The sequence below is a fragment of the Burkholderia sp. 4NA327C6 genome, assembly GCF_005502655.1.
GTDB classification, from domain to species: domain Bacteria; phylum Pseudomonadota; class Gammaproteobacteria; order Burkholderiales; family Burkholderiaceae; genus Burkholderia; species Burkholderia contaminans.
The window spans coordinates 57,672-114,361 of the sequence record NZ_SCNZ01000025.1; the positions used below are offsets into that span (position 1 = coordinate 57,672).

The 56,690-nt window shown below is 66.4% G+C and carries 50 protein-coding genes and 1 tRNA gene (2 of these 51 cut by a window edge); 26 read left to right on the forward strand and 25 right to left on the reverse strand.

Annotation, left to right across the window (positions count from 1 at the left end; genetic code table 11):
- Window positions 1-510: the start of an amidase family protein gene (locus FFS49_RS24075; protein WP_105815125.1), read on the reverse strand. 969 nt of this gene lie to the left of the window's left edge; 510 of the gene's 1,479 nt are visible here — the first part of the coding sequence; its start codon is at window positions 508-510; the stop codon falls past the left edge of the window.
- An 82-nt stretch (window positions 511-592) separates the two neighbouring features.
- On the reverse strand, window positions 593-1,285 hold the full coding sequence (locus tag FFS49_RS24080) for a dienelactone hydrolase family protein (RefSeq protein WP_039346793.1): 693 nt from the start codon (window positions 1,283-1,285) through the stop codon (window positions 593-595).
- 223 nt (window positions 1,286-1,508) lie between these two features.
- On the opposite strand from FFS49_RS24080, the gene FFS49_RS24085 reads away from it, so the two are divergent.
- Both FFS49_RS24085 and FFS49_RS24090 read left to right on the forward strand, forming a co-directional pair.
- Entirely contained in the window at window positions 1,509-2,588 is a 1,080-nt protein-coding gene (locus FFS49_RS24085; protein WP_105815101.1) for a nitronate monooxygenase, read from the forward strand.
- Window positions 2,589-3,004: 416 nt separating this feature from the next.
- Complete coding sequence (locus FFS49_RS24090; RefSeq protein WP_039346789.1) at window positions 3,005-4,147, forward strand: branched-chain amino acid ABC transporter substrate-binding protein; 1,143 nt, start codon at window positions 3,005-3,007, stop codon at window positions 4,145-4,147.
- 84 nt (window positions 4,148-4,231) lie between these two features.
- On the opposite strand, the gene FFS49_RS24095 is transcribed toward FFS49_RS24090, so the two are convergent.
- Window positions 4,232-5,449 (reverse strand): MFS transporter, encoded by a 1,218-nt coding sequence (locus FFS49_RS24095; protein WP_171026822.1) that lies wholly within the window; start codon window positions 5,447-5,449, stop codon window positions 4,232-4,234.
- A gap of 230 nt (window positions 5,450-5,679) precedes the next feature.
- On the opposite strand from FFS49_RS24095, the gene FFS49_RS24100 reads away from it, so the two are divergent.
- The 3 genes from FFS49_RS24100 (at window position 5,680) to FFS49_RS24110 (ending at window position 8,398) form a co-directional block, all read left to right on the forward strand.
- The gene (locus FFS49_RS24100) at window positions 5,680-6,339 is read left to right on the forward strand and encodes a pyridoxamine 5'-phosphate oxidase family protein (protein ID WP_105815100.1); all 660 of its coding nucleotides are present in this window, start codon (window positions 5,680-5,682) and stop codon (window positions 6,337-6,339) included.
- A gap of 365 nt (window positions 6,340-6,704) precedes the next feature.
- Entirely contained in the window at window positions 6,705-6,998 is a 294-nt protein-coding gene (locus tag FFS49_RS24105) for an H-NS histone family protein (RefSeq protein WP_006491875.1), read from the forward strand.
- Between the two features lie 242 nt (window positions 6,999-7,240).
- Complete coding sequence (locus tag FFS49_RS24110; RefSeq protein ID WP_039346781.1) at window positions 7,241-8,398, forward strand: cation diffusion facilitator family transporter; 1,158 nt, start codon at window positions 7,241-7,243, stop codon at window positions 8,396-8,398.
- Window positions 8,399-8,446: 48 nt separating this feature from the next.
- On the opposite strand, the gene FFS49_RS24115 is transcribed toward FFS49_RS24110, so the two are convergent.
- The 3 genes from FFS49_RS24115 to FFS49_RS24125 form a co-directional block, all read right to left on the reverse strand.
- Window positions 8,447-8,917 (reverse strand): Lrp/AsnC family transcriptional regulator, encoded by a 471-nt coding sequence (locus tag FFS49_RS24115; protein WP_011882933.1) that lies wholly within the window; start codon window positions 8,915-8,917, stop codon window positions 8,447-8,449.
- 79 nt (window positions 8,918-8,996) lie between these two features.
- Entirely contained in the window at window positions 8,997-9,656 is a 660-nt protein-coding gene (locus tag FFS49_RS24120) for an exonuclease (RefSeq protein ID WP_039346779.1), read from the reverse strand.
- Window positions 9,653-10,297 (reverse strand): MBL fold metallo-hydrolase, encoded by a 645-nt coding sequence (locus tag FFS49_RS24125; RefSeq protein ID WP_039346776.1) that lies wholly within the window; start codon window positions 10,295-10,297, stop codon window positions 9,653-9,655. The genes FFS49_RS24120 and FFS49_RS24125 overlap by 4 nt, the downstream gene beginning before the upstream one ends.
- Before the next feature lie 657 nt (window positions 10,298-10,954).
- On the opposite strand from FFS49_RS24125, the gene FFS49_RS24135 reads away from it, so the two are divergent.
- Window positions 10,955-11,566, forward strand: a complete 612-nt coding sequence (locus tag FFS49_RS24135; RefSeq protein WP_105815099.1) for a septal ring lytic transglycosylase RlpA family protein — start codon at window positions 10,955-10,957, stop codon at window positions 11,564-11,566.
- Between the two features lie 108 nt (window positions 11,567-11,674).
- Here the strand turns inward: FFS49_RS24135 and rsmI are convergent, their stop codons facing one another.
- A complete protein-coding gene (gene rsmI, locus FFS49_RS24140) occupies window positions 11,675-12,556 on the reverse strand; it encodes a 16S rRNA (cytidine(1402)-2'-O)-methyltransferase (protein WP_105815098.1) in 882 nt (293 codons plus the stop codon).
- 46 nt (window positions 12,557-12,602) lie between these two features.
- On the opposite strand from rsmI, the gene FFS49_RS24145 reads away from it, so the two are divergent.
- From FFS49_RS24145 to FFS49_RS24195, 11 genes are all read left to right on the forward strand, one after another.
- Window positions 12,603-13,031 (forward strand): YraN family protein, encoded by a 429-nt coding sequence (locus tag FFS49_RS24145; RefSeq protein ID WP_171026825.1) that lies wholly within the window; start codon window positions 12,603-12,605, stop codon window positions 13,029-13,031.
- A 126-nt stretch (window positions 13,032-13,157) separates the two neighbouring features.
- Window positions 13,158-13,742, forward strand: a complete 585-nt coding sequence (locus FFS49_RS24150; protein WP_039346770.1) for an SIS domain-containing protein — start codon at window positions 13,158-13,160, stop codon at window positions 13,740-13,742.
- A 17-nt stretch (window positions 13,743-13,759) separates the two neighbouring features.
- Window positions 13,760-14,560: a BON domain-containing protein gene (locus FFS49_RS24155; protein ID WP_105815097.1), complete on the forward strand. Its 801-nt coding sequence runs from the start codon at window positions 13,760-13,762 to the stop codon at window positions 14,558-14,560.
- Window positions 14,557-14,919 (forward strand): c-type cytochrome, encoded by a 363-nt coding sequence (locus FFS49_RS24160; RefSeq protein WP_105815096.1) that lies wholly within the window; start codon window positions 14,557-14,559, stop codon window positions 14,917-14,919. The genes FFS49_RS24155 and FFS49_RS24160 overlap by 4 nt, the downstream gene beginning before the upstream one ends.
- 66 nt (window positions 14,920-14,985) lie before the next feature.
- Window positions 14,986-15,061: transfer RNA gene (locus FFS49_RS24165), tRNA-Ala, on the forward strand.
- Between the two features lie 430 nt (window positions 15,062-15,491).
- Entirely contained in the window at window positions 15,492-18,266 is a 2,775-nt protein-coding gene (locus FFS49_RS24170) for a type VI secretion system Vgr family protein (protein WP_105815095.1), read from the forward strand.
- Between the two features lie 19 nt (window positions 18,267-18,285).
- Window positions 18,286-20,544, forward strand: a complete 2,259-nt coding sequence (locus FFS49_RS24175) for a hypothetical protein (RefSeq protein ID WP_171026823.1) — start codon at window positions 18,286-18,288, stop codon at window positions 20,542-20,544.
- Complete coding sequence (locus FFS49_RS24180) at window positions 20,541-22,016, forward strand: virulence factor (protein WP_171026824.1); 1,476 nt, start codon at window positions 20,541-20,543, stop codon at window positions 22,014-22,016. The genes FFS49_RS24175 and FFS49_RS24180 overlap by 4 nt, the downstream gene beginning before the upstream one ends.
- A gap of 21 nt (window positions 22,017-22,037) precedes the next feature.
- Window positions 22,038-22,295 carry a PAAR domain-containing protein gene (locus tag FFS49_RS24185; RefSeq protein ID WP_105815094.1) on the forward strand — a complete coding sequence of 86 codons (258 nt, stop codon included), beginning with the start codon at window positions 22,038-22,040 and terminating at the stop codon, window positions 22,293-22,295.
- Window positions 22,296-22,452: 157 nt separating this feature from the next.
- Window positions 22,453-23,772 (forward strand): virulence factor, encoded by a 1,320-nt coding sequence (locus FFS49_RS24190; RefSeq protein ID WP_308727632.1) that lies wholly within the window; start codon window positions 22,453-22,455, stop codon window positions 23,770-23,772.
- 9 nt (window positions 23,773-23,781) lie between these two features.
- On the forward strand, window positions 23,782-24,039 hold the full coding sequence (locus FFS49_RS24195) for a PAAR domain-containing protein (RefSeq protein WP_047851443.1): 258 nt from the start codon (window positions 23,782-23,784) through the stop codon (window positions 24,037-24,039).
- Window positions 24,040-24,140: 101 nt separating this feature from the next.
- On the opposite strand, the gene FFS49_RS24200 is transcribed toward FFS49_RS24195, so the two are convergent.
- The 3 genes from FFS49_RS24200 to FFS49_RS24210 all read right to left on the reverse strand — a co-directional run bounded on the left by FFS49_RS24200 (window position 24,141) and on the right by FFS49_RS24210 (window position 28,063).
- Window positions 24,141-25,538, reverse strand: coding sequence for an enolase C-terminal domain-like protein (locus FFS49_RS24200; protein WP_105815122.1), 1,398 nt, complete (start codon window positions 25,536-25,538; stop codon window positions 24,141-24,143).
- 62 nt (window positions 25,539-25,600) lie between these two features.
- On the reverse strand, window positions 25,601-26,941 hold the full coding sequence (locus tag FFS49_RS24205; protein ID WP_105815092.1) for an MFS transporter: 1,341 nt from the start codon (window positions 26,939-26,941) through the stop codon (window positions 25,601-25,603).
- 213 nt (window positions 26,942-27,154) lie between these two features.
- Window positions 27,155-28,063, reverse strand: a complete 909-nt coding sequence (locus tag FFS49_RS24210) for a LysR substrate-binding domain-containing protein (RefSeq protein WP_224755966.1) — start codon at window positions 28,061-28,063, stop codon at window positions 27,155-27,157.
- A gap of 106 nt (window positions 28,064-28,169) precedes the next feature.
- On the opposite strand from FFS49_RS24210, the gene FFS49_RS24215 reads away from it, so the two are divergent.
- The 3 genes from FFS49_RS24215 to FFS49_RS24225 all read left to right on the forward strand — a co-directional run bounded on the left by FFS49_RS24215 (window position 28,170) and on the right by FFS49_RS24225 (window position 31,008).
- Entirely contained in the window at window positions 28,170-28,901 is a 732-nt protein-coding gene (locus FFS49_RS24215) for a glutathione S-transferase (RefSeq protein ID WP_105815090.1), read from the forward strand.
- Window positions 28,902-29,026: 125 nt separating this feature from the next.
- Window positions 29,027-29,659: a DUF2239 family protein gene (locus FFS49_RS24220; RefSeq protein ID WP_105815121.1), complete on the forward strand. Its 633-nt coding sequence runs from the start codon at window positions 29,027-29,029 to the stop codon at window positions 29,657-29,659.
- Window positions 29,660-29,676: 17 nt separating this feature from the next.
- Entirely contained in the window at window positions 29,677-31,008 is a 1,332-nt protein-coding gene (locus FFS49_RS24225) for a carotenoid oxygenase family protein (RefSeq protein WP_105815089.1), read from the forward strand.
- Between the two features lie 19 nt (window positions 31,009-31,027).
- On the opposite strand, the gene FFS49_RS24230 is transcribed toward FFS49_RS24225, so the two are convergent.
- From FFS49_RS24230 to FFS49_RS24245, 4 genes are read right to left on the reverse strand one after another with little or no spacing between them, the layout of a single operon-like run.
- Window positions 31,028-32,194, reverse strand: coding sequence for an ABC transporter permease (locus FFS49_RS24230; RefSeq protein ID WP_105815088.1), 1,167 nt, complete (start codon window positions 32,192-32,194; stop codon window positions 31,028-31,030).
- Window positions 32,195-32,202: 8 nt separating this feature from the next.
- Window positions 32,203-33,357 carry an ABC transporter permease gene (locus FFS49_RS24235; protein ID WP_071335337.1) on the reverse strand — a complete coding sequence of 385 codons (1,155 nt, stop codon included), beginning with the start codon at window positions 33,355-33,357 and terminating at the stop codon, window positions 32,203-32,205.
- A 21-nt stretch (window positions 33,358-33,378) separates the two neighbouring features.
- On the reverse strand, window positions 33,379-34,077 hold the full coding sequence (locus tag FFS49_RS24240; protein ID WP_105815087.1) for an ABC transporter ATP-binding protein: 699 nt from the start codon (window positions 34,075-34,077) through the stop codon (window positions 33,379-33,381).
- Window positions 34,078-34,082: 5 nt separating this feature from the next.
- A complete protein-coding gene (locus tag FFS49_RS24245) occupies window positions 34,083-35,288 on the reverse strand; it encodes an efflux RND transporter periplasmic adaptor subunit (protein ID WP_105815086.1) in 1,206 nt (401 codons plus the stop codon).
- Between the two features lie 358 nt (window positions 35,289-35,646).
- Between FFS49_RS24245 and FFS49_RS24250 the strand changes: the two genes are divergently transcribed.
- Window positions 35,647-35,877 (forward strand): hypothetical protein, encoded by a 231-nt coding sequence (locus FFS49_RS24250; protein ID WP_039366831.1) that lies wholly within the window; start codon window positions 35,647-35,649, stop codon window positions 35,875-35,877.
- 81 nt (window positions 35,878-35,958) lie between these two features.
- Here the strand turns inward: FFS49_RS24250 and FFS49_RS24255 are convergent, their stop codons facing one another.
- A complete protein-coding gene (locus FFS49_RS24255; RefSeq protein WP_105815085.1) occupies window positions 35,959-36,720 on the reverse strand; it encodes a Mut7-C RNAse domain-containing protein in 762 nt (253 codons plus the stop codon).
- Window positions 36,721-36,729: 9 nt separating this feature from the next.
- On the opposite strand from FFS49_RS24255, the gene FFS49_RS24260 reads away from it, so the two are divergent.
- Window positions 36,730-37,686, forward strand: a complete 957-nt coding sequence (locus FFS49_RS24260; RefSeq protein ID WP_223274453.1) for an NAD(P)-dependent oxidoreductase — start codon at window positions 36,730-36,732, stop codon at window positions 37,684-37,686.
- 76 nt (window positions 37,687-37,762) lie between these two features.
- Window positions 37,763-38,404 (forward strand): LysE family translocator, encoded by a 642-nt coding sequence (locus FFS49_RS24265; protein WP_105815084.1) that lies wholly within the window; start codon window positions 37,763-37,765, stop codon window positions 38,402-38,404.
- 87 nt (window positions 38,405-38,491) lie between these two features.
- Here FFS49_RS24265 and FFS49_RS24270 read toward each other — a convergent pair whose 3' ends face one another.
- Window positions 38,492-39,787, reverse strand: a complete 1,296-nt coding sequence (locus FFS49_RS24270; RefSeq protein ID WP_105815083.1) for an MFS transporter — start codon at window positions 39,785-39,787, stop codon at window positions 38,492-38,494.
- A gap of 97 nt (window positions 39,788-39,884) precedes the next feature.
- Between FFS49_RS24270 and FFS49_RS24275 the strand changes: the two genes are divergently transcribed.
- Window positions 39,885-40,814: a LysR family transcriptional regulator gene (locus tag FFS49_RS24275; protein ID WP_105815082.1), complete on the forward strand. Its 930-nt coding sequence runs from the start codon at window positions 39,885-39,887 to the stop codon at window positions 40,812-40,814.
- Between the two features lie 184 nt (window positions 40,815-40,998).
- On the opposite strand, the gene FFS49_RS24280 is transcribed toward FFS49_RS24275, so the two are convergent.
- The 7 genes from FFS49_RS24280 to FFS49_RS24310 form a co-directional block, all read right to left on the reverse strand.
- Complete coding sequence (locus tag FFS49_RS24280) at window positions 40,999-41,832, reverse strand: OmpW family outer membrane protein (RefSeq protein WP_039366841.1); 834 nt, start codon at window positions 41,830-41,832, stop codon at window positions 40,999-41,001.
- Window positions 41,833-41,850: 18 nt separating this feature from the next.
- On the reverse strand, window positions 41,851-43,092 hold the full coding sequence (locus tag FFS49_RS24285) for a DUF2957 domain-containing protein (RefSeq protein ID WP_105815081.1): 1,242 nt from the start codon (window positions 43,090-43,092) through the stop codon (window positions 41,851-41,853).
- A 150-nt stretch (window positions 43,093-43,242) separates the two neighbouring features.
- A complete protein-coding gene (locus tag FFS49_RS24290; RefSeq protein WP_105815080.1) occupies window positions 43,243-44,655 on the reverse strand; it encodes a DUF2957 domain-containing protein in 1,413 nt (470 codons plus the stop codon).
- Between the two features lie 435 nt (window positions 44,656-45,090).
- Entirely contained in the window at window positions 45,091-46,041 is a 951-nt protein-coding gene (argC, locus tag FFS49_RS24295) for an N-acetyl-gamma-glutamyl-phosphate reductase (protein ID WP_105815079.1), read from the reverse strand.
- Window positions 46,042-46,195: 154 nt separating this feature from the next.
- Complete coding sequence (locus FFS49_RS24300; protein ID WP_039366855.1) at window positions 46,196-46,768, reverse strand: flavodoxin family protein; 573 nt, start codon at window positions 46,766-46,768, stop codon at window positions 46,196-46,198.
- Between the two features lie 216 nt (window positions 46,769-46,984).
- Window positions 46,985-47,578 (reverse strand): YbhB/YbcL family Raf kinase inhibitor-like protein, encoded by a 594-nt coding sequence (locus tag FFS49_RS24305; RefSeq protein WP_039366859.1) that lies wholly within the window; start codon window positions 47,576-47,578, stop codon window positions 46,985-46,987.
- Between the two features lie 255 nt (window positions 47,579-47,833).
- Window positions 47,834-48,520 (reverse strand): orotate phosphoribosyltransferase, encoded by a 687-nt coding sequence (locus FFS49_RS24310; protein WP_011350651.1) that lies wholly within the window; start codon window positions 48,518-48,520, stop codon window positions 47,834-47,836.
- A 460-nt stretch (window positions 48,521-48,980) separates the two neighbouring features.
- On the opposite strand from FFS49_RS24310, the gene FFS49_RS24315 reads away from it, so the two are divergent.
- On the forward strand, window positions 48,981-51,251 hold the full coding sequence (locus FFS49_RS24315) for an NADP-dependent malic enzyme (RefSeq protein WP_039366863.1): 2,271 nt from the start codon (window positions 48,981-48,983) through the stop codon (window positions 51,249-51,251).
- A gap of 147 nt (window positions 51,252-51,398) precedes the next feature.
- Here the strand turns inward: FFS49_RS24315 and FFS49_RS24320 are convergent, their stop codons facing one another.
- Complete coding sequence (locus FFS49_RS24320) at window positions 51,399-54,989, reverse strand: indolepyruvate ferredoxin oxidoreductase family protein (protein WP_105815078.1); 3,591 nt, start codon at window positions 54,987-54,989, stop codon at window positions 51,399-51,401.
- A 330-nt stretch (window positions 54,990-55,319) separates the two neighbouring features.
- On the opposite strand from FFS49_RS24320, the gene FFS49_RS24325 reads away from it, so the two are divergent.
- Window positions 55,320-55,514 carry a hypothetical protein gene (locus FFS49_RS24325; RefSeq protein ID WP_046547411.1) on the forward strand — a complete coding sequence of 65 codons (195 nt, stop codon included), beginning with the start codon at window positions 55,320-55,322 and terminating at the stop codon, window positions 55,512-55,514.
- Between the two features lie 132 nt (window positions 55,515-55,646).
- Here the strand turns inward: FFS49_RS24325 and hppD are convergent, their stop codons facing one another.
- A protein-coding gene (gene hppD / locus FFS49_RS24330; protein WP_039366871.1) for a 4-hydroxyphenylpyruvate dioxygenase crosses the window boundary here: on the reverse strand, window positions 55,647-56,690 show its 3' portion. It continues 54 nt past the right edge of the window; the window shows 1,044 of its 1,098 coding nt (coding positions 55-1,098); its start codon lies off the right edge, out of view; its stop codon occupies window positions 55,647-55,649.

A 56,690-nucleotide genomic window follows, 5' to 3' on the forward strand; every position in this document is an offset into this window, starting at 1 on the left:
ATGCGCGATTGGCACGATGCCGGCCGCGACGGCCGCCGCCGCACCGCCGCTCGAGCCGCCGGGCGTGTGATCGAGATTCCACGGGTTGCGGCACGCGCCGAACAGTTCCGGTTCCGTGTACGGCATCTGGCCGATCTCCGACGTGTTGGTCTTGCCGAACACGTTGAGACCGGCTGCGCGGCTGCGCGCGATCACCGGCGAATCGTCGGCGGGCACGAAATACCGGTAGTGCCGGCTACCCATCGACAGCGGCAGCCCGGCGACCGCCGCGCCGAGATCCTTCACGAGATAGGGCACGCCGGCGAACGGCGCGTCGGCGCCGCCGTCGGGTGTGGCGGCCGCACGCTGGCGTGCGGCTTCGTAGTCCTGCAGCACGATCGCGTTGATCGCGCCGTTGACCGCTTCGGCCTGGCCGATCGCGGCGTCGAGCAGTTCGCGCGGGCTCGCCTTGCGTTCACGTACCAGTGTGGCAAGGCCGATCGCGTCGTGCGCGAGATAGTCCGAATGCATCGCTGTCATCCCCGTTGTGACTCGTGGCGATGACAGCAGCATAACGCGGGCCCGGTACGCGGGGGCCCGCGGCCGGCCGTTTTTAGAGGTGCTCGGCGAGGAAGGTCAGCGTGCGGCCGTGCGCGAGCGCCGACGCGCGCTGGTTGTACGACGCGCGGTCCGTGCAGTTGAAGCCGTGCTCGGCGCCCGGATACACGTGGAACGACGCATCGCCGTGGCCGGCGAAGGCGGCCTTCACCTGGTCGACGGCCGTGAGCGGGATGGCGTGGTCGTCTTCGGCGTAGTGGAACAGGATCGGCTGCGTGATCTTGCCGGCGAGGTCGAGCGCGTTCTGGATGCCGCCGCCGTAGTAGGCCACGGCCGCATCGATCTTGCCGGTCGCGGCCGCGCGGTACGCGAGCTGGCCGCCGAAGCAGTAGCCGATCGCGGCGATCTTGCCGGCCACTTCCGGGCGCGCGCGCAAGGCATCGGCGGCCGCGCCGATATCCGCGACCGCGAGACCCACGTCGGTCTTTTTCATCAGCTCGATGCCTTTGTCGCGATCCGCGCCTTCGTAGGTCAGCTCGACGCGCGGCTGCGTGCGCCAGAATACGTCCGGCGCGAGCGCGACGAAGCCGTCGGACGCGTACTGGTCGGCGACCGCGCGGATATGCGAGTTCACGCCGAAGATCTCCTGGATGATGATGACGGCAGGGCCTTTGCCGCGCTTGGGCAGCGCGAGATAGCCGCCGAAGCTGTCGTTACCGGCGGGGATGTCGATCCATTGGGCAGTCACGTTCTGAACTCCTGGCGAACGGGGTGCGCGGTGCGCGCCCCGGGGTGAAAGAGGGCGGCCTAGTGTGCCACCGATCCTGTGTCATTGCAGCGAACGCGCCCGCTTCTCGCGCAGCGATCGTTTCGATCTCGATTATTCATTTTTCGGCGCCGCGCCGCTTCGATAGAGTCGATGCGCCGGCCTTTACAAAGCGCTTTCGCGCATCGTCATCGAAGGATTCGCCATGTCTGCCCGTCTGTTCTCCACGCCCTTTTCCGAACGCTTCGGCCTGCGCCTGCCGCTCGTGCAGGCGCCGATGGTCGGCGCGACCACGACCGCGATGGTCGCCGCCGCGTCGAATGCCGGCGCGCTCGGCAGTCTCGGCGCCGCCGCGTTCGCGCCCGAGCGCCTTGCGACCGAGGTCGAAGCCATCCGCGCGGCGACCGATCGCCCGTTCGCGGTCAACCTGTTCGTGCTGCCCGATGCCGCGCCCGACGCGGCGACCGTCGCCCGTGCGCTCGCCGCGATCGACCCGCTGAATGCAGCGCTCGGGTTGCCGCCGGGCACCGCGCCCGCACGCTACGCGCCCGACTTCCGCGCGCAGCTCGACGCACTCGTGGCGTTGCGCGTGCCCGTCGCGAGCTTCACGTTCGGTGTGCTCGATGCGGCCGACGTCGCGCGCCTGAAGGCGGCCGGCACCTACGTGATCGGCACGGCGACGCACGTGGCCGAGGGCCTCGCGTGGCAGGCGGCCGGCGCCGACGCGCTGTCCGCGCAGGGCGCCGAGGCGGGTGGCCATCGCGGCACGTTCATCGGTTGCGCCGATGATGCGCTGATCGGCACGCTCGCGCTCGTGCCGCAACTGGTCGACGCAACCGGCCTGCCCGTGCTCGCCGCGGGCGGCATCATGGACGGCCGCGGGATCGCGGCCGCGCTTGCGCTCGGCGCGCAGGGCGCACAGCTCGGCACCGCGTTCCTCACCCGCACGGAAAGCGCGATCGCGGCGGACTGGAAGGCGCGCCTGCTCGCGAGCGCCGACACGTCGACGCAGGTCTCGCGCGCGATCACCGGCCGCCACGCGCGCGGGCTGCGCAACACGTTGATGGCCCGGCTCGGCGAACGCGTGGCCGACGCCGCGCCGTACCCGGTGCAGAACGCGCTGACGCAGCCGCTGCGCCAGGCCGCCGCGCGTGCCAACGACGGCGAGTACCTGTCGCTGTGGGCCGGGCAGGGCGCACCGCTCGCGCGGCGGCGCGGCGATGCGCTGACGACATCGCGGCTCGTCGCCGCGCTCGATGCCGAATGGCGCGCGGCGGCTGCCTGAATCGTTCGTATCCGACGACGAAACGCGCGTTGTCACGCGCGTTTCATTCAACGATCACGGGCACAAAATACCGAATCGAAATGCCCCGGGAATGTTTTGAAACGACCTTTCAGGAAGTCGTCCGGAATTAGCGGAAACCCTTATCCGGCGGGGCTCGCAGCGATACTCGAGTAGTCGTTCCAAAGTACGCATATCGGTAGTGTTACCACTACCCCAAAAAAGTCCCACAAATTAATTTGATCACCTACACTTGCGCGCAAGTACGGACGGGCGGCCGCTAAAAGCGGTGGTTTTCACGTGCTTGAGGCCAAGTGCATGAACGATGCAACCGGCGAATCGTCCAGTGATTGCAAACACAGGGATGGCAGCGGGGCACCGGGCGATGGCGTTTATTGGGACCGAAACTGGAGACTTACATGAATATCAAGATGCAAAAGCTGTTGCCGATCACCGCGGCCGCGATGTTGTGTGCTGCAGCTGCGGGCAACGCAGCGGCCGATCAAGTCGTCAAGATCGGCCACGTCGCGCCCTTGACGGGCGGCATTGCACACCTGGGCAAGGACAACGAAAACGGCGCACGTCTCGCGGTCGAAGAGATCAACGCCAAGGGTCTCACGGTCGGCGGCCAGAAAATCACGCTGCAACTCGACCCGCAGGATGACGCGGCCGACCCGCGGCAGGCCACGCAGGTTGCGCAGAAGCTCGTCGACGACAAGGTCGTCGCGGTGGTCGGCCACCTGAACTCGGGCACGTCGATCCCGGCCTCGAAGATCTACAGCGATGCGGGCATCGTGCAGATTTCGCCGTCGGCGACGAACCCGGCCTACACGCAGCAGGGCTTCAAGACCACGTACCGCGTGGTGGCCACCGATGCGCAGCAGGGCCCGGCACTCGCGAACTACGCGCATTCGAAGGGCATCAAGAGCGTGGCCGTGGTCGACGATTCGACCGCGTACGGCCAGGGTCTCGCGAACGAGTTCGAGAAGAAGGCGAAGGCGCTCGGCCTGAAGGTGGTGTCGCATGACGCGACGAACGACAAGGCGGTCGACTTCCGCGCGATTCTGACCAAGATCAAGGGCGAGAATCCGGACGCGATCATGTACGGCGGCATGGACGCAACGGGCGGCCCGTTCGCGAAGCAGGCGAAGCAGCTCGGCCTGCGCGCGAAGATCTTCGCGGGCGACGGCGTGTGCACGGAAAAGCTGGCCGACCTGGCCGGCGACGCGACCGACAACGTGGTGTGCTCGGAAGCCGGTGCTTCGCTCGAGAAGATGTCGGGCGGCGCAGCGTTCAAGGCGAAGTACGAGAAGCGCTTCGGCCAGCCGATCCAGATCTACGCACCGTTCACGTATGACGCCGTGTACATCATCGTCGATGCGATGAAGCGCGCGAACTCGGCGGATCCGGCGAAGATCCTCGCCGCGATGCCGGCGACGAACTACTCGGGCGTGATCGGTACGACGACCTTCGACTCGAAGGGCGACCTCCAGCACGGCGTGATCTCGCTGTACAACTACAAGGGCGGCAAGAAGTCGCTGCTCGACGAAGTGAAGATGTAACGATACAAGCGGTCAACAGAAGGGGTGAAAGCGCGCATGCGGCAACGCATGCGCGCTTTCTTTTTGGCCGGCGCGGCCGCGCCGTCAGATCTTCAGCCGCGCCAGCACCTTCGGAGCGACGGCCGCGACGAGCGCCGCGCACAGCGCGACGACGGACAGGCCGATCGTCAGGTTCGACGCTTGCGCGACGGCGCCGATCACGACCGGACCGAACAGCATGCCGAAATACGCGAGGCCGGCCACGTGCGCGAGCCCTTCGGCCGCATGGATGCCTTTCACGCGCGCGGCGGCCGCGAACAGCACCGGCATCATGTTCGCGAGGCCGATGCCCATCAGCGTGAAGCCGGTCAGCACCGTGGCCGGATACGGTAGCAGCAGCGCGCCGATCATCCCCGCGCAGGCGAGCGACGCGCTCGCGAACACGAGCTGCGGTGCGCCGAAGCGGGCACGCACGGCGTCGCCCGCGAAGCGCGCGATGGCCATCCCGCCCGAGAACGCGGCATAGGCGGCGCTCGCGAGCGCGGGGCTCGCCACGACGACGTCGCGCATATAGACCGTCGCCCAGTCGTACATCGCGCCTTCGGCGATCAGCGCGACGAGCGCGATGCCGCCGAGCATCCACAACGCCGGCGAGCGCCAGCGGTTGCCGCCGCCGTGCGCGTGCTCGTGGTGCGGCACGTGCGGCAGCACGGCCGGGCTGGCGGCCACGAGCACCGTCGCGCTGGTCGCCGCCGCGAGCGCGAGATGCACGGCCGGCGCCATGCCGGCCGACAGCAGCGCGCCGCCGGCGGCCGCCCCCGCCATCCCGCCGATGCTGAACATGCCGTGCAGCGACGACATGATCGGCCTGCCGATCGCAATTTCGACCGCGCTGGCCTCGGCGTTCATCGCGACGTCGAGCGTCGCCATCGAGAAGCCGAACAGCGCGAGCACGGCGAGCAGCATCGGGTAATCCGGCACGACGAGGATCAGCGCCGCGCAGGCCGACATCACGAGCCCGCCCGCGAGGCACGCGGTGCGCGAGCCGACCCGCGCGATCCAGCGCGCGATGGTCAGCATCGCGGCGATCGAGCCGACGGCGACCGCGAACAGCGCGATCGACAGCAGCCCGGGGTTCAGCGCGAACTTGTCGCGCACGGTCGGCACGTGCACGCCCCACGACGCGAACATCATGCCGGCGACGAAGAACAGCGCCATCGACGCCGCGCGCGCCCGCTGGCGGGCCGGTAGCGACAGCACGCGATGCGCGTCGGGCGGCGCGGCGAACGGGGACGACGATTCGGGGGAGGAGGATTCGGACACGATGACGCTCATCAAAAGAAATGCACGGACGCACGCGGCGCCCTTCGGATTCGTCCGATTCTATCGAACCGCTTACGATCCTGCCGGGCGTTGGCCGTTCGGCCGGAGACCCGCGTTCGGCCGCATCGACTGCCTCGGCCGTTCGGCCGATGCGCGGCGCGGCGCGCCCGCGAGTAACATCGGAGCGCATGGCGTGCCCGGCGCGCCGCCCTTCGACCGCAGGAGTCCTCTTGAACATCGATCCCGCTCTCGCCGTGCATCTGCTGCACCGCTGCGCGCTCGGCACGCTCGCCACCCATTCGCGCGATCCGCAGGGTTTCCCGTATCCGACGGTCGTCCCGTTTGCACCCGATGCAAGCCATCGTCCCGTGCTCCTCGTGAGCGGCCTCGCGGAGCACACGCGCAATCTGGCCGCCGATCCGCGCGCGGGCTTCCTCGTCGTCGACGCACCCGGCGGCGACGTGCTGAACGCAGAGCGCGCGACGCTGCTCGGCCGGTTCGTGCCGCTCGGCGACGATCCGCACGTCACCGCGCGCTACTGCCGTTATGAGCCGGATGCCGCGCGCTATCTCGCGCTCGGCGATTTCACGTTCTGGGCACTCGACGTCGAACGGCTGCGCTATATCGGCGGGTTCGGGCGCATGGGCTGGGTCGACGGCACGCATCTCGATGCGCTGCCGCCGCTCGCGTTCGACGAGGAACAGGCGTTATGGGACGCGTACGATGCCGGCGCCGCGCGCCGCGACGGGCTCGAACTGCTCGGTGTCGATCGCCACGGCGCCGACTGGCGGCATGATGGCCGCCGCGTGCGCACACCGTTTGATACGCCATTGACCGACGCGGGCGAGTTGCGCGAGCGGCTGATCGCGTGCGCGCGGGATGTGACGTGACGCCGCGGATACCGGCCGGTCCGCGCATTGCCCGTTTAGCGAGTCGCACCATCCGATTTTCGTAAAACTGTCGTCCGATGAAAGCTTCTATTTTTCAAATGCAGGGTAATTGCGTATGTTGATAGGCCTAATAGCCAATCGCTAATGTCCTAATCTCTGTGTAGGAACGTAAAAATTTGAGAAAAGGCCGCGACCGGTCAAAATGACACGTGTGAATTTCAATTGATCTCGGGATTTTCATGAATCTCGCTTCTATCAAATCTTTTTTGTGCTAATCTCTGCCTTCGAAAATCCGAGGCACATATATTTCATGAATGGTGAGCTGGCTGCAGACCGGCGCCATTGGTCAGATAGAAAGGGAAACTATGTCTTCTTACAAGGACCTGCTGGCCCAGCGGGAGAAGCTGGAGAAGCAAATCGAAGAAGCAAAGTCGCGTGAATACGCTGAAGTGCTGAATGACGTGAAGCAGAAAATTGCCGACTACGGCTTTTCGCTCGCCGAACTCGGTCTCAGCCGCGCGAAGGCAGGTAAGGTTGGCCGTCCGCGCGCAGGCGTTGCCGCGAAATATCGCGATCCGGAAACGGGCGCGACGTGGTCGGGCCGCGGCAAGCCGCCGCGCTGGATCGCAGGCAAGAACCGCGAGCAGTTTGCGATTTAAACGCCTGTTTAAATCGCCTGCTCTTCAAAAGAGCCGCGTGTCCGTCAAGGAGCGCGGCTTTTTTGTTTTCAGCGGTCGCCGGTCACATGGTGTTGTCATGAAAGTGTAATGATCCGGTGTGAATGAAAATGCGACCTGTTCGCATAAGCGATTGATTTAAATAAGAAATTTGTGGGTATTGGCGGGGTTCGCGGGGCGCACTTGATAGAATCGGGTTTCCGCACACCCATATCCCATATTTCATGTCCACGTTTTCCGGCGACGCGCAGAGCGCAGATAAGCACGCGGTTGCACGCAAGAGCACGTTCGTCAGTATTGTGCTGAATGTCGTGCTTGCGACATTTCAGATCGTCGTCGGCGTGATCGCGCATTCGCAGGCATTGATTGCCGACGGCGTGCATTCGATTTCCGATTTGATCTCGGATTTTGTCGTGCTGGTTGCGAATCGGCATAGCGGCGCGTCGCCGGATGCCGACCACAATTACGGCCACAGCCGCTATGAGACCGTCGCCTCGCTGTTTCTCGGCGCGATCCTGATTGCGGTTGGCGTCGGCATGCTCTGGCGGGCCGGCGACCGTCTCGTTAATCTCGAAAACATTCCGGCGGTACATTTTTCCGCGCTGCTCGTCGCGCTGACGGTGCTCGTGTCGAAGGAGGCGCTGTTTCGCTACATGCTGCGCGAAGCGCGGCGCGTGCGCTCGGCGCTGCTCGTCGCGAACGCGTGGCATGCGCGTTCGGACGCCGCATCGTCGCTCGTCGTTGCGATCGGCATCGTCGGCAGCCTGGCCGGCGTGCGGCTGCTCGACCCGATCGCGGCGGCGATCGTCGGCTTCATGGTCGCGCGCATGGGCTGGACGTTCGGCTATGACGCGTTGCAGGACCTCTCCGATCGCGCGCTTGATACGACCGATACCGCCGAGATCCGCGCGCTGCTCGCGGCGACGCCGGGCGTGCGCGACGTGCATGACCTGCGCACGCGCAAGATGGGCGATGCCGCGCTCGTCGACGCGCACATCCTCGTCGATCCGAAAATCTCCGTCTCCGAAGGGCACTACATCGCCGAGACCGCGCGTGCGCGCGTGCTGACCGACCCGCGCGTGCTCGATGCGCTGATCCATGTCGATCCCGAGAACGACGCGGCGCGCCGTCCGGCACTCGCGCTGCCGCCGCGCGGCGAGATCGTGGCACGGGTCGAGGCCGCGCTCGCGCAGCGCGGGCTGCATGCGGCGGCCATCGACCTGCATTACCTGAGTACGGGGCTCGAGATCGACGTGACGCTTGCCTGCGATACGCACGACACCGACGCGGCGCTGGCCGGCCGGCTCGACGCCGACGCGCTGAAGCGCGAGTTCGGCGCGCGCCGGATCGGCTTCACGCGCACGATGCCCGCGCAGGCGTGACCCGCCGCGGGCACACGGGACGGAAGGCCGCCGGCGCGTGCCGGCGCGCTACAGCGGCAGTTGCGTGTCGAACTTGATCTCGCGCAGCACGACGCTCGTGCGCACCTGCGACACGGCGGGGATCTTGAAGATGCGCTCGTGCAGGAACACGTCGTAGGCCTTGATGTCCGGCGCGACGATCTTGAGGATGTAATCGGCTTCGCCGGTCGTGCTGTAGCACTCGGTGACTTCCGGGCAGGTCGAGATCTCGCGCTCGAACTGCTCGACGCCGCCTTCGTTGTGGCGGGTCAGGTGCACGTGCGCGAGCGCGCAGACGTGCAGGCCGAGCTTCTCGCGATCGAGCAGCGCCGTGTAGCGCTGGATCACGCCCGACTGTTCCATGTCCTTGATGCGGCGCCAGCACGGCGTGCTCGACAGGCCGACCTGGTCCGAGATTTCCTGGACCGAGCGGCGCGCGTCGAGCTGCAACAGGCGAAGGATTTTTTGCGAAAAGGAATCGAGCGTCACCTGCGCCTCCATGCGGCAGCTACAACACGCTGAATGTTAGAGGGCCGGGAAAGGAAAGGCAATCTGGCGTCGCGTTGTTGAGCGAGATTCGCTAATTTGCTCGTGGATCCGTGGGATTTTGTCCCGCGCCTGCGTTTTCCGACCGATCGGTGTCCGACACCGCGAGGCCGGCGAGCGCAGCCTGCTGGCGGCGCAGGTCGGCAAGCATATTGCAGAACAGCGCGCCTTGCTCGATCGCGTCGTCGAGCGCGACGTGCGTGTGCGGATGGTCGTCGAACCAGTGCTTCGGAAACCGCGGCTTGATCGCCTTGCGGTACGGCAGGCCCGTCATCGCGAACGCGAGCGTCTTGATGTCGAGCGCCGACCACGAGAACGGGCAGCGTCCCGCGAAGCGCATCATGTACCAGAACATGAACGTGAAATCGAAGCCGGCCGGCATCGCGACGAACACCGGCTTGCCGGGCAGCGCCTCGACCCAGTCGACGTACGCGAGCAGCGCCGCTTCGGGCGCCTGCAGATCCTTTCGGCACGCGGCCCATGCTTCGGGCTCGGTCTTCCACCATGCTTCCTGCACCGGGTGCGCCTGCGCGCCCGGCAGCGTTTCGAGGTTCGCCGAGAACGTCGCGATCAGCTGCTTGTCCTCGGTATAGGCGGCCGAGGCAAAGCTCAGCATCGAGTGCGGGCCGGGAATCGGGCCGTCGGCCTCGACATCGGTGCTGACGTAAATTTCCGGGATGGCGGTCTGGTTCATCCGAATACCTTGTCGGACACGAACGGGTTCGTGCGGCGCTCGTCGCCGAACGTCGACACCGGGCCGTGGCCCGGCACGAACGTCACGTCGTCGCCGAGCGGCCACAGCTTCTCCTTGATCGACCGGACGAGATCCTCGTGATTGCCGCGCGGGAAATCGGTTCGACCGATCGAGCCGGCGAACAGCACGTCGCCGACGATCGCGACGCGATGCGCGCGGCTGAAGAACACGACGTGGCCGGGCGTATGGCCCGGGCAGTGATAGACCTCGAGCGTCTCGTCGCCGAACTGCACGGTGTCGCCGTCGTTCAGCCAGCGATCGGGCTCGAAAGTGTCGGCGGCCGGAAAGCCGAAGCGTTCGCTCTGCATCGGCAGCTTCTCGATCCAGAAGCGCTCTTCTTCCTGCGGCCCCTCGATCGGCACGCCGTAGTGCGTCGCGAGCGTCTTCGCGCCGGCGCAGTGATCGATGTGCCCGTGCGTGAGCAGCACCTTCTCGACCTGCACGTTCTGCCGCGCGACTTCCTGTTCGATCCGGTCGAGATCGCCACCCGGATCGACGACGGCGGCGCGGCCCGTTTTCTCGCAAACGAGCAGCGAGCAGTTCTGCTGGAACGGCGTGACCGGAATGAGCGTGACTTTCATGGAGGCACCGGCGGCTAAAAGGAGCGATTGTACCGGTCGCGCGTGCCGCCTGCCGGTCGCGCGACGTGCGTCACGGTGGACGCCTCCGGGCATTCCCGGAGCATGTCGATCGTTACACCCATAGTGAGAATCAATGGTCTGCCGGGGGTGCTTTTCGAGACGACGTTTTGGTTTATGTATAATGCGCCCCATTGAGCGTGAATTTCACGCAATTCGCTGGTGTTTCGGCCCCGTTAAAGGAGGGGCGTCGGAGGCACCGTCAAGCATCAGCCGCCGGGGAGTCCGGCGGTGTATCCGGCACCGAATATTCGGTGCTCACGTCTTGTCCGGCCGGGTGCTGCGCGCCCGTCTGCGGCCCTGCTGCCGCGCCGCCGGATGAGGCCTGTGCCGCCGTTCCTGTGAGTCGGTCGTTTCGACGCGCGCGAACGTGGAGCCATGTTCGATGGCGGCATGTGGGGTCTGGTCAGGCTGTTGGGGACAGGTTGCGCCAGACGTGAAAACTAATCAGGACGGTTGCGGCCTAGACGAAAGCCGCGCCCATGCAAGCCGCCTGCTCGCATCCGAGCGGGGCGTGCACGCATTTGCCGTCCGGGCCGCATGTCTGCGCTGTGAATCGGCGTGACGACGGAGCGGTCCGAACCAGAAGGCGACACGTCGATGAATTTACGTTTTCCGAGTCGATTCGGGACCATTGCATTGTTTTTTGCGCTGACGGGCTGCGCGGTGCCACCCAGCCAGACCACCAGCAGCGCGAACCAGAAGAAAGCGGTCGACAAGACGGCCGCTGCCGCGAAAGCGGACGACGACAAGCAGCAACTCAGTTTTGATTCCGCGCTGGCGTCGATGCCGGCTGCCGACAGCAAGGACGCGAAGAAGTCGTCGCTGGCGGACGCCGAGCCGATCGGTGGCAAGGATGTGTCCGATTTCCGCCAGACGGGCCGCGCATCGTGGTACGGGCGGGATTTCCACGGCCGCCGCACCGCGAACGGCGAGCGCTTCAACATGAACGCGCTCACCGCCGCACACCGCACGCTGCCGCTGTCGTCCTACATCAAGGTGACGAACGCGTCGAGCGGCAAGTGGGTCGTCGTGAAGGTCAACGATCGCGGGCCGTTCAAGCGCGGCCGCGTGCTCGACTTGTCGTATGCGGCTGCCAAGATGATCGGCCTCGTGCACGCCGGCACGGGCCGCGTGAAGATCGAAGGGCTGTCGCCGCAGGAAGCGCGCGAGGCGCGCGACCAAATGTTCGCGTCGGTCTCGACGAAGTAACGCAGCGGCTCGACCGCTCATGCAAAAGGGCTGCCCCAGGGCAGCCCTTTGTCTTTCCTGCGCGGCGCGATGCCGGCGCCGGCTTCCCGGTGCCGGCCGCCTCGCGCGTCAGCTTTCGTCCTTCAGCACGAGCGCACGCGCATAGAGCGTGCTGCGCGACGCGCCCGTCAGCGCGGCCGCGAGCCTGGCCGCGCTTTTCACCGGCACTTCTTCCAGCAGCAGCTTGAGCAGCGCGTCGTGCGCGGTGTCGTCGGCTTCGCCGCTCGTCGCCGGTGCGCCCTCGACCACCAGCACGAACTCGCCGCGCTGCCGGTTCGCATCGCCGGCGAGCCAGGTCTGTCCTTCGGCCAGGGTGCCCTGGAACAACTGCTCGTGTAGCTTGGTGAGCTCGCGCGCAATCAGCAGCCGGCGCGCGGGGCCGAATGCGTCGGCGAGTGCGGCGACGGTTTCGGCGATCCGGTGCGGCGCTTCGTAGAACACCAGTGCATACGGGTGCGATACCAGTGCCTGCAGTGCAGTCGCGCGTTGCTTCGCCTTCGGCGGCAGGAAGCCCGCGAACGTGAACGCGCCGGCCCAGTCGCCGGCCACGCTCAGCGCGGTCACCGCCGCGCTCGCACCCGGCAGCGGGATCACCGCGAAGCCTGCGGCGCGCACCGCGTCCACGAGCCGCGCGCCGGGGTCCGAGATGCCGGGCGTGCCGGCGTCCGATACATAGGCCACGCGTTCGCCGCCGCGCAGCAGTTCGATCACGCGTTGCGCGGCTTCGCGTTCGTTGTGCTCGTGCACGGCGACGAGCGGTTTCGAGATCCCGTAGCGGGCGAGCAGCTGGCCCGTGTTGCGGGTGTCTTCGGCCGCGATGCGGTCGGCGAGGCCGAGCACGTGCAGCGCGCGCAGTGTGATGTCGGCGGTGTTGCCGATCGGCGTGGCGACCACGTAGAGCGCGGCGTCCGGGTAGTGCTGCGTGCGGGCGAGTTCGAGGAGGGCAGTCATGGCAGGCAATGCGCGCAATCGCGGCGCAAGCGGAACAAGGACGGCATTGTGCCACGCGGCGCCGGCCCGGCCGGGCGGCGGGCGCGGTTTGGTACGCGCCGGCGACAACTTTTCGGATGCGGCGCGATCCAAACCGGTCGGCGCGGCGTTCGAGCTCCGTGCGCGGCAGTTTCTCGAACGCCGCGGCCTCGTGTTCGTCGCGGCGAACGTGACGATGCGCGGTGGCGAGCTCGATCTCGTGATGCGCGAGCCCGACGGCATGCTCGTGTTCGTCGAGGTGCGCGCGCGGCGCAGCGTCCGGCATGGCGGCGCGGCCGCGAGCGTCGGCTGGCGCAAGCGGCGTCGCCTGGTGGCGGCCGCGCTCCAGTTCTGGGCGCGGCACGGCGCCGGCGCCGCGTGCCGCTTCGACGTCGTCGCGTTCGAGGCCGGCCGGCTCGCGTGGTTGCGCGACGCATTTCGTGCCGACGATGCGTAGCTGCGAGCTGTGACGAGATGTAAAGAGTTCTTGCCGGACCCCCGGAGAGGGTGCCGGAGTACGGTAAACTCGCCGCACCCACGATGTCGCGCGATGCGTGCCGCGCGCCCAGTTCACCAGGAATCGATGTCAGTCGAACGTATTCAGCAACATTTTCGCGACAGCGCCGCGCTTCACGCCGAAGCGGCCGACGCGCTGTCGCTGCCGATCGCAGCCGCGGTCGATGCGATGTTCGCCGCGCTGGCGAACGGCAACAAGATCGTCGCGTGCGGTGACGGCCCGTCGGCCGCCGCCGCGCATTACCTCGCCGTGTCGCTCGTCGGCGGCTTCGAGCGCGAGCGCCCGGGCCTGCCCGCGATCGCGCTGGCCACCGATGCGTCGCAGGGCGGCCTCGCGGGCGCGGTGTCCGCCGATCAGCTGTTCGCGCAGCAGGTGCGCGTGCTCGGCCAGACCGGCGACATCCTGCTGGTGCTCGATCCGGCCGGCGCGTCGCCGCGCGTGCTGGCGGCGATCGACGAAGCGCACGAGCGCGAGATGACCGTCGTCGCGCTGACGGGCGGCGAAGGCCATGCGGTCGCCGCCGCGCTGTCTGATACCGATATTCCGATCAGCGTGCCCGCCGTTCGCGCGGCGCGCATCCACGAAGTCCATCTGCTGACCATCCACTGCCTGTGCGACGGCATCGACGCGATGCTGCTGGGTGAGGATTGAACGAAGGAGAGCCGTCGATGAATCAAAGCCGCGTCAAACAGACGCTCGTCAGAACCACGCTGCTCGCTGCGTTGACGGCGGGCGTTGCCGTGTCGCTGCAAGGTTGTGTGCTCGGGGTCGTGGGCGCAGCAGCCGGCGGCGGCGCGCTGATCGCGACCGATCGCCGTACGCTCGGTGCGCAGACGGAGGATCGCGAGATCCAGGTCAAGTCGCTCTCGCAGATCAACAACGGGCTGCCCGACCAGTCCCACGTGAACGTGACGGTGTTCAACCGCCGCGTGCTGCTGACGGGTGAAGTGCCGAACAATGCATCGAAGCAGCGCGCCGAGGAAATCGTGCGCGCCATCAACAACGTGAACGGCATCGTCAACGAGCTGTCGGTCGAGCCGGCGTCGTCGCTGTCGTCGCGCGCGAACGACTCGTACCTCGAAGGGCGCGTGAAGTCCGAGCTGATCGCGACGAAGGGCATCTCGGCGAACTACTACAAGGTCGTCAGCGAACGCGGCAACCTTTACCTGATGGGGCTCGTAACGGTCGACGAGGGCAATCGCGGTGCGGAAGCCGCCAGCCAGGTGCCGGGCGTCGAAAAGGTCGTGAAGGTGTTCCAGTACGTGAAGCCGCAGGACGCGCAGGCGCTGCAGAACGCATCGCCCGCAAGCGGCGCATCCGGCGCGCAGGCTGCCGCCGCGCCGGCGGATACCGCGACGGTGGGCGCCGTGCCCGACGCGTCGGTGCAGTCCACGCCGCTGCAGCCGCCCGCACCGATCTCGAATTCGTCGAACGTGCACCCGGGCAACCCGAAGGCCCCGTCGCAATGAAGAACAGGCAGATGAAGCAGATGAAACAGTGGATGGTGCAGGGCACCGCAGTCGCGGCGCTCGTGATTGGCACGCTGGGCGTCGCGCACGCGGATGTCGGTGACGGCCTGAAGGTCGCGCGCGGCAACGCGTGCATGGGCTGCCACGCGGTGGACCGCAAGCTCGTCGGCCCGTCGTTCAAGGATATCGCCGCCCGCTACAAGGCCGATCCGCAGGCCGTGGCCAAGCTGTCGAAGAAGGTGAAGGAAGGCGGCTCCGGCGTCTGGGGCGCCATTCCGATGCCCGCGCACCCGCGCATGAGCGACGCCGACGTGCGTTCGGTGGTCGAATGGGTGCTGGCTGGCGCGCCGTCAAAGTAAGGTTCGAGGGGCGATTCAACCCCTATTGCCAAGCGCAGAAATGCGTGTGTATGATGGTTGACTGTTGGGGCGGTAGCTCAGCTGGGAGAGCGTCGCGTTCGCAATGCGAAGGTCGGGAGTTCGATCCTCCTCCGCTCCACCAACGGGATTCGAAGGGCCGATCGTCCTGAGGCAGGAAGGGTAATGCTGCACCGGGTGCAGCGTTGTGCTTCCCCGGGGCGTACAGCCTTATGTAATCGCAAACAAAAAGCCGGCCTCGTGCCGGCTTTTTGCTTTTCTGCTCGACATCGGCGTGTGTGCACGTTGCTTCGTCGACTTCCTCTTCAGCCGCGTGTTTTTCCGCGCGAATCGCTCGATCCCCTCGGGCTGCGGTCGGCGCCGCCCCCGCGTGATGCCGGAATCCGTCATTTTTCGTCAGATTGTGTCGGCAGCCGGCATGGATACACGTAGGGTGCCGAAATATTTCCGTTAATTTGATATGCTCGCTGTCACAAATCGGTAGTGTGACCGCGCGATGACGCGCGTCGCAAAGCCGAAGCCAACAGGTCGACAACAATATTGAGAGAGCGGCTGTGTCGATAAACGAAACAATAAGCAGCTTTGCATCGGGGGTGGTCGACTGGAACCGTCGACCGGTCGCCTTGAATTTCGGCAAGGCGCAAGACGCACTGGGGCACTTGCTTGCGCTGCAGCACGCGCACGTGCACGAAGGGTTGATGACCGGCATTCGCGGGCATCTGACCTGCGTGTCGGCGCGCCACAACCTGCCGCCGCGGCTGTTTCTCGGCGTCCCTGTCTCGATCCGGCTCGTCACCGATCGGGGGCAGTTGCACTTCGTCAACGCGATCATCCAGGACGTGCAGGTCGGCCAGAGCGACGGCGAGCTGTGCGTGTACCAACTGACCGTATGCGATGCCCTGTCGTTGATGGACAAGCGCACGAATTCCCGCGTATTCCGTCAGAGCAGCGTCGTCGACATCCTCTCGACACTGTTTACTGAATGGCGTCAGCGCAGCCCGGCGCTGGCGGCGGCCTTCGAGTTCGACCTGTCGGGCTTGAGTCGCGACCGATATCCGGCGCGCGAACTGACACGCCAGGTCAACGAATCGGATGCGAAGTTCGTGCGCCGCCTGTTGCGACGCGAGGGCATCACGGTGTTTGCCAAGGCCGGCGCGGGCAAGGGCAATAGCCACGATGACACGCCCGCGCATACGCTCGTGTGCTGTGACGATCCGATGTCGCTGCCCCAGGCGCCGGCCGGTACGGTGCGGCTGCATCCGCGCGACGCCGCGACCGAGGAGCGTGACACCGTCACGTTGTTCGCCCTGCATCAGCGTCTGACACCCGGTCAGGTCGGTCGCCCGTCGTGGGACTACAAGAAAGCGCGTATCGACGAGTCGATGGTCGCGGCGAGCCTCGACCAGGGCGAGGCCGGCAACGACCTGGCGCAATTGCTGACCGACGTCGCGATCGACATCCCGCATGCGGGCGACTCGTGGAGCGATCACGAGCGCCTCACGCGCGCCCGGATGCTCGCGCATCAGTTCGAAGCCGAGCGTTACGACGGCGTGAGCAGCGTACGCGACCTTGCCGTCGGCACATGGGTCACGCTGACCGGGGATCCCGAACGGGACATGCAGCCCACCGACCAGCGGCAGTTCGTGATCACGTCGATCGACCACGACGTCTGGAACAATCTGCCGAAGGGGCTGACCGACCGCGTGCAGGCGCTGTTTGCCGCGAGCCGGCACCTGGCTTATCCGTCGCCATTGCAGCAGCCTGCCGCAGCGACCGAGCCCGACACGCGCTACGAGAATCATTTCACCTGCGTGCGGCGTGGCGTACCGCTGGCGCCCGCATACGACCCGAAGATCGACTTGCCGCCCGTGCATCTGCTGACCGGCACGATCGTCGGCCAGCAGGGCGAGGAAGTGTTCTGCGATGCTGATGGCCGCGTCCGCGTACGGATTCACGGGCTCGATCCGGCCGACCATGCACACGCGCAGGGCGCGGGCACAAACGACAACGCCGGCGACAGCGCGCCGATCCGTGTCGGGGCGAGCCTCGCGGGCGGAAGCTTCGGCGCGCTCTTTTTGCCGCGTGTCGGCATGGAAGTCCTGATCGGCAGCCTCGGCGGCGATCCGGACCGGTTGGTCATCATCAACGTGCTGAGCAACGGCGTGAATCCGCCGGCGGCCTTCACCCACATCGGCAACCTGCCCGGCAACCGCTACGTGTCGGGGATCAAGACCAAGGAAATCAAGGGGAACCGGTATAACCAGCTGCGTCTCGACGATACGCCGGGACAGATTTCCAGCCAGCTGGCGAGCGAGCACGCGCATTCTCAACTGAATCTGGGGTACCTGACACAGCCCCGCCAGGACGGCCGGGGCCAGGACCGTGGAGAGGGCGCGGAATTGCGTACCGACGCGGCTGCCGCGCTGCGGGCCGCGCAGGGGATTCTGCTGACGACCTATGCACGCTCGCAGGCGAGCGGCGGGCAGCTCGATCGTGACGAGTTGCTGCGACTGCTCGGCGAGTGCACCGAGTTGTTCAAGTCGCTGGGCGACTACGCCGGTCAGCATGGGGGGCAGGCCGCCGATACGGCGGGCCAGCAGGCCGTTGCCGCTGCGTTCAAGGGGTGGACGCCCGGCAGCGGCGCGTCGGGCACCGGCACTGGCGATGCGGCTGGGTCGCAGGCGCTGATGGCGTTCGGCGCGCAAGCCGGTTCGGTTGCGATCACGCCGAAGACGCACGTGACCTACGCCGGCGAAAACATCGACCAGGTCGCGCAGCAACATGTCCAGTTGACCAGCGGGCAGCGCATCACGCTGCATGGTGGCCGGGGCGTCGCGATGTTCGCCCACAGCGATGGCGTGTCGGCGATCGCGAATCAGGGCAAGGTGACGCTGCAGAGCCAGAACGACGACACGCAGATCGATTCCGCGAAGAACATTCAGTTCACGGCGGCCGGCGGCAAGCTCGCGGGTATGGCGAGCGACGAGGTGGTCTTCACGACGTCCGGCGGCGCGTACCTGAAACTGCATGGCAGCGATATCGAGCTGGGGTGCCCGGGCAGTTTCACGGTGAAGTCGGCAGGGCACTCGTGGCAGGGGCCGGCGAGCATGAGCACGGACATGCCGAAGTTCGATCATGCGCCGCTCGGGCGTGTGCCGAAGCTGATTCGACCCACGGATGGAAATCCTGTCGAAGGCTACGACGCGCAATTAACTAGATCATCTGGGACGGTGACGAACCTGACCAGTGACGCGAACGGCGAGTTACCGGCGGTTCACAGCGACCAGTTCGAAAAACTGGCGGTGCAGTTCATCAAAAAAAATATTTGAGAGATTCGCGGGAGCCCGGATGTCTGATTCTCAAACCAACAACACGCAGTCGACGACCGCCGAGCCGCCGTCTGTCGTAGTCGCCCAAGGCCAGGGGCCGGCGATTTTTGACTGGCAAAGCAAACTGCTCTGTATCAAGCAGATGCCGTTGCCGGGAGTGGTCATCTTCGTACATGGCGTCAATTCCGAGGGCGAATGGTTCGAGCCGGCGGAAGACGGGCTGTGCAAGGGGCTGAATCGACGTCTTGGCCGCCTTTCCGACCAGATGACGCACCCCGGCATCGAAGCAGGTCAATTGACGCCGGCGCAGTACACCGAAAGTCTGACGCCCGACGGATTCCTGAATCCAAAACTGCTCGCGGACAACTACGTTAAATCTGATCCATCGTTCTCAAATGTGATCCCCTTTCGCTGGGGCTATCGCGCGACGCTCGACGAACTGAAGGACTATGGTGACAAGATTTTCCTGAACGAACAGGACTATTGGGGGGGAGGCCCGTTTGCCAATGGCTGTTCGAGCCTGCCTGATCTTTGGCACGCTGGCGTGGACGATCGAATTTTCGGGTGGATCACGATTCAGGGGATGAATCCGACCAATCGCCCTCTCTACCGGACACCGCCACGCGCATATGGCGTATTGGCCGCGCTGCGATTAGCCAAGCTGATCGAGTCGATCCGCAAGATGCAGGCCAACGTGCCGATTACCGTTGTATGCCATAGCCAGGGCAATATGGTGGGCTTGGCGGCGGCGTTCTTCGGTGATGCATTGCCGGAGGTCGAAGATCAGTGGGGCAACAAGGGGCGCTGCGTGGCGGATGCGTATGTGCTCGCGAATCCTCCGTATAGTTTCGCCAACGCCGAAGGCAAAGGTGTGGATGAGGCAAGCACGTTCATGGACACGTGGTCCCAGCGCCAGGTGAAGGACCCGAAGGGAAATCGCGGCCGTGAGACATATGCGGCCAGGACCAGGACATTCGGCAACTTTCTGGACATCATTCGTGCGCGCCCGGCCTTCGAGCTTCCGGCAGATAAGGTCGATCAGGACATGGCCAACACGCGCGAATCGCCGACGAGCAACAAGTCCTATACAGCCCAGGCAGACCGCGATCGTCACGGACTGAATGGGGCGACATATGGTCGTGTCACCCTGTATTGCTGCCCACACGATCAGGTGATTTCGGCCGTGACCGTTCAGGGGATCGGCTGGCGCGGGATCGGCAAGACGGAACTAGGGGCGATTGGTGCGGCTGGCGTGCTCACGCAGCGTGTCTTTGCGTCCGGGTTCGACGTCGGCAGACAAGGGCCGTACGACTATTGGAACAACGATTGGCGACACACGAAGAATAAAAAACACGGGTTTTGGTATCCACCGTCGCCGCCGGCAAAATACTCGATTGTTGGCGCGCTTAGGGGTAACGAGACAGCCAAGGGAACAATCGGCACCGTTTTGACTGCGGGATTGGCATATATCGTGACGTTTTTTACCTCGAAGGGGGGCGTCATGCGTGTGAATGCCAATCCGGCCGACGGTTGGGCCGTGATGGTCGATGCGCCGACGCTCGACGAGCCGTTCCCCCCGCAGGCATTGAAGTTCAAAAAACCGATCGAAACCCAAGATGGTGACTTGACTAGCCATTTTAACGAAGGTAACGATCCACCCTCGGCATGGCGAGACGCGAGCAAAAAGATTGATGACAAGCGGGCCGACGACCCATACGACCAGTACAAAGCGAAGCACGACGATGGCCGGGCACAGGGCAATGCGGAAAGCGAGACATCCCAGCGCTATGAAGATCACGCCATTGTGCGGATGGAGGCGCGTCGCACAAAGAATGCAGCGTGGGTCGACGATGCTGGCCACGTGGTTGGTGAAGATGGTAGTGGCGAATTGCCCGAGGGCTACAAGGATTGGCGAAACAAGGCGGTCAAGGACATTCTTGATCGCGGTACGGAGAACAACCCGACCAATCACTCGACGACCATGACCAATCCGGATCACGCGGAGAAGGCTCTCGCGTACGATGTAGCGATTGGACCATGCTATCTGACACTCGAACAAATGAATGCCTTGCGAATCGAGGCGGACTGGCGTATGGGAAAGGGGATCAATAAAGATAATCCGAATGCTAAATACTCAAAGTATTTTTCCGACGGTGTTCTAAACGAGTTGCCGCTGCATAAATGGGTGGAGGAAAAAAATAGCGAAGGTGCTATCCCGTCAAAGATTGTCGATGAGCGCGAAGGGCAGTTCTATCTCAGCGTTGGCGGTGCGGTATGAAGACGCTGATTGCTACTGTTCCGCGGCGTATCGCTGTTTCCATGGTGGTATGGGTGATGGCGGCAGGATTGATTGGGATGCTTACGATTCAGATGGGGTCGACGCGCCTGGTTTCACTTGATACCGGAGATTGGATGAAACGACTAGTATTGATACCTGGATTGTTGGCGTTCGTTGCGCTGCTCTTGATGACAGCAACGACACGCTCAGTTGATGCAGCGCCCATGACCAAAGCGAATGTCGCGGCTGCCGTAGATACCCCGGGTGCGCCTTTTACGGCTCAGATCGTTGGTCTGATTTGGTTGAATCCGTTACAGCGTAAGGATTATCCGACCGAGTGGCAGACGTTGTGGGCGCAGGGATTGGCGCAGCCGAATAAGAGCGACGACATGGTTCGAACCGATCCGAAATCATTTAAGACACTACAATCGATCGGTGCATTGGTTTATGGGAATAGAGGAACCGAAACATTCAAGGGGTTTTATGAGAAGTATGTGGACGAGTTTCCTCGCTTGATGCGGACGCGTTATGCAACGAATGCCAAGTACTTTTATACGGTAAAGCCGGAGGACACCAAGGCGTGGCGAGAGCTGGCCGGAATCCATGTCGAACTTGCGATTCCTTCGCGCCTTGACGCGATAACTGCAAGAGATTACTTGGCAAACTCGATCCGAGAGACATTTTTGATCGGCAATCCGAATTTCAAAACTGTCTGGAGTCGAGACACTCCGCCGGACGTGCACGTCACGCAGGGCGGTGCAAACGCCGGCTTCACGTCGTTGAACGACGAACTAGCATACCTCGAAGCCAATCCCGACAAGAGCGTCTGGGTGATGAACTGGGACGCGCCGAGCTTCCCTCCGAAAGATGGTCAGATCAACGAGAATCTCGTGGCACTGTTTCTCGCTGGCCCGAACTTCAACACCGAGCGTGAGCCGCTTGCATGGATCGGGAAAGCGGCGACCGGCAACACACAAGACTTTACGCCGAAGGTTGGTGCGCCACGAACCGTGCAAGCATGGAAAGCCACGATCGAGCACGCTGCCAAAAATGCCGGTATCAGTGCTGCTGACCTCCAGTACGTCGTTCACGATGCCGGGAAAGGCGGCGACGCAGCGTCAGCGCGGTTGGCCGCGCTTTCGCAATCGTTGACGGAGACGCTGCCCGAATATGACTACATGAAACAGACGTTCAATACCGCGGCGTTGCTCGGCGATATGGGAACGGGCAGTGCGCTGACCGATGTTGTCTTGGCGATCGGCCGCATCAATCACTTCGGTGGCAATGCGCTCGTTGCCGGCACAACGGATGCTCAGCATCCGGTTGCCGTTGTCGTTCGACCTCCGTCGAAACTTACCGCAATCGATCCGACCAAGGACTGGTTCCGCGCACGTGGTGAAAACAATGCCTATCTGCCGTGGTGGGGGCGTCGGCATGATACCGATTACGGGATGCAGGGGTATTCATGGTAATCCAGCTCGCGAGAAGCACGTATGCGCGGAATCATTCGAGTCGGTGACGTCCACAGTCACGGCGGAGTCGTTCAAACTGGTGCGCCCAACAGCGAGGTCATGGGGCGCGCCGTGGGGCGCATTGGTGATCACTGCACTTGTCCAATGCACGGCGACGTCGTGATTGTGGAGGGCGATCAGGAGTTCAAGGTCGAAGGGGCTGACGCTGCGTTTCACGGTCATAAAACGTCGTGCGGCGCGGTGCTGATTTCATCAATCGTGACCTCAGGTCGCTCTTGAGCCGGATGTGACGCCGCATTTCCGGTTTCCTCGAGTTCCGCGGAACTAGGTTGTTCGATTCTCCCCTCCGCCGAGGGCACGGAACGCGCATTGGCGACGCAAAGACTGTCTGGCACGAGGCAGATATCGGTACAGGCAAATGATGCGACGGATAGGAATGCCCGCACTGGTAGGAATTGCTGCCTTCGCCCTTGCTGCGGCATGCTCAGCTACGACCGCAGAGTCTGAGCGCCCCGCTTTTGCGCTCGCATCGTCGGCGCCAGTCCAGGAGAAGCCGTTTCTCGCACAGGTCGTCGGTCTGGAATGGCTCAATCCATTGCAGCGTCGTGACTATCCGACGGAATGGCAATTGCTGTGGACCATGGGGCTCGTCAAGCCGAACAAGAACGACGACATGGTTAGAACAGACCCCCAGAGCTTTTCATCGGTTAAACCTGTCGCTATTGTCGCGGATGGCAACGGTGGCGATGAATCCTTGAAGGGATTTTATAGGAAATACATCAGTACTCTCCTCGTTCTGCTTCACGATAAATACGCGATGAATGGCCATTATTTTTATACGGTCCAACCATCTGACAAGCAGCACTGGCGGGAGTTGGCGGGCATTCGGGTTGAACTCGCCATTCCCTCGCGACTGTCACCGCAGGATGCCCGCTCGCGTCTTGGCAACGAGATGATCACGGCCTTTTCAATTGGGAGCAAATCTTTCCCCGATCTATGGAGTAAAGATACGCCGCCCGATATTCAGATCCACGTCGGCGGCGCAAACGCGGGTTTCACGTCACTGAACGCCGCGCTCGATTATCTACAAGCGCACCCGCAGGAAAGCGTGTGGGTGATGAACTGGGACGCGCCGAGCTTTCCGCCCAAAGACGAGCAGATGAACGAGAACCTTACGGTGCTGTTCCTCGCGGGCCCGGATCTGAAGACCGCGCGCGAGCCGCTCGCATGGATCGGCAAGGCTGCGACGGGCAAGGTGAGTGACTACGAGGCGAAGGTCGGCACCACGCGTGCGGTCCAGGCGTGGAAAGCGACGATCACGCAAGCAGCTCAAAACGCAAACGTCGACCCTGCGACTATCCAGTTCGTCGTGCACGACGCAGGCAAGGGCAGCGACGCGGCGTCGACGCGTCTTGCCTCGCTGTCGCAGACGCTCACGGAAACCTTGCCGGAATTCGATTACACGAAGCAGGTCTTCAACACGCCGGCGCTGCTTGGTGACATGGGCGCGGGAACAGCGCTGACGGACATCGCACTCGCGATCGGCCGGATCAACCATTTCGGTGGCAATGCACTGGTCGCTGGCACAACGGACGCCGGCCACCCGACAGCCGTCGTCGTGTTGCCGCCGTCGAAGCTCACACCAATCAACCAGAACGGGGACTGGTTCCGCGCACGCGGAGAAGACAATGCGTATCTGCCATGGTGGGGACGTCGTCACGACACGAACTACGGCATCCAGGGTTACTCGTACTGAGGAGCATTCATGCGCGGCATTATTAGGGTAGGGGACGTGCATAGCCACGGCGGTCGTGTAGAGACCGGCGCCCCGAACAGTGAAGTCATGGGGCGCGCGGTCGCCCGTCAGGGCGATCGCTGCACGTGCCCGCTGCATGGCGAGGTGGTGATCATCGATGGCGAGGCCGGTTTCGATGTGGAGGGCGCACCTGCGTCGTTCGATGGTCATAAAACCTCGTGCGGCGCGGTGCTCATATCGTCAGTCGCCACCTCCGGTCTTTCCTGATCCGGGTGTGATGACGCATTCCAATTCCCTGGATCAGGCAGCCAGCAGGATGCGGGCGTTTCCGGTGTTTGGCAACAACCCGCCGCTGCCCGCCACCACCTTCACCCCCGCCCGACACTCGGCCGCTTCGGATCGTACGTCCACCCCGGCACGAGATAGCGCATCGCGACCGCATCGTCGCGCGCTGTACCGCCAACCTGCCGATAAAGCGCATGCGCGGCCTCGACCTGCGCCATGTCGAGCTCGATCCCGAGCCCCGGCCGCTCCGGCACGGCCACCTGGCCGCCGACGATCTTCAGCGGCTCGCGCGTGAGCCGCGAGTCGCCGTCCTGCCAGATCCAGTGCGTGTCGATCGCGGTGATCGTGCCGGGCGCGGCCGCTGCAGCATGCGTGAACATCGCGAGCGACACGTCGAAGTGGTTGTTCGAATGCGAGCCCCACGTGAGCCCCCAGTCCCGGCACAGCTGCGCGAGCCGCACCGAGCCCTGCATCGTCCAGAAATGCGGGTCGGCGAGCGGGATGTCGACCGCCTGCAGCCGCACCGCATGATCCATCTGCCGCCAGTCGGTCGCGATCATGTTGGTCGCGGTCGGGATTCCGGTCGCGCGGCGGAATTCGGCCATCACCTCGCGGCCCGAATAGCCGCCTTCCGGCCCGCACGGATCTTCCGCATACGCGAGCAGGTGGCCTTGCCCGCGGCACAGCGCGACGGCTTCGTCGAGCGACCACGCGCCGTTCGGGTCGAGCGTCGCGCGCGCGTCGGGGAAGCGCGCCTTGATCGCGGCGATCGCTTCCATCTCGTCTGCGCCGGCCATCACGCCGCCCTTCAGCTTGAAATCGGCGAAGCCGTAGCGATCGACCGCGGCTTCGGCCTGCCGCGCGATCGCGGCCGGCGTGAGCGCTTCCTCGTTGCGCAGCCGGAACCATGCATCCGACGCGTGCGTCTCGTCGCGATACGGCAGGTCGGTGCGGCCCCGGTCGCCGATGTAGAACAGGTACGCGAGCATCGGCACCGCGTCGCGCTGCTGGCCTTCGCCGAGCAGCGCCGCAACCGGCACGTCGAGATGCTGGCCGAGCAGGTCGAGCAGCGCGGCCTCGATCGCGGTGATCACGTTGTCGAGCCGCAGGTTGATCTCGTGGGGCTGCCGCAGCACCGCGGCTTCGCCGGCCGACGTCACCTCGTGCCGGATCGTGCGGCCCGCACCCGGGCCCGCGCCGGACAGCGCCGCGCGCACCGCGTTGAGCGTCGCCTGGTAGCGTCCGATCGACTGACCGACCACGAGATCCGTCATGCGTTCGAGCGCGTGGCGGATGCCTTCGCCGCCCGGCACTTCGCCGACGCCCGTGTGTCCGCTGCTGTCGTCGAGGATCACGAGGTTGCGCGTGAAGTACGGCGCGTGCGCGCCGCACAGGTTGAGCAGCATGCTGTCGCGGCCGGCGACGGGAATCACCTGCATGCGCGTGACGTGCGGGGTGCCGGCACGGCGGGATTCGGACATCGGTTCGCTCCTGGTTCCGGTGGTGCACGGGCCGCCGGCCGCGCCGGCGCGGCCCGCGCGGTTCATTGAAGCTCGACGCGGCGGATCTCGCCGACGACGAACAGGTAGCAGATCACGGCGACGAGCGCGTGCGCGACGACATAGACCAGCGCGCCGTTGAACGAGCCGCTGCGGTCGACGATGTAGCCGATCGCGATCGGCGTCGTGATGCTGGAGAGGTTGCCGCACGTGTTGAGCAGCGCGCCGCTCAAGCCCGCGATCTGGCGCGGCGCGGTGTCGGCGTTGACGGCCCAGCCGAGCGCGCCGAGCCCCTTGCCGAAGAACGACAGCGCCATGAACAGCACGACGAGCACGTGCGAATCGGTGTAGTTGCAGACGATCATCGACATCGACAGCAGCATGCCGAACACGATCGGCACCTTGCGCGCGACCGACAGCGAGCGGCCCTGCTTGAGCAGCCCGTCGGACACGACGCCGCCGAGAATCCCGCCGAGGAAACCGCACACGGCCGGGATCGACGCGACGAGCCCCGCGTTGAGGATCGACATCCCGCGCGCCTGCACGAGATAGACGGGAAACCACGTGATGAAGAAATAGGTGAGCGCATTGATGCAGTACTGCGCGACGTACACGCCGATCAGCATCCGGCTCTTCAGCAGCGCCTTCACGTGGCGCATCGACGGGCCGCCGTCGCGGCCGCCGCTCGCCTGGTCGATGTTGACGAGCGCGCCGCCCTCGGCGAGGTAGTCGAGTTCCGCGCGGTTGATGGTCGGGTGGTCCTTCGGGTCATACATCGTGCGGTTCCACACCAGCACGAACGCGAAGCCGAGCACGCCCATCACCGCGAACACCGACTGCCAGCCGAACGCGTGCACGAGCCAGCCCATCAGCGGCGCGAACACGACAGTCGCCGCGTACTGCGCGGCGTTGAAGATCGCCGACGCGGTGCCGCGCTCGGGGGCAGGGAACCACGCGGACACGATCCGGCTGTTGGCCGGGAACGACGGCGCCTCGGCCGCGCCGACCAGGAAGCGCAGCCCGAACAGCAGCGCGAACGCGGCCGCGCCGCCGAAGAAGCCGATCCCGCCTTGCAGCAGCGTGAACAGCGACCAGAAGAAGATGCTGAATGCGTAGACGATGCGCGATCCGTAACGGTCGAGCAGCCAGCCGCCCGGCAGTTGCGCGATCACGTACGACCAGCCGAACGCGGAAAAGATGAAGCCCATCTGCACGTGGCTCAGGTGCAGCGCGCGGGCGAGGCTCGGGCCCGCGATCGCGATCGCCGCGCGATCCGCGTAGTTGATCGTCGTGACCGCGAACAGGACGGCCAGCACCAGCCAGCGCACGCGGGAGCGCCGGGCCGTTGCCGATGCGGACGCCGGCAGCGCTTGAAGCGGATTCATGACTTGTCTCCTCCGAAGGGCGGAAGGTGCCGTCGTGCGGCTGGCGCGTCGGTTGCGCGCATGTTGTGTATTGATGCCGCCGGCGGAGGCCGGGCACCGGACGCCCGGGGCGGGCAGGGCGTCCCGGCCATTCTGTCACGTCGATATTTGCGCTTTCATGCCAATTGCTGACTTGATCGATTCAGCAATTGAATCGATCGGTCGGACGATCGCTCAGCCACCTGTGTCGTCCGCGGCGGTGCCGTGATGGCGCGCCACGTGCTGCGCGAGAAACTCGACGGCCGCGCGCACGCCGGGCAACTGGCCGCGCCGGTGCGGCATCAGCAGCGTCGTCATGACGGTGCCGGCGCGCCAGCCGGGCAATACGCGCACGAGGGCACCGGACGCGAGCGCGGCGCCGGCGATCCAGTCGGGCAGGCACGCGATGCCGAGGCCGGCTGTCGCCGCGTGCAGCAGCAGCGTCGATTCGTCGGCCTGCAGGCGCAGGCGCGGCATCACGTCGACGGTGTCGCCGCCGCGTTGCAGCCGCCACGGCTGCTGGCCCGGTTGCAGCCCGTCATGCTGCGCGAGATTGGCCGGCGCGTCCGGCGCGCCGGCGCGCGCGAGATAGGCCGGTGACGCCACGGCGATGATCGGCGATGCCGCGAGCGGCCGTTGCACGAGCGCGGAATCGGGCAGCGGCGCGAAATGGCTGCGCACCGCGATGTCGAAGCCTTCCTGCGCGATGTCGACGAGGCGGTCGCTCGCGTGAATCTGCAGCAGCAGCTTCGGGTGCGCGATCGCCAGCGCCGGCAGGCAGGGCGCGAGGATGTGCTGCGCGACCGGCACCGAGCTCGTGATCCGCACGACGCCGGCAGGCTCGGCGGCTTGCCGCAGCACCGCGTCGCGCGCGCTTTCGGCCTCGATCACGGCCGCGCGGGCATGTTCGAAGAATTCGGTGCCGACCGGCGTGAGCCGGAAGCTGCGCGACGTGCGATGCACGAGCCGCGCGCCGAGCGTGCGCTCGAGCTCGGCAACGCGTTTGCTGACCGTCGATTTCGGCAGGTCGAGCCGGCGCGCGGCGGCCGACATGCTGCCGGCGTCGACCGCCTGCACGAACAGGTAGAGATCGTTCAGATTCATTTCCAGCGTCCACATGGAGAAACGACGGGTTTCGATTTTAGCGGCTACTGCGTCATCGTTCTCCGTGGGAGCATGGTCGCTCGTTCAACTTCTGCGGAATCTCCCGATGTCTCCCATCCTTCTCTACGGCATTCCAGCCGGCTGCTCGTTCGGCTCGATCGTTGCGCTCGAATGGACCGGCCGCCCGTACCGGCTGTCGCGCATCACGATGCCGGGCGCCGTGACGAGCGACGCGTTCCTCGCGCTGAACCCCGTCGCCGAGACCCCGGCGTTCGTGACCGCGAACGGCGACGTGTTGACCGAAAGCCTGGCGATCCTCGGCCACATCGGCGCGCAGGCGCTCGACAGCGGCCTCGCGTTCCGACAGGGCAGCGCGGATTTCGACCGGCTGAACCGGATGCTGGCTTGGCTGAACACGACGTTCTTCAACGCGTTCGGTGCGCTCTGGTACGTGTACGAACACGACACCGCAGGCGCCGAGAAAGCGGCGTTGCAGGCGTACGGCCGCGGCAAGGTGCTGAAGGCACACCGGCAGCTCGAGGCGATGCTCGGGCGCGGTGATGGCCCGTGGCTGCTGGGCGCACGCCGCACGCTGGCCGACGCGTACTTCACGGGAATCGCGCGCTGGGCCGACTATCACGCAGTGTTCGAGCCCGAAGCGTTCCCGCGCATCGCCGCACTGCGTGCGCGGCTCGCCGACGATGCAGGCGTGCGGTTCGCGCAGGCGATCGAGGAAAACCTGCCGCTGCCGGCGTCGTTGGCGTTCGACGGGCATGTGTCGCTTGACGACGCGCTGGCAAGCGCACGCGGCATCGCGATGCCGGCCAGGGCGATCTGACCGGCGTCGTGATCGCCCGAAGGATGGAATGCGTCGACAACAATTTTTACCCGGATAATATTGACATCCAATTAATACCCGGATAAAAATAGCGCCATTCCGATTCCAGCCCGCGGGTGACCACGATGACCTCTTCCACGCTCCTTCCTTCCTACACGGCCTTCGACGGCCACCGGCGGCTCGCGTCGGGCCCGCTCGCGACGGTCGCGCTCGCGGTCCGGCAGGCGGCCGGCGACGCGATGCCCGGCACGATCCTGATCTTCGACGACGCGACCGGCCGCTCGATCGACCTCGACCTGCGCGGCACGGCGGCCGACATCCGCGCACGCTATGCGGCGCCGTCGGGCGACGCATCCGGCAGTTCCGACGAGCCGGCAGGCGCGGGCGCGGGCGAGCAGCGCGGCCGCGGCCGGCCGAAGCTCGGCGTCGTGTCGCGCGAGGTCACGCTGCTGCCGCGTCACTGGGAATGGCTGGCCACGCAGCCCGGCGGCGCGTCGGTCGCGTTGCGCAAGCTCGTCGAGGACGCACGGCGCACCCACGCGGAAGCCGACCGACGACGCAACGCGCAGGCGCGCGCGTATCACTTCATGTCGGCGATGGCGGGCGACCTGCCCGGTTTCGAGGAGGCCGTGCGCGCGCTGTATGCGAACGACCTGACACGCGTCGCCGAGCTGATCGCCGGTTGGCCGGACGACGTGCGCGACCATGCGCTCGCACTGGCGCGCGGCGAGCTGCCGCCGTCCACCGAAGATTGCTGACAGGAGCAACGGACTTCATGACCGCATTCGATCTGAACCGCGGCGCGATCGCGCCGGTCGCTGACGAGGTCGATCTCGTCGACCTGCGCGTGAGCGGCGCGATCCCGCACGAACTCGCCGGCACGTTGCTGCGCAACGGTCCGAATCCGCCGGGCGGCCGCTTCGAAGGGAGCGACGTGCTGTCGTGGTGGCCGGAAGCCGCGATGCTGCACGCGATCGCATTCGACGACGGCCGCGCGACCGGCTACCGGAACCGCTGGGCGCGCACGCAGCGCTGGGCGGCCGTGCATGCGCCTGAAGAAGCATCGCAACTGCCCGACACCAATCCGAACGTGAACGTGCTGCAGCATGCCGGCGAGTTGCTCGCGCTGTCGGAGGGCGGCGCACCGTTCGCGATCACGGCCACGCTCGATTCGCTCGGCGCGCCGGCGCGGCACGCAGGCCTCGGCGGCGGGATGACCGCGCATCCGAAGGTCGATCCGGTGACCGGCGAGCTGATCGCGTTCCGCGCGGACTGGCGCGCGCCATGGCTGCGCTATGGCGTGGCCGATGCGCAGGGCGTGCAGCGCGTCGATCTCGAGATCGCGCTGAACGCGCCGTCGATGATGCACGACCTCGCGATCACCGAAACCCGCAGCCTGCTGCTCGACCTGAACGTCGGCTACGACTTCTCGCTGCTGAAGCAGGGCCACCGGATGCCGCTGCGCTGGCACGACGACCGGCCCGCGCGCATCGGCGTGATCCCGCGCCACGGCGGCGCGGTGCGGTGGTTCGACGTCGAGCCGTGCTTCATCCTGCACGTCGTGAACGCATATGACTGCGACGCGTCGTGCATCGTGCTCGATGCGGTGCGCTATCCGTCGTACCTGCGGCTCGACGCGGGCACGGGCCGCTTCGCCGACAATCCGGTCGGCGAGCTGTGGCGCTACGTGATCGATACGGCGAACGGGCTGATCGACGAAGGGCCGCTCGCCGACGGCGGCATCGAGATGCCGCGCATCAACGAAAGCCGGACGGGGCGCCGCTACCGCTACCTGTATGCGCTCGAGCAGCCGAACCCGGTGGAAATGCGCGGCGTGATGCGTTTCGATCACGCGAGCGGCACGACGACGCGCTACGCGGTGCCGCCCGGCGACCAGAACAGCGAGCCGGTGTTCGTGCCGCGCCCGGGCGGTGCGGACGAGGACGACGGCTGGCTGCTGGTGATGGTCTACCGCGCGGCGACCGATACGAGCGACGTCGTGATCCTCGATGCGCGCGCGATCGACGCGGGGCCGGTCGCCACCGTGCACCTGCCGCGCCGCGTGCCGGCCGGATTCCACGGCGCGTGGGTGCCGCGCGAACGTTGAACGTGAGCGGCGGCGCGCGTCACTGCGCGCGCAGCGCGTCGACGATCTTCAGCCGCGCGGCGCGCATCGCCGGCAGGAACCCGCCGACGAGCCCCATCACCAGCGAGAACAGCAGCGTCTTCACGACGATCGCGGGCGTCAGCACGAAGCGGAACGACAGGTCCGCGAAGGTCTGGAAGTTGGTCGTCGAAAACGACGCGAACTGCATCAGCGACGCGCATGCGAGCCCCGCGACGCCGCCGACGAAGCCGAGCAGCAGCGCTTCCAGCAGGAACGCGGCGAGCACGTTCGTGCGCTTGAAGCCGAGCGCGCGCAGCGTGCCGATCTCGGCGACGCGGTTCGCGACCGACGCATACATCGTGATCATCGCGCCGATCATCGCGGCGATCGAGAAGATCGTCGACAGCGTGATGCCGAGGATGTTGATGAACGTCGACAGCGCCTTCGACTGGTCGCCGTAGAAGGTCTGTTCGCGTTTCGCCTCGTCGGTGAGCCGCGGGTCGACGTCGATGTCGGCCTTGAAGCGCGCGAAGCCGTCGGCGCTCGGGATGCGCAGCACCATCGACGAATAGCTGGTGCGCCGGAATGACTGCATCAGCTGGTCGACGTCGCCCCAGATCTCCGAATCGAAGCCGCTGCCGCCCGCGTCGAAGATGCCGACGATGGTCCAGTCGCGCTGCGCGAAATGCAGGCTGTCGCCGAGCTGCGTGCCGCTGAACCCTTTCGCGATCGCGCTGCCGACGATGATTTCCGACGAGCCGGGCGCGAACATGCGACCGGCGACGAGCTTCACGTGCGGGCGCAGCGCGAGGCCGGACGGTGACACGCCGCGGATCACGACATTCGACGGCTTGCCGGTCGACGTCTTCACGAGCGAGATCAGCACGACCGCTTCCTTCGATACGAGCGGCCGGCCGTCGGGGCCGAGCGCGACGGCCGGGTGCATTTCGAGCGCATTGGCCTGCTGGTGGTCGATCGAGCTCTGGATCTCGGTTTCGGCGCCCTTGCGGATCACCACCGCGTTGTCGGGTTCGCCGGTCGACACGAGCGTCTTCGTGAGCCCCGCGTCGAGCATTTGCACGGTCGCGAACACGAAGATCACGAGCGCCATCCCGCCGGCGGTCAGCGCGGTGGTGAGCCGCCGGGTCCACAGGTTGCGCGCGATGTAGTTGAGCGGGATCGCCATGCGCCAACCTAACCGATTGCCCTGAGGCCTTCGACCACGCGCACGCGCGCCGCCTGCCACGCCGGCACGATCGCCGCCGCGAAGCCGACCGCGACCGAGCACACGGCCTGCAGCACGACCGTTTCGGTCGACACCTTGAACACCGGGAAGATGCCGCCGGCCGCCTGCTTGAACAGGCTCGCGGCGGGCGGCGTCGCGAGGATCCCGAGCCCGCCGCCGGCCACCGCGATCACGACCGATTCGCCGAACACGATCAGCGCGAGGAAGCCGGGGCCGAAGCCGAGCGCCTTCAGCGTCGCGTATTCGGCCGTGCGCTCTCGCGCGCTCATCGCCATCGCGTTGGCCATCACGGCCATGATGATCAGGATCACCACGTAGGACACGACGCGGATCGCCGCGATGATCTGGTTCGACATCGCGACGAAGCCGAGCTGGAACGCCTGCTCGGTCTCGGTCAGCGTCTCGGCGAGCGAGTTCTTGAACACTGCGTCGACGTTGCGCGCGATCGACGCGCCGTCGTCGGGGTTCGCGACGCCGAGCACGAATACGCCGACCTGGTCGGCCTGCTTCGGCGTGCGCTGGCGCACCGTCTCGTTCAGGTATTCCCAGTGGAACACCAGCTGCCGCGTGATCGTCGAGTCGTCACGGCCGTCCAGGATGCCGCGCACGACGAAATCCCACGTGCCCGGGTAGATCGTGCCCTTCAGCGGGATCACGTCGCCGATCCTGAAGCCGAATTGCGTCGCGAGCTGGCGGCCGACGAGGCAGCCGCGGCGGTCGCGATCGTAGTCGGCGCGCTGCTGTGCCGGGATGATGAATTCCGGGTACAGGTCGAGATAGTTGTCCGATACGGCGAAGCTCGCGAAGAAGTTCTTCGGGTCGCGATAGATGCCGCCGAACCAGTTCGAGCGGACCACGGCCGTCACGCCTTCGACGCCGCGGATCCGGTTCTCGTAGCTGACGGGCAGCGGAAACACGAGCGAGATCGCGTTGCGCGTGACGAGCCGCCCGCTGGATGCGGCGGCCGCGCCCGCATACCACGCGTCGACCACGGTATGCAGCAGCCCGAACGCGAGCACGGCGATCGTGAGCCCGAGCACGGTCAGCAGCGTGCGCAGCCGGTGCCGCAGCGCATTGCGCGCGATCAGCTTCAGCACATACATCGCGCGCGCTCCCGCAGCCGGTCAGCCGGCGTGCCCATCGATCAGCTCCCCTTTTTCCAGATGGACGAGCGAGCGTGCGGCGCCGGCCGCGTGCGCGTCGTGCGTCACCATGATGATCGTCTTGCCGAGCTCGGCGTTCATCCGCTGCAGCATCGCGAGCACGTCGGTGGCCGATGCGCGGTCGAGGTCGCCGGTCGGCTCGTCGGCGACGATCAGCACGGGATCGGTGATCAGCGCGCGCGCGATCGCGACGCGCTGCTGCTGGCCGCCCGACAGTTCCGACGGGTAATGGCTCGTCCGGTCGCCGAGGTTCACCATGTCGAGCACGAGTTCGACGCGTTCGCGCCGCTCGCGGCGCGACAGGTGCGTGAGCATCAGCGGCAGCTCGACGTTCTCGAACGCGGTGAGCACGGGCATCAGGTTGTAGAACTGGAAGATGAAGCCGACGTTCGCCGCGCGCCATTCGGCCAGTTGCGCCTCGGCGAGCCGGGAGATGTCGAGGCCGCCCACGCGCAGCTCGCCGCTGTCGGGCCGGTCGATGCCGGCCACCAGGTTCAGCAGCGTGCTCTTGCCGGAGCCTGACGGCCCCATCAGCGCGACGAAGTCGCCTTCGCCGATGTCGAGCGTGATGTCGGTCAGCACCGGCACGATCTGGTTGCCGCGCCGGTACGACTTCGCGACGTGGCTGAGCTCGACGAGGGGTGGCGGGGCGTCGTTCACGCGCGCTACTTCTTCGCGACGGTCACTTTCGCGCCGTCCTTCAGCTTCGCGCCCGGCGCGAGCACGACCGTGTCGCCGGGGGGCACGCCGCGCACCGCGACGAGCTCGCCGATTCGCACGCCCTTCGTCACGGCTACCGCATGCACGACGTCGTCCTTCACGACGAACACCGCCGGCCGGCCATCGCGTTCGACCACGGCGCTCGCCTGCACGGCCGTCACCGGCTGCCGGTCCTGCGCGGTCGCCGGCTTCGACAGGAAGGCGATCTTCGCGCTCATGTCGGGCAACACGCGCTCGTCGCGGTCGACGAAGCGCACCTTCACGAGCACGGTGGCCTTCGAGCGGTCGACGGTCGGCACGATGCGCGACACGCGGCCGGCGAAGCGCATGTCGGGCAGCGCGTCGAGCTGGATCTCGCACGGCTGCTCGGCGCGGATCTTCGCGATGTTCGATTCGGCGACGTCGGCCTCGACCTCCAGCGTCTTCATGTCGGCGATCGTCACGACCGCGCCCTTGCTGTCCGACGCGGACGAGAACGGCGTGATGTTGTCGCCGACGTTCGCGTGCTTGGCGAGCACGATGCCGTCGAATGGCGCGCGGATCACCGTCTGGTCGACCGCCACCTGCGCGGCCTGCGCGTTCGCCTCGGCCGATACGATCGCGGCCTGGTCGCTGTTGAGCGTCGCGCGCGCCTTGTTCACGCGGGCCGTGTCGGTGTCGAGCTGCGCGGCCGGCACCGCGCCTTTCGGCGCGAGCGCGGCGGTGCGGCGCAGCGCGATCTCGGCGTCCTTCAGCTCGGCCTGCGCGACACCGAGGTTCGCACGGGACACCTGCACCTGCGCGCGTGCCTGCGCGAGCGACGCTTGCACGTCGTTGCTTTCGAGCCGCGCGATGATCTCGTCCTGCTTCACGCGCGTGCCTTCGAGCACGCCGAGCCACTCGACGCGCCCCTGGCCCTTCGACGCGACCGCGGCCTTGCGCTGCGGCACGACGTAGCCGGTCGCATTGAGCTGCGTGTCGTTCTGGTACGGGTAGGCGGACGTGACGGACGTGGTGTCGACGGTCGGCCGGCCGGTGAGCGCGAGGCCGGCGCCGATCGCGCCGATGACCACCACGGCGGCCACCGCATAGCGGAGCCACCGGCGGCGACGCGGCGCCGGTGCGAGCGGACGCCGGTCGATCTTCAGTTTGTCCAGGTTGTGATCGGGCAATTTGAGCGCCTCGAGACGGCGGCGGTCTGACGACCGGCCGCGATCCGGTTTCCGGGGAAAGGGACGGATGGACGCCAGTATAAGCGTCGCCCCGACGGTTCGCGAGCCGGTTTGCAGCGCCGCCGCGGCCGCCGGCGGACGGTCGCCGACCCGGGATACGGGTGCGCCCCCGGGGAAACCCGAGGGGCGCAAGCAACGTGTCAACTTTCCGCAAACACGGTGCGTTATGGAACCAGTGCGTCAGGTTTTGTCGCGACGGCACGGCAAATGCCGGCCTCTCGGCCTGGGGCTCCGATGCGAATGCCTCGCATCTTTACTTACCGGTACGTTTGATTTTTTCTCCGCTAAAGGAAGAACAATGAAGAAGACGCTCGCTTCGATCATCGCCGCAGCATTCGCACTCGCATCGGTTTCGGCATTCGCACAGGATGCGTCGGCACCGGCAGCCGACACGTCGGCCGCTGCACCGGCCAAGAAGGATCACAGCAAGCCGAAGCACCAGCTGAAGCACCACGGCTCGAAGAAAGGCCAGGCGAAGGCCGCAGCCGCATCGGCCGCCGGCACGAACGACGCAGGCGCGCAGAACTAAGAAGCGCGTTGCGCCGGGGCCGGCAGCGCCGGCCGCCAGTCGCGAGACCCCGCATGTTCAGGCATGCGGGGTTTTGTTTTTTCAGGCCTCGTGTTGTTCAGCGGCCGGCGGCGGCGCGCGCATCGCGTCGACCACCGTACGCATGCGCCGCCAGTGCGAGCCTTCCCAGAACACGCGCCGGCACACGTCGCACGCGGCGAAGCGCAGGTGCCGTTGCCGGACGCCGGCCGGCACGCGCGGCGCGGCGGCGGCCGCGTCGAGCGGATGCAGCGGCGCATTGCAGCGCAGGCACAGCCGGAACGGCCGCATGTGCGGCGCGAGGTCGAGCCGCTCGAACAGTTCGCGCAGCTGGTCGGCCGGCTGCACCGCGTGCAGGTAGCAGCCGCGCGCGACCGCGCGCCGCTTGAGCAGCTCGCGGTCGCGGGTCAGCACGATCCGGCCCTCTCGCGCGGCGAGCGCCGCGAGCTCGTCGTCGCGGTAATGGTTGTCGTAGCAGGTGTCGAAGCCCGCGAGGCGCAGCAGTTGCGCGAGGCCGCCGAGATGCGCGTCGGCGACGAAGCACCATTGCGCCGGTGGCGGCGCGGTGGCTCCGTTCACGGTGGCCGACTGCGCGCGCTCCGGAAAGGCTTCGACCCGGTCGCCGTCGTCGAGCGGCCGGTCGAGCGCGGCCGGCGCGTCGTTCACGCACAGCCGGCCGATTTCGGTATGCGGGACGCCGAGCGCCTCGATCGCGTGCTTCACCGTCGCATCGCGCGCGCATGCGTGCCCGAACGCGCGGTCGCGCTGCGCGCGCGGGAGAAAGGCGTTCAGTTCGTCGTGGAAGCGGAAGGTCGCGGTCGCCATGCGGGCAGTATGGCACCGTGCTTGGCCGGCCGCGTGCCCTGCAGGCGCCACGCATCTGTGTTTAACTCCCCGCTTCACGGAGCGAAGGAGCGGAAAATGGATCTCGGATTTATCGGGCTGGGTGAAATGGGGCAGGCAATCGCGACGAACCTGCTGAAGGCCGGGCACACGGTGCGGGTCTGGAACCGGTCGCGCGAGCGCGCCGAGCCGCTCGCGGCCGTCGGCGCGCAGATCGTCGACACGCCGGCCGACGCGTTTCGCGGCGACGCGGTGTTTTCGATGCTGGCCGACGACGCCGCGGCACGCGCGATCTTCGACGACGCACTGCTCGCCCAGGCGCCGCGCGGCCTGATCCACGTCAACATGGCGACGGTGTCGGTCGCGCTGGCCGAATCGCTCGCGCATGCGCATGCATCGCGCGGCATCCATTATGTCGCCGCGCCGGTGATGGGCCGGCCGGACGTGGCAGCCGCCGCGCGCCTCACGATCATGGCGGGTGGCCCGGCCGAGGCGATCGACCGCGTGCAGCCGCTGTTCGACGCGATCGGCCAGAAGACCTGGCGGTTCGGTTCGCTGCCGCAGCACGCGAACGTCGCGAAGATCGCCGCGAACTTCACGCTCGCATCGGCGATCGAGACGCTCGGCGAGGCCTCTGCATTGCTCGGCGCGCACGGCGTCGCGATGCGCGATTTCCTCGACGTGATCACCGGCAGCGTGTTTCCGGGCCCCGTCTACGAGGGCTACGGCTCGATGATTGCCGAGCGGCGCTACGAGCCCGCGCGCTTCAAGGCGCGCCTCGGGTTGAAGGACGTTCGCCTGGCGCTGGAAGCCGGCGACGCCGTGTCGGTGCCGCTGCCGGTGGCAAGCGTCGTGCGCGACAACCTGCTCGACGCGCTGGCGCACGGCGGCGGCGAGCAGGATTTCGCGGTGCTCGGCGAAGTCGCGCTGCGCCGCGCGGGCCGCTGATCCGTCGCGCGACAGAAGTCCGGCGCACCGGCATAATCGACGTTTCGTTTTCCCTTACATCGACGCAGAGGCGGGCATGAACTTGCATACGTGGTGGCTTTTCGTGGCGACGGTGTTCGTCGTGTCGGCGATTCCGGGCCCGAACATGCTGCTGGTGATGACGCACGGCGCGCGGCACGGGTTGCGGCGCTCGGCGTGGACGATGGCCGGCTGCCTCACCGCGCTGGTGCTGATGCTGTCGGTGTCGGCGGCGGGTCTCGGCGCGGTGCTCGAAGCCTGGCCGGCGATGTTCAACACGTTGCGCTTTGCGGGTGCGGCCTACCTGATCTACCTCGGTGTGAAGGCGTGGCGCGCACGCGTGGACGACGAGCAACCTGCCGCCGACGTCGAGACCGTGTCGCGCCAGGGCGCGCCGGCATCGCGCGGGACGCTGTTCCGCAACGGCTTCCTGGTCGCGGGCAGCAACCCGAAGGCGATCCTGTTCGCGGCCGCGCTGCTGCCGCAGTTCATCAACGCCGCCGAGCCGACGCTGCCGCAGTTCGGCGTCCTCGTCGTCACGTTCGCGGTGATCGAGGTGAGCTGGTATCTCGTCTACGCATCGTTCGGCACGCGCATCGGCGCGACGTTGAAGAGCCAGAGCGTGGCGAAGATCTTCAACCGGCTGACGGGCGGCTTGTTCGTCGGCTTCGGCGCGATGATGGCGCTGGTTCGTCACTGATGTTGAACTGACGCTGCTGCGCAGAACGCCCCGTCCCTCGCAAGCGGGCGGGGCGTTCTGCTTTTCGGGCCTCCGTCACGCGCTCGCTCATGCACGTGGGCGCGTCAATGCCGCTGCGCCGGCGCCGCGTCCGGCCGCGAGCCCGAAGACGGCGGCCGCGCCGGCGAACGCAAACCCCACGCCGCACACCGCGCTCCACCCGCCCGAGGCCCACGCGCTGCCTGCGAGCACCGCGCCGAGCGCGCCGCCGATGAAGAACAGCCCGACGAACAACCCGTTCAGGCGGCCGCGCGCGGCCGGGTTCAGCAGGTTGATTGCGCGGCGGCCGATCGTCTGGTCGACGATCACGCCCGCATCGAGCAGCGCGGCGCCGCCGGCCAGCAGCGCGAGCGCGAGGCCGCGATGCATGCGTGCGTCGAAGCCGAACCAGCCGGCGCCCGCGATCCCGAGCACGACGAGCGCCACGAGCATCGTGCCGTGCGCGATCCGCTGCGCGGCCGGGCCATGGCCGTGGTCGCCGGCACGGCCTGCGAGTGGCGTGACGATTGCGCCGCTCGCGCCGGCGAACGCGAACAGCGCAATGCCGTGCAGGTCGAGGCCGAACGGCGGCTGCGCGAGCCGCAGCCCGACCGCGGTCCAGAATGCGCTGAACGCGGCCATCGCGAGCGCGGCCGACAGCGCATGCCGGCGCAGCACCGGCTCATCGGCGAGCAGGCGCCCCATCGACGCAAGCAGCGTGCGGTAGCCGGCCGAGATCGACGGCGTGCGCGACGGCAGGCGCAGCGCGAGCACCACGGCGATCGCGGCGTTCGCGAGCGCGGCCAGCACGTAGAACCCGCGCCAGCCGGCCGACCCCGCGATCAGGCTCGCGAGCGGCCGCGACAGGAGGATGCCGAGCATCAGCCCGCTCATCACGTTGCCGACCGCGCGGCCGCGCTGCGCCTCGGGCGCCATCGACGCGGCCATCGGCACGAGCATCTGGATCACGCTCGACGCGGCGCCGGCCACGAGCGTCGCCAGCAGGAATACGGTGCCCGACCGCGTGAACGCCGGCAGCGCGAGCGCGGCCGCGCACGCGGCCAGCGTCGCGACGATCAGGCGGCGGTTCTCGAGCAGGTCGACGAGCGGGACGAGCAGCACGAGCCCGGCCGCATAGCCGAGCTGCGGCAGCATCGCGACGAGGCCGGCCAGGCCGGGCGGCAGGTGCAGGTCGGCGCTGATCGGCCCCGTCAGCGGCTGCGCGGCGAACAGGTCCATCACGATCACGCCGACCGTCGCGGCGAAGAACAGCGTCATGCCGGCGCTCAGCGTGGGCGGCGGGCCGGCCGGCGCGCTGACGGGCGGGCGCGCGGCGGCGGGGCAACGGTTGGCAGGGCAGTTCATCGGAAGCCTGGCGAGTGAGTCGAAGGAGTCCCCATCGTAGGTGCCCGATGTTTATGCGACAATTGAAATATCTCTAACATGATTATGCGAGTTTGTTTTGAATACGCGTGATCTCCAGGCATTCGTCGCGGTGGTCGACAGCGGGTCGATGGTTGCCGCGGCCGCGAAGCTCCACCTGACGCAGCCGGGCCTGACGCGGCGCGTGCAGAACCTCGAAACGCTGCTCGGCATGCCGCTGCTCGAACGGCAAAGCAAGCCGCTGAAGCCGACGGCCGCCGGGCGCGACGTTTATGCGCTCGCGCGTAACGTGCTGGGCGCGGTCGACGAGCTGATGGCGGCGGGCGCGCCGGACAGCGAGCCGTCGGGCGAGCTGCGCATCGGCGTGCCGCCGTTCCTGTCCGAGCTGGCGCTCGAACAGCCGATCGACCGGCTGCGCGACGCGTTTCCGCGTCTCACGCTGCGGGTGACGGCCGGCTGGTCGCCGGCGCTGATGCAGGGCATCGAGCGCGGCACGCTCGACGTCGCCGCCGTGATGGTGCCGGCCAGTTCGACACTGCCCGATACGTTCGCGTCGACGCTGCTCGGCACGCAGCCGACGGTGCTCGTCGCCGCGCGCGACTATCCGCTGCCGGACGGTCCGCTGTCGATCGACACGCTGTCGGGTTTTCCGTGGGTGCTGAGCCAGGACGGCTGCGGGATGCGTTCGGCGCTGAGCCGCATGCTCGGCGCGGCCGGGCTGCCGTTCGACGTCGCGGTCGAGGCGTTCGGCTCGGAGCTGCAGCTGTCGCTCGTCGCGCGCGGCGCGGGCATCGGCATCGCCGCGCCGAACGCGCTGGCGCGCAGCGCCCATCGCGATGCGCTGAGGGTGGTGGAAACGGTGGGGCTGGAGACGCGGATCAACGTGTGGATCGTGCACGGCGCGCTGCCGGGCCGGCTGGTGCGGCCCGTCGCGCTGCTGCGCGATGCGCTGGCCGAAGTGCTCGAGCGGGAAAACAGGGTGGGGTCAGATGCGGCGAAGGCGGTCTAGAGGCAGCATTCGAGGGAAAATCCTTATTTTCTCTACGGAAATGTTGCATTGCGGAAACCGATTCGCTATAGTTGCACCTGTCTCCTCCATGTCTCCTCTGATATGGATTCAGCCCGCCTCTTAGGCGGGCTTTTTTTTGCCTGCGATTTTGTCGCGGCCTTCCCTTCCTCGTCCGTCGCGGCGCTCAGAACTTGTACGTCATCCCGACGTAGCTGATGATCGGGTCGGCCTTCAGGTCCGATTTCGACTCCGAGAGCACCGTGCCGTCGGCCGCCTTGATCGTCACCGTCGACGTCGTCTTCAGCGGGATGTACGTGACCGACGCGATCAGCCCGAAATGCTCGGTCATGTTGTACTGCAGGCCCGCGTTGAACACCGGCTGCCATGACGACGACGCCTTCGCCTCCACCGAGGTCGTACCCGGCTTGCCCGCGCCCGCCGCGAGAACCGCGCCGAGGTTGTCCTGCGTCTGCTTGATGAAGTTCGTGTTGAGCTGCAGGTCGCTGAACCAGTTGTACGACACGCCGAGGCCGAGGAACGGCCGGAACTTCGCGTTCGCCGCCCCGAAGTAGTACTGCAGGATCGCCGCCGGGCTCCACTGCCGCACGCTCTTCACGATCGGGTTGACCGAGGCCAGCCCGATGTTCTGCGTGCCGAGCGCGCCGGCCGGGCCGGGCGGCTTGATCGTGCCCTGGCCCGACACCTTGAACACCGGCGGCACGCCGGCCACCGACGTGACCGCGATATGGTCGGTCAGGAAGTGGCTGACCGTCAGGCCCACGGTGTCGGCGCCGCTCGTGTGCAGCCCGGTGCCCGGCGACGTAAACGACGGCGGCAGCCGCAGCGGCGTGTTGATCGGCGTCGGCGCGACGTTGGTCGTCATCGGCGTGCTGCTCTGCTGCGGCATGATATGGAACCAGCCCAGCGTCACGACGTTGCTGCCAGCGCTCTGCGCGTGCGCCGCGAGCGGCGCCACGGCGGCGGCGCCGGCCGCCGCGCAGAGAAGGGTCTTCTTCATCACGGCTTTCCCCTCCGCTTACTGGACGAACGCGCCGATCGTGAAATACGGCGTCGATCCCGCGTTGTCGAGGAAACCGAACACGCCACCCGTGAAGATGAACTTGCCGGTCGGCGACGTGCTGCCCGAGCCCGTGTGAATCGTCGTGACCGTGCCCGGCACCTTCTGCGTGTAGTCGAGATCGAGCGCGGTCGCGAGCGAGGCCTGCGACGCGTTGAACGGATCGAGCAGCGTGGCCTGCTTGTCGATCAGCGCGGTGGTCCGGTAATCGAACTGGCTGTCGACGCCGATGTACTCGCCGTTCTGCGAGCCGGTCGCGATCGACGTCTGTGGCGAGAGGATCGAGATGCTCGATTCGTCATCGGCGGTGAGGCCCGGCACGCCGTTGGCGTCCGGCGTCGGGTTCGGGTTCGCGACACCCGTGCGCACGAGGATCGGCACGAGCTGGTTGCGCAGCTTGCCGACGATCATGAAGCCCTTGCCCTGCGGCGTCGCCGACAGCGTCGGCTTCAGCTGGCTCGCGTAGTTGTTCGACTGGAACGCGCCGCTGCCGTCGGCCGACTGCGCGAAGTTCGTGCCCTGCTGCGTGCAGGCGCCGCCCGCGAACTGGCCGGTCGTATCGCACTTGGTCCACGTGCCGTCCGCATTGATCGTCACCTTCGCGTCGATCGACGCGGGCGCGAACTTCTGCGACGGCACTTCGCCGAAGCCGATGTGGCTGTACGTGCCCGCGACCTTCGTGATGTCGGTTTCGATCGACGAGAAGCCGATGAACGGGTAGTACGGGAACTTCGTATCGGGCACTGCCGCCTGGCCGAGCACGCCGTCGAACTGGATTTCCTTGCCGGGGATCGTGCCGCCCGCCACGCCGAAGCCGACGAAGATGCGCGCCGGGCGCGACGCATCGAGGCTCGCGCCGTTCAGCCGGAACGCGCACTGGTTCAGCTTGTTGGTCGGCAGCAGCGTTTCCTGCGTGAGCGTGCCGCTGTCGACGGTGCCGGCGCGGGTTGGTACGACGGTGCCGGTCTTTTGCGGGACGGCCGATTCGACGTAGGTGACCTGCCAGGTCATCTTGGTCGTGTCGAGCTGGACTTTCGCAAGCTCGCCGCTGCCCGCGCCGCCCGTGAACACGGTGTTGTAGTCGAGCGTGGCGGGGCAAAGCCGGTCTTCGACGAGCGGCGGCGGATTGTCGCTGCCGCCGCCGCAAGCGGAAAGAAGGGGGGCGGCAAAGGCCGCCGCCAGAATGAGGTTGCGCTTCATGTTGCTCCTCCAGATTTGTCTTGTGCGGCGGCCAGCTCCCTGTCGGCCGCTTCTGTTGGTCGTGCTCGTCCTGCTTGCGCCGTGCCGAGCGCCTTCGTGCCTTCCCTGCGTCACGCGACGGCGGTCAGCCCGCCGTCGCGCCCTCGTTCGCTACTTGCTGATCTGCGCGCCCACGCCGAAGTACGGAGTCGACGACGTCGTCGAATTCGCCGAGGTCGACGTGACGCCGCCGTTCACCGTGCCCTGGATCAGCGCCGCATACAGGCCGCCCGTCGCGATCACCACGCCCGAAGCGGCCGTGCCGCTCTTCGGAATCGTCGTCGCGTTCAGCAGGCCCGGCGTCGCCTGGCCGTAGTCGAGCGTGAAGCCGTCTTCCTCGACCTGCGTGGACGGGTTGATGAACGACGCGTTGCTGCCGCGGATCAGTGCGGCCGTGTACTTGAAGTTCGAATCCGCGCCCGCGTAGCCGCCGTCGATCGCGCCCGACGTGATCGCCGTCGCCGCGCCGAGCACCGCGATGCCCGATTCGTCGTCGACCTGCGCGTCGCTGTGCAGCGGCGGCGTGCCGAGATTCACGTTGCCCGTTCGCACGATCACCGGCACCGTCGCGCCGTTGAGCTGGCCGATCACCATGTGCGCGGTCGCCGACTTGCCGGTCGCGCCGACGAGCGGCAGCTGCGTTTGCGGCAGCGTCTGCGGTGCTTTCGCGCTGTCGAAGTAGCCGCCGTTCGCAGTGTTCACGGTCCACGGGTTGCCGGTCGTCTGGCAGCCGCCCGAACTGGTCGACGTGCACGCACCGTTCGCGTCGAACGTCTCGCTCGAGTTCGAACCCTTCGTCGCGTAGTTGCCCGACGGCACGAGGTGGTAGATCAGCGCGTTGTACGTGCCCGGCAGCTTCGAGATGTCCGTCGTCGTGTTTGCGAAGCCGAGGAACGGATAGAAATCGAAGTGACGGTTCGGTACCTGGCCGACGTTTTGCACGAGGCCCGGGATGATCGTCAGGCCGTCGTACTGGATCGTCGCGCCCGGAATGCCGCCGCCTGCGACGCCCATGCCGACCAGCAGCATCGGCGGGTTCGCCTGGTTGAAGTCGGCGGCCGTCGAGTACGTGGCGCCGCTCGGCGCCTTGCCCGTGCCGGGTGTCAGGATGAACGCGCAGCGCGTCTGCTCGGCGGTCGGCAGTACGCCGGTCGGCGGGTGCATGACTGCACCGGTGATCGTCGTGCCGGCGCGGCTCGGCGTGACCGTGCCGGTCGCGAGCGGAATCGGCGATTCGAGCCACTTGAGCGTGTAGGTCATCGCCACCGCGTCGATGTTGACGCTGACGATCTCGCCGCTACCGGCGCCGCCGAGGTACGTGCTCTTCACGATGTCGGCGTTGGCCGGGCACAGTGCGCCGTTGATGGGCTGCGACGGCGGCGGCCCTTGCGTGCCGCAGCTGGACCCGGAACATTGGGGCGCATTGATCGGCGCGGGTGCGCCGCCGTCCCCCCCACCACATGCAACCAGGAAAGGGGCAATGGCAAAGGCCGTTGCCACCCCCTTCGATAAGGTGTGCGACATGCCGCTGTCTCCAATCGTTTAATTGTGCGAGCTAATGTCGCCGCCTTGATTTTTGCTGTCAATTGATGAACCCGTCTAAAAAAGGCGATTGAAACGGGTGTCGTGTATTGAATCCTTGTCCGACACGGCATTCGGTAAGAATTAAAACGTGGGACAGGCTGCCGAAAGCGGCCGGAGTGGGGGATGTGCGACGCCGGACAGGCCGGCGCAGAGCCTTCCTGCGTATAACGGCAGCGTTTAAAGCGGCGGTATCCGGTTTATCCCTATTCGGGATTGACTGGATAAAGAAGGGGCGGGATTAATTCACTGGTAATCGCGCAATGGAAAGCTTGTAAATATTTGTAAATACGCGATCCGGAATTTTTTATTTATTGCCTGATACGGGTAAATAAAAAGCCGGCCAGTGGCCGGCTTTGCATTGCATGCGATGATGAATCAGCGTTTGAGGCCGGCGTCCTCGGCCGCGCCGATGTTCAGGTTCATGCACTGGATCGCGGCGCCCGACGCACCCTTGCCGAGGTTGTCGAGGCGCGCGACCGTGACGAAGCGCTCCGCGTTGCCGAACACGAACAGGTCGACGCGGTTCGTGTCGTTGTTCGCCTGCACGTCGAAGAAGCCGCCGTCGAGGTTCGCGTCCGCATCGAACGGCGCGACGCGCACGAACGCTTCGTCCGCGTAGTACTCGGCGAACACGCGCTGCACGTCCTGCGGCGTCGCGCGCTTCACGAGCTGCTCGGGCGTGAAGTAGGTCGTCACCGCGAGGCCCTTCAGGAACGGACCGACGATCGGCGTGAAGATCGGCGGGTTCGCGAGGCCCGTGTGCGCGGCCATTTCCGGCAGGTGCTTGTGCGCGAGGCCGAGCGCGTACGGGCGCGGGCTCGCGAGCTTGCCGCCCGGCGCCGCGTTCTCGTACTCGGCGATCATCGACTTGCCGCCGCCGCTGTAGCCGGTGATCGAGTAGCCGTGCGCGGCGAACGTCGGCGCGACGATGCCCGCATCGACGAGCGGCCGCATTGCGAGCACGAACGCCGATGCGTGGCAGCCCGGCACCGCGATACGCTTCGACGTGCGAATCTTCTCGCGCTGCGCGCGGGTCAGCTCGGGCAAGCCGTAGGCCCAGTCGGCGCTGGTGCGGAACGCGGTGCTCGCGTCGATCAGCGTGGTGTTCGGGTTTTCGACGAGCGACGCGGATTCGCGCGACGCGACGTCCGGCAGGCACAGGAACGTGACGTCCGACGCGTTGATCAGGCGGCGGCGCTCGTCGACGTCCTTGCGCTTCGCTTCCTCGATACGCAGGATCTCGATGTCGCTGCGTGCCGACAGGTATTCGAAGATCTTGAGGCCGGTTGTGCCTTCCTGGCCGTCGACAAAAACTTTGGTGCTCATTTCGCTCTCACTGAATGAAACGGGGGCCCGCGCCCTGAAACCGCCATTTTAAGACGTCATCCGGCGGGCCTGCACCGCGCGGGGCGAAAAAAAGACGGCCGGCGGGCCGTCTTGTGTCCCTTTGGCGCCGGCCGCAGCGGGCGCCGGGGCGCGCTCAGCCGCGGCCGGCAACCCAGCGGGCGGTCGCTTCGGCGACGCGCCGGCCGAATGCCTTGCCCGTCTCGAGGTCGCCCGGCAGCGGGCCTTCGTCGGGCGTCGAATCGGCCGGCGACTGCGCGAGCAGGCCCGTCGAGCCGCCCAGGTAGTTGATGTCGTTGCGCGTGGCCGCCTTCGAGTTGGCCGGCATCAGGCTCGTGCCGACCCACACCATCCCATGCTGCATCGACAGCGTGACGAAATATTGAATCGTCGAGAATTTGTCGCCGTTCATCGTCGCGGAGTTCGTGAAGCCCGCGGCGATCTTGTCCTTCCATTTCTGCGTGAACCACGCTTTCGACGTCGCGTCGGCAAACTGCTTGAACTGCGCCGACGGGCCGCCCATGTAGGTCGGCGCGCCGAAGACGATCGCGTCGGCCGCGTCGAGCGCGGCCCAGCCCGCGTCGTCGACGTCGCCGACGGCGAGCAGGCGCACGGTCGCGCCGGCATCCTGCGCGCCTGCGTGCACGGCCTCGGCCAGTTTCTGCGTGTGACCGTAGCCGCTGTGATAGACGATGACGATGTTCGACATGAAGCGTTCTCCGGAAAGGAACGGGAACGGCGGACCGCAGGCTCGCCGCGTCACGCGTCGCCGGTGGGCGGCGCGGCGGATGCGCGGCATGGCGCCGCGACCGGTAACGACGAGTCTAGCAAGCCGAAATGACGGGAAAACGCGTGAGCGCGGAGAACGTCGTTTCGCGGCGGCCGGCAATCGCGGCGGCGTGCGATGCCCGGCGCCCCATGCCCGTTACTGCCCGTAGTTGACCGTGAGTTGCGCGGTGCCGATCGCCAGCGTGCCGATCTCGTGCTCGAACATCGGCGCGGGGCGGCCCTGCGCGACGCGCAGGTCGTCGCCCTTGAGCGCATAGACGGTGATCACGTAGCGGTGCGGCTTGCCCGGCGGCGGGCACGGGCCGCCGTAGCCGTCGATCCCGAAGTCGTTGCGCGCCTCGCTCGCACCGATGCGCCGCAGGAAGCCGGACGCGCTTGCGTCGGCTGGCAGGCTCGTGACCGTCGCCGGAATGCCCGCCACGGCCCAGTGCCACCAGCCGTGCCCCGGAGCATCGGGATCGAAGACCGTGACCGCATAGCCGCGCGTGCCGGGCGGCGGGTTGTGCCAGGTGAGTTGCGGCGAGTGGTTGCCGCCCTTGCAGTCGCCGCGGTCGAACACGTTCGCGGCGCGGACGCGCCCGCCCGGCGTCAGGTCATCGCTCGTCACGGTGAACGGGCCTTCCGCATGCGCGGGCAGGGCAGAGAGGACGACAGCGTAAAGGAGGGCGGCGAGGAACGGCGACGGGCGACCCGATGGCGCAGGCGGAGTGATCCGGCGATCCACACGCATATGGCGCTTCTCCCGTCACGTGGGCCGGACCGATGCGTCCGGCGTTGTTGGCGTCGTGCGTTGCCTGCGCAACTGATGGCAGCGATGGATCAAGTCTAGCATTAGGGTTCGATGAGCGACGCACGCCGCGACCCGTGGTCGCGATCGTTTCCTGCGCGAATCGACGGGCGCAAAATCGACGGACGAAAAAAAGCCGCCCGCGATGAAGCGGGCGGCTCGTTCAGCCAGGACGCCGGCCGGCGGGCCGGCGCGGCATCAATCCTTCGGGGACGTTGCGCCGCCGTGCGCAGCCGACCACTCGGCCGGTGCGTGCAGGAATTTCTCGACTTCGTCGAGCGTCTTCGTCTCGAAGTAGCCCGAGGCCTTCGCGACGCGCAGCACGTCCCACCACGTCGCGAGCGCGTGCAGGTCGACGTCGATGTCCTTCAGGACCGACACGCTTTCCTTGAAGATGTTGTAGTGGAACAGCACGAAGCAGTGGTTCACCGTCGCGCCCGCGGTGCGCAGCGCGTTGACGAAGTTGATCTTGCTGCGGCTGTCGGTCGTCAGGTCTTCCACCAGCAGCACGCGCGAGCCTTCTTCCAGATGGCCTTCGATCTGCGCGTTGCGGCCGAAACCCTTCGGCTTCTTGCGCACGTACTGCATCGGCACCATCATCCGGTCCGCGATCCACGCCGCGAACGGGATGCCGGCCGTTTCGCCGCCCGCCACCGCGTCGATCTGCTCGAAGCCGATGTCGCGCGTGATCGTCGTTTCAGCCATTTCCATCAGCGCGCGGCGCACGCGCGGGTACGAAATCAGCTTGCGGCAGTCGATATAGACGGGGCTTGCCCAGCCGGACGTGAAGATGAACGGTTTTTCTGCGTTGAAGTGCACTGCCTGTACTTCGAGCAGGATTTTGGCGGTCGTATCCGAGATCGACTGACGATCGTAGCCTGTCATGGGCATTCCTTGGGTGATGAGCGAAGAGCGGGCGCGGGCCCGGTGGCGCAGCAAGGGGAACCTGCCCAGGGGGCCGGGGCGCGATCGGACGGCCAATCGCATCGCTGCGCGCGTAGCCCGCTATTTTACCCGATTCAGGCCGGTTTTCGGCGGAATTCGCGCGGGTTCGACGCGCGGCTCACCACCGGCGAAACAAACGGGGCTGGATCGCTCGCGCGCTGAGGCGGAGGATGCGGCGTTGCACCAACATGCGTCATTTAGGGGGTGTACACTAGGCGACCCTTAGAAATCGTTCAGTACTTTGTACTTTCCTCTTGCCACCCGCCAAGGTTCGATGGCGTGCCGATCCGGCGCGTCGCGTGCCGTCTCGCAGTCGATCACCCCCTCGATTCAAGCAGACGCGGCCGAAGGTGCTGTGTACTGAACCGTCAATATTTCGCATGTCTCTCGCAGGTCAATCATGGACGAACAACTGAAGCAGGCCGCACTCGCTTATCACCTGAACCCGAAACCCGGCAAGATTTCGGTCACCCCGACCAAGCCGCTGTCGAACCAGCTCGATCTGTCGCTCGCGTATTCGCCGGGCGTCGCCGCTGCGTGCGAAGCGATCCACGCCGATCCGCTCGACGCGCAGAAGTACACGTCGCGCGGCAACCTCGTCGGCGTCATCACGAACGGCACCGCCGTGCTCGGCCTGGGCAACATCGGCCCGCTCGCCGCGAAGCCGGTGATGGAAGGCAAGGGCTGCCTCTTCAAGAAATTCGCGGGCATCGACGTGTTCGACATCGAACTGTCGGAGTCCGACCCCGACAAGCTCGTCGAGGCGATCGCGATGCTCGAGCCGACGCTCGGCGGCATCAACCTTGAGGACATCAAGGCGCCGGAATGCTTCTACATCGAGCAGAAGCTGCGCGAGCGCATGAAGATCCCCGTTTTCCACGATGACCAGCACGGCACCGCGATCATCGCGTCGGCCGCGATCCTGAACGGCCTGAAGGTCGTCGGCAAGAAGCTGTCCGAAGTGAAACTCGTGTGCTCGGGCGCGGGCGCAGCGGCCATCGCGTGTCTGGATCTGCTCGTGAACCTCGGCCTGACGAAGTCGAACATCCTCGTCGCCGATTCGAAGGGCGTGATCTACGAAGGGCGCGGCAACCTCGATCCGTCGAAGCAGCGCTATGCGGCGACCACCGACGCACGCACGCTCGCCGACGCGATCGTCGGCGCGGACGTGTTCCTCGGCTGCTCGAGCGCGGGCGTGCTGAAGCAGGACATGGTCAAGACGATGGGCGACAAGCCGCTGATCCTGGCGCTCGCGAACCCGGAACCGGAAATCCGCCCGGAAGACGCGAAGGCCGTGCGTCCGGACGCGATCGTCGCGACCGGCCGTTCGGACTACCCGAACCAGGTCAACAACGTGCTGTGCTTCCCGTTCATCTTCCGCGGCGCGCTCGACGTCGGCGCGACGACGATCACGGAAGAAATGAAGCTCGCGTGCGTGCGCGCGATCGCCGAGCTGGCGCAGGAAACCGACCAGAGCGAAGAAGTCGCGAAGGCGTATGAAGGCCACTCGCTCGAATTCGGGCCGGACTACCTGATTCCGAAGCCGTTCGACCCGCGCCTGATCATCAAGATCGCGCCGGCCGTCGCGCAAGCCGCGATGGACTCGGGCGTTGCCACCCGCCCGATCCAGGACATGGACGCGTACCGCGAGCAGCTCGGCGCGACCGTCTACCGCACCGGCATGGTGATGCGTCCGGTGTTCGCCACCGCGAAGCAGAAGCAGGCCCGCATCGTGTTCGCCGAGGGCGAAGACGAGCGCGTGCTGCGCGCCGCGCAGTTCGTGCTGCAGGAAAAGATCGCGAAGCCGATCCTCGTCGGCCGTCCGTCGGTCATCGACATGCGCCTCGCGAAGATCGGCTCGAAGCTGAAGGCCGGCACCGATTTCGAGATCGTCGATCCGGAAGACGATGCGCGCTACCACCGCTACTGGCAGGCGTATCAGGAGATCGGCGCGCGCGACGGCGTGACGCCGGAAGTCGCGAAGGCCGCGATGCGCAAGTTCAACACGCTGATCGGCGCGATGCTCGTGCATCTGGGCGACGCGGACGGGATGATCTGCGGGATGATCGACACGTTCCACAGCCACCTGAAGTTCATCGAACAGGTGCTGGGCCGTGCGAAGGGCGCCGAGCACTTCGCGGCGATGAACCTGCTGATGCTGCCGGGCCGCAACCTGTTCGTGTGCGATACGTACGTGAACGAACTGCCGAGCGCCGAACAGCTCGCCGACATGACGATCCAGGCCGCGGCCGAGATCGAGCGCTTCGGCATTGCGCCGAAGGCTGCGCTGCTGTCGAACTCGAACTTCGGCAGCGCGCCGTCGGCGTCGTCGCGCCGGATGGGCGAGGCTCGCAAGCTGATCGTCGAACGCGCACCGAACCTGGAAGTCGATGGCGAAATGCACGGCGACGCGGCGCTGTCGGAGCTGATCCGCAAGCAGGCATTCCCCGGCACGACGCTGTCGGGTGAAGCGAACCTGCTGATCATGCCGAACGTCGAAGCGGCGAACATCGCGTACAACCTGCTGAAGATGGTCGGCGGCGAAGGCGTGACGGTTGGCCCGTTCCTGCTCGGCGCGGCGAAGCCTGCTCACATCCTGACGCCGGCTGCGACCGTGCGCCGGATCATCAACATGACGGCCGTTGCCGCCGCGAACGTGAACACGAAGTAAGTCCACGCCCGCGTGTGCCGCGCTTTACGCGCGGCGCAATGAAAAACGCCACGGAACCTGCGTTCCGTGGCGTTTTTTTATCGTGACGCGACGAGCGGATAGCCGCTCGCCGGCGGGCATCCGGCCGCGAATGCCCGCCGCGTGCCGTCAAGCGACCTGCTGGTGCGACTGGCCGCCCGACGGTGAACGCCACTTCGCGAGCAGCGTGTCCCACTTCTGGCGTACCGCGCGCAGGTTGTTCTCCTTCACGTGGCCGTAGCCGCGAATGCCGTCCGGCAGCGCCGCGAGCTCGAGGGCGAGCGGCCGGTTGGCCGCGCTCAGCTTGGCGAGCACCTCGCCGATCAGCGCTTCGTACTCGCCGATCAGCGCGCGCTCGGTGCGACGCTCCGCGGTACGGCCGAACGGGTCGAGCCCGGTGCCGCGCAGGAACTTCGCTTTCGCGAGCATCCGGAACGCCGACATCATCCACGGGCCGTACGCCTTCTTCACGAGATGGCCGTGGGTGTCCGTCTTCGCGAACAGCGGCGGCGCGAGGTGGAATTTCAGCTTCCAGTCGCCTTCGAACTGCGCGGTCAGGCGCGCGAGGAACGCCGGATCGGACTGCAGCCGCGCGACCTCGTATTCGTCCTTGTACGCCATCAGCTTGAACAGGTTGCGCGCGACCGCTTCGGTCAGCGGTTCCTGCATCGTGTCGCCGTCTGCCAGCGCGCGCTCGGCCGCGCGCACCTTGTCGACGAATGCCGCATAGCGCGACGCGTACGCGGCGTTCTGGTACGCGGTGAGGAATTCCACACGCTTCGCGATCAGCGCGTCGACCGCCTTCTTCGTGTGCAGCGAAATCACCGTGGCGCCTTGCACGGGGCGCGCGTCGCCGGCCGCGGCCTGCTTCACGCTCGCCAGGTCGTACGCGGCGCGGCGCCCCCAGTCGAAGGCCGCGCGATTCTTCTCCACCGATACCGCATTCAGCTCGATCGCGCGGACGAGCGACGCGAGCGTGAGCGGCAGCCAGCCCTTCTGCCACGCGTAGCCGAGCACGAACGGGTTCGTGTAGATCGCGTCGCCGAGCAGCGCGACCGCGAAGCGGTTCGCGTCGATGAAATCGACGGCTTCACCTGCTGCCGCGCGGATGTCGTTCTCGGCAGACAGGCCCGGGAACGACCAGTTCGGGTTCTTGATGAACTCGGCGGTCGGCGTCTGCGCGCTGTTGACGACTACGCGCGTCGTGTCGTGGCGCATCCGCGACGTGCACTCGTCGCCGGCCGTGACGATCGCATCGCAGCCGATCACGAGGTCGGCCTCGCCCATCGCGATTCGCGTCGCGTGGATGTCGGTCGGCGCGTGCGAGATCTGCACATGGCTCATCACGGCGCCGCCCTTCTGCGCGAGACCGGTGACGTCGAGCACGGTCACGCCCTTGTTTTCCAGGTGCGCGGCCATCCCGAGCAGCGCGCCGATCGTGACGACGCCCGTGCCGCCGACGCCCGTGACGAGCACGCCGTATGCGCGGTCGATGTCCGGCAGCGTCGGCTCCGGGATCGGCGGCAGTGCGTTGCCGTCGACCGACACGGCCTTCGGCTTCTTCAACTGGCCGCCCTCGACCGTGACGAAGCTCGGGCAGAAGCCCTTCACGCACGAGAAGTCCTTGTTGCAGCTCGACTGGTTGATCTGGCGCTTCGTGCCGAATTCGGTTTCCAGTGGCTCGACCGACAGGCAGTTCGACTGCACCGAGCAGTCGCCGCAGCCTTCGCACACCGCGTCGTTGATCACGACACGCTTGGCCGGATCCGGATACGTGCCGCGTTTGCGGCGGCGGCGTTTCTCGGTCGCGCAGGTCTGGTCGTAGATCAGGATCGTCGTGCCTTCGATCTCGCGCAGCTCGCGCTGCACGTCATCGAGCTGGTCACGGTGGTGGATCGTCACGCCCGGCGCGAGCAGCGCCTTCTGGCTGTCGTACTTCTCCGGCTCGTCGGTGACGATCACGATCTTCTTCGCGCCTTCCGACGCGAGCTGGTGCGTGATCTGCGGCACCGTCAGCACGCCGTCGACCGGCTGGCCGCCCGTCATCGCCACGGCGTCGTTGTAGAGGATCTTGTAGGTGATGTTCGCCTTCGACGAGATCGCCGCGCGCACGGCCAGCAGGCCCGAGTGGAAATAGGTGCCGTCGCCGAGGTTCGCGAACACGTGCTTCTCGTCCGTGAACGGCGCCTGGCCGATCCACGGCACGCCTTCGCCGCCCATCTGGCTGAAGGTGCTCGTGCTGCGGTCCATCCACACGGTCATGTAGTGGCAGCCGATGCCGGCGATCGCGCGCGAGCCTTCCGGCACGTTGGTCGACGTGTTGTGCGGGCAGCCCGAGCAGAACCACGGCTTGCGCTCGGTCTGCACGTGGGGCTTCGCGAGCGCCATTTCCTTCGCGTTAATCACGGCGAGGCGCGCGGCGATGCGTGCCCGCACGTCGGACGGCAGCTCGAACTTCTCGAGGCGCGTCGCGATCGCCTTCGCGATGATCGCGGGCGACAGTTCGTAGTGCGCGGGCAGCAGCCAGTTGCCCATCGGCACCGACCATTCGCCGCCGGCGCCGTCCTTCTCGTCGAACTTGCCGAACACGCGCGGGCGTTGCCCGTCGGGCCAGTTGTACAACTCTTCCTTGATCGCGTATTCGAGGATCTGGCGCTTTTCCTCGACGACGAGGATTTCGTCGAGCCCGCGCGCGAACGCCTGTGCGCCCTGTGCTTCGAGCGGCCACACGCAGCCGACCTTGTAGAGCCGGATGCCGATCCGCGCGCAGGTTTCGTCATCGAGGCCGAGGTCGGTCAGCGCCTGGCGCACGTCGAGGTACGCCTTGCCGCCGGTCATGATCCCGAAGCGCGCGCTCGGCGAATCGATCTCGATGCGGTCGAGCTTGTTCGCGCGCACGTAGGCGAGCGCCGCGTACCACTTGTAGTCGAGCAGCCGTGCTTCCTGCACGAGCGGTGGGTCGGGCCAGCGGATGTTCAGGCCGCCTTCCGGCAGGATGAAGTCGGTCGGCAGCACGATCTCGGTGCGATGCGGGTCGATATCGACCGATGCCGACGATTCGACCACGTCCGTCACGCACTTGAGCGCGACCCACAGGCCCGAGTAGCGGCTCATGGCCCAGCCGTGCAGGCCGAAGTCGAGATATTCCTGCACGTTGGACGGGAACAGCACCGGCAGCCCGCAGGCCTTGAAGATGTGTTCGGACTGGTGCGCGAGCGTCGACGATTTCGCCGCGTGGTCGTCGCCGGCGAGCACCAGCACGCCGCCGTGCTTCGACGAGCCGGCCGAGTTCGCGTGCTTGAATACGTCGCCCGTGCGGTCGACGCCCGGGCCCTTGCCGTACCACATGCCGAACACGCCGTCGTGCTTCGCGCCGGGGTACAGGTTCACTTGCTGCGAGCCCCACACGGCGGTGGCGGCGAGATCTTCGTTGAGGCCGGGCTGGAAGACGATCTGGTGGGCGGCCAGGTGCTGCTTGGCTTTCCAGAGCGACAGATCGAGGCCGCCGAGCGGCGAACCGCGGTAGCCGGAGATGAAGCCTGCCGTATTGAGACCGGCGGCGCGATCGCGTTCCTGCTGGAGCATCGGCAAGCGCACGAGGGCCTGGATGCCGCTCATGTACGCGCGACCGCGTTCCAGTGTGTATTTGTCGTCAAGCGTGACGGACTTCAGCGCGGCTTCTAGCGATGCGCGTTGGCCTGCGTCTAGCGGGGCATTCATTAACAGTCTCCTCCACCCAGTTTGGGATCACCAAAACTCGCCTGCTTCGGGCATCTTGTGGACGCGTCGGCAGTGGCCGGCATATTGGCCGGTTTTAAGCGATGGTAGCACTGGGGCAAACCCGCCGCCCATCGGTTGGAATGCGGGGGGATTGCGGCGCTGCGTCAGAAAAACAGGGCAGAACCATGCGTTACATCATGTAAAAGCATGTAAAGCCTGCCCCATCTTCGTGCAAACGCCGTTAATCTTGTCGGCCTGCCGGAGGTGCCCGGCCGCGTTGGCTTGTTTCGACGCAATCGGGGAGGCGCCGGCAGTTTTACAGGAGGTGCAATGAACACACGTCATATCCAGAGTTTCCTGATCGTGTCCGCCGCGTTTTTCTCGATGACCGGCCCGGTGCACGCGCGAGGCGCGAGCGCACTGGCGGCAGCCGGCGCGCAGATGCAGCAGATCGTGCCGGCCCAGGACGCCGTCGCGCAGCCGTCGGCGGAGCGCGCCGTCGAGTCGAAGGCGAACGCGCGTTGATCCGCTCGCGCGGCCAGCGGGCCGCGCCGGAATGCAAAAAGGGCGGGAATCCTCGGATTCCCGCCCTTTTTCTTTGCGCCGCCGGATCGCGCGGGCTGCCGGGTTGCCCCGGGAAGTCGGCCGCCGGATGCGTCAGGCCTTGTCCTGCACGACGCCGCGGCGGATCTGGTCGAGTTCGATCGATTCGAACAGCGCCTTGAAGTTGCCTTCGCCGAAGCCCTGGTTGCCCTTGCGCTGGATGATCTCGAAGAAGATCGGCCCGATCTGGTTCTCGGTGAAGATCTGCAGCAGCAGGTCGTCGCGCGCGCCGTCGATCAGGATCTTGCGTTTCTTCAGTTCGTCCAGCGATTCGCCGTGGTTCGGCACGCGGCGGTCGACCAGCTCGTAATACGTGTCGATCGTGTCGAGCAGCTTCACTTCCTTGCTGCGCAGGCCATCGACCGCCTGGTAGATGTCGGTGGCGCCGAGCGCGATGTGCTGGATGCCTTCGCCGTGGTACGCGTCGAGGTATTCCTGGATCTGGCCGGCGGTATCCGAACCTTCCTCGTTGATCGGGATGCGGATCTTGCCGCACGGCGACGTCATCGCCTTCGACTTCACGCCCGTCACCTTGCCTTCGATGTCGAAGTAGCGCACTTCGCGGAAGTTGAACAGGCGCTCGTAGAACTCCGCCCATTCCTGCATACGGCCGCGATGGACGTTATGCGTCAGGTGGTCGATGTAGGTGAGGCCGTGGCCGACCGGGTTCGGGTTCGCGCCGGCGATCGGCTCGAAGTCGACGTCATAGATGCTGATGTCGCCGATGGCGCCCGGTTGCGCGCCGTTCTTGCCGCGCCAGCGGTCGACGAAGTAGATCAGCGAATCGCCGATGCCCTTGATCGCCGGGATGTTCAGCTCCATCGGGCCCGTCTTGTTGTCGAAGCCCCATGCGCCGAGCTCCAGCGCGTGCTTGTACGCCTTCGCGGCGTCCTGCACGCGGAACGCGATCGCGCAGATCGACGGCCCGTGCAGGCGCGCGAAGCGTTGTGCGAACGAATCGGGTTCGGCGTTGATGATGAAGTTGATGTCGCCCTGGCGGTACACCGTCACGTCTTTGTGGCGGTGGCGCGCGATCGCGGTGAAACCCATCCGTTCGAACAGCTGTCCGAGCGCTTTCGGGTCCGGTGCCGTGTATTC

What these genes read in the sequence shown, in the direction of transcription:
- FFS49_RS24265 (WP_105815084.1), top strand. Translation starts at nt 37,763, where the DNA reads ATGAACTTGCATACGTGGTGGCTTTTCGTGGCGACGGTGTTCGTCGTG.
- FFS49_RS24115 (WP_011882933.1), bottom strand. Translation starts at nt 8,917, where the DNA reads ATGGAGGCGCAGGTGACGCTCGATTCCTTTTCGCAAAAAATCCTTCGC.
- FFS49_RS24250 (WP_039366831.1), top strand. Translation starts at nt 35,647, where the DNA reads ATGAAGAAGACGCTCGCTTCGATCATCGCCGCAGCATTCGCACTCGCA.
- FFS49_RS24125 (WP_039346776.1), bottom strand. Translation starts at nt 10,297, where the DNA reads ATGAAAGTCACGCTCATTCCGGTCACGCCGTTCCAGCAGAACTGCTCG.
- FFS49_RS24205 (WP_105815092.1), bottom strand. Translation starts at nt 26,941, where the DNA reads ATGAATCCGCTTCAAGCGCTGCCGGCGTCCGCATCGGCAACGGCCCGG.
- FFS49_RS24185 (WP_105815094.1), top strand. Translation starts at nt 22,038, where the DNA reads ATGCGCGGAATCATTCGAGTCGGTGACGTCCACAGTCACGGCGGAGTC.
- FFS49_RS24180 (WP_171026824.1), top strand. Translation starts at nt 20,541, where the DNA reads ATGAAGACGCTGATTGCTACTGTTCCGCGGCGTATCGCTGTTTCCATG.
- FFS49_RS24200 (WP_105815122.1), bottom strand. Translation starts at nt 25,538, where the DNA reads ATGTCCGAATCCCGCCGTGCCGGCACCCCGCACGTCACGCGCATGCAG.
- FFS49_RS24215 (WP_105815090.1), top strand. Translation starts at nt 28,170, where the DNA reads ATGTCTCCCATCCTTCTCTACGGCATTCCAGCCGGCTGCTCGTTCGGC.
- FFS49_RS24135 (WP_105815099.1), top strand. Translation starts at nt 10,955, where the DNA reads ATGAATTTACGTTTTCCGAGTCGATTCGGGACCATTGCATTGTTTTTT.
- FFS49_RS24320 (WP_105815078.1), bottom strand. Translation starts at nt 54,989, where the DNA reads ATGAATGCCCCGCTAGACGCAGGCCAACGCGCATCGCTAGAAGCCGCG.
- FFS49_RS24190 (WP_308727632.1), top strand. Translation starts at nt 22,453, where the DNA reads ATGCCCGCACTGGTAGGAATTGCTGCCTTCGCCCTTGCTGCGGCATGC.
- FFS49_RS24225 (WP_105815089.1), top strand. Translation starts at nt 29,677, where the DNA reads ATGACCGCATTCGATCTGAACCGCGGCGCGATCGCGCCGGTCGCTGAC.
- FFS49_RS24280 (WP_039366841.1), bottom strand. Translation starts at nt 41,832, where the DNA reads ATGAAGAAGACCCTTCTCTGCGCGGCGGCCGGCGCCGCCGCCGTGGCG.
- FFS49_RS24270 (WP_105815083.1), bottom strand. Translation starts at nt 39,787, where the DNA reads ATGAACTGCCCTGCCAACCGTTGCCCCGCCGCCGCGCGCCCGCCCGTC.
- FFS49_RS24120 (WP_039346779.1), bottom strand. Translation starts at nt 9,656, where the DNA reads ATGAACCAGACCGCCATCCCGGAAATTTACGTCAGCACCGATGTCGAG.
- FFS49_RS24195 (WP_047851443.1), top strand. Translation starts at nt 23,782, where the DNA reads ATGCGCGGCATTATTAGGGTAGGGGACGTGCATAGCCACGGCGGTCGT.
- FFS49_RS24300 (WP_039366855.1), bottom strand. Translation starts at nt 46,768, where the DNA reads ATGTCGAACATCGTCATCGTCTATCACAGCGGCTACGGTCACACGCAG.
- FFS49_RS24110 (WP_039346781.1), top strand. Translation starts at nt 7,241, where the DNA reads ATGTCCACGTTTTCCGGCGACGCGCAGAGCGCAGATAAGCACGCGGTT.
- FFS49_RS24305 (WP_039366859.1), bottom strand. Translation starts at nt 47,578, where the DNA reads ATGCGTGTGGATCGCCGGATCACTCCGCCTGCGCCATCGGGTCGCCCG.
- FFS49_RS24310 (WP_011350651.1), bottom strand. Translation starts at nt 48,520, where the DNA reads ATGACAGGCTACGATCGTCAGTCGATCTCGGATACGACCGCCAAAATC.
- FFS49_RS24260 (WP_223274453.1), top strand. Translation starts at nt 36,730, where the DNA reads ATGGCACCGTGCTTGGCCGGCCGCGTGCCCTGCAGGCGCCACGCATCT.
- FFS49_RS24290 (WP_105815080.1), bottom strand. Translation starts at nt 44,655, where the DNA reads ATGTCGCACACCTTATCGAAGGGGGTGGCAACGGCCTTTGCCATTGCC.
- FFS49_RS24175 (WP_171026823.1), top strand. Translation starts at nt 18,286, where the DNA reads ATGTCTGATTCTCAAACCAACAACACGCAGTCGACGACCGCCGAGCCG.
- FFS49_RS24285 (WP_105815081.1), bottom strand. Translation starts at nt 43,092, where the DNA reads ATGAAGCGCAACCTCATTCTGGCGGCGGCCTTTGCCGCCCCCCTTCTT.
- FFS49_RS24255 (WP_105815085.1), bottom strand. Translation starts at nt 36,720, where the DNA reads ATGGCGACCGCGACCTTCCGCTTCCACGACGAACTGAACGCCTTTCTC.
- FFS49_RS24235 (WP_071335337.1), bottom strand. Translation starts at nt 33,357, where the DNA reads ATGTATGTGCTGAAGCTGATCGCGCGCAATGCGCTGCGGCACCGGCTG.
- FFS49_RS24220 (WP_105815121.1), top strand. Translation starts at nt 29,027, where the DNA reads ATGACCTCTTCCACGCTCCTTCCTTCCTACACGGCCTTCGACGGCCAC.
- FFS49_RS24085 (WP_105815101.1), top strand. Translation starts at nt 1,509, where the DNA reads ATGTCTGCCCGTCTGTTCTCCACGCCCTTTTCCGAACGCTTCGGCCTG.
- FFS49_RS24230 (WP_105815088.1), bottom strand. Translation starts at nt 32,194, where the DNA reads ATGGCGATCCCGCTCAACTACATCGCGCGCAACCTGTGGACCCGGCGG.
- FFS49_RS24150 (WP_039346770.1), top strand. Translation starts at nt 13,158, where the DNA reads ATGTCAGTCGAACGTATTCAGCAACATTTTCGCGACAGCGCCGCGCTT.
- FFS49_RS24315 (WP_039366863.1), top strand. Translation starts at nt 48,981, where the DNA reads ATGGACGAACAACTGAAGCAGGCCGCACTCGCTTATCACCTGAACCCG.
- argC (WP_105815079.1), bottom strand. Translation starts at nt 46,041, where the DNA reads ATGAGCACCAAAGTTTTTGTCGACGGCCAGGAAGGCACAACCGGCCTC.
- rsmI (WP_105815098.1), bottom strand. Translation starts at nt 12,556, where the DNA reads ATGACTGCCCTCCTCGAACTCGCCCGCACGCAGCACTACCCGGACGCC.
- FFS49_RS24105 (WP_006491875.1), top strand. Translation starts at nt 6,705, where the DNA reads ATGTCTTCTTACAAGGACCTGCTGGCCCAGCGGGAGAAGCTGGAGAAG.
- FFS49_RS24160 (WP_105815096.1), top strand. Translation starts at nt 14,557, where the DNA reads ATGAAGAACAGGCAGATGAAGCAGATGAAACAGTGGATGGTGCAGGGC.
- FFS49_RS24325 (WP_046547411.1), top strand. Translation starts at nt 55,320, where the DNA reads ATGAACACACGTCATATCCAGAGTTTCCTGATCGTGTCCGCCGCGTTT.
- FFS49_RS24090 (WP_039346789.1), top strand. Translation starts at nt 3,005, where the DNA reads ATGAATATCAAGATGCAAAAGCTGTTGCCGATCACCGCGGCCGCGATG.
- FFS49_RS24210 (WP_224755966.1), bottom strand. Translation starts at nt 28,063, where the DNA reads ATGAATCTGAACGATCTCTACCTGTTCGTGCAGGCGGTCGACGCCGGC.
- FFS49_RS24155 (WP_105815097.1), top strand. Translation starts at nt 13,760, where the DNA reads ATGAATCAAAGCCGCGTCAAACAGACGCTCGTCAGAACCACGCTGCTC.